Annotated in this window: 57 protein-coding genes and 1 tRNA gene (2 of these 58 cut by a window edge); 29 read left to right on the forward strand and 29 right to left on the reverse strand. The window is 58.0% G+C overall.

The annotated features are described in order from the left end of the window. Positions 1-850, reverse strand: partial view of a cytochrome P450 gene (locus ED661_RS19515; RefSeq protein WP_254054900.1) — the 5' portion only. 389 nt of this gene lie to the left of the window's left edge; the window shows 850 of its 1,239 coding nt (coding positions 1-850); it begins with the start codon at positions 848-850; its stop codon lies off the left edge, out of view. Positions 851-986: 136 nt separating this feature from the next. Between ED661_RS19515 and ED661_RS19520 the strand changes: the two genes are divergently transcribed. Next, positions 987-1,325 (forward strand): TfoX/Sxy family DNA transformation protein, encoded by a 339-nt coding sequence (locus tag ED661_RS19520; RefSeq protein ID WP_122076253.1) that lies wholly within the window; start codon positions 987-989, stop codon positions 1,323-1,325. A gap of 100 nt (positions 1,326-1,425) precedes the next feature. Here ED661_RS19520 and ndk read toward each other — a convergent pair whose 3' ends face one another. Continuing rightward, the gene (gene ndk, locus ED661_RS19525; RefSeq protein ID WP_009812004.1) at positions 1,426-1,848 is read right to left on the reverse strand and encodes a nucleoside-diphosphate kinase; all 423 of its coding nucleotides are present in this window, start codon (positions 1,846-1,848) and stop codon (positions 1,426-1,428) included. Between the two features lie 124 nt (positions 1,849-1,972). After that, a complete protein-coding gene (locus tag ED661_RS19530; RefSeq protein ID WP_122076255.1) occupies positions 1,973-3,175 on the reverse strand; it encodes a Bcr/CflA family efflux MFS transporter in 1,203 nt (400 codons plus the stop codon). Positions 3,176-3,421: 246 nt separating this feature from the next. Here ED661_RS19530 and ED661_RS19535 point away from each other — a divergent pair, with 246 nt between their 5' ends. The 4 genes from ED661_RS19535 to ED661_RS19550 all read left to right on the forward strand — a co-directional run bounded on the left by ED661_RS19535 (position 3,422) and on the right by ED661_RS19550 (position 6,892). Next, the gene (locus tag ED661_RS19535; protein WP_122076257.1) at positions 3,422-3,727 is read left to right on the forward strand and encodes a hypothetical protein; all 306 of its coding nucleotides are present in this window, start codon (positions 3,422-3,424) and stop codon (positions 3,725-3,727) included. 61 nt (positions 3,728-3,788) lie between these two features. Beyond that, a complete protein-coding gene (locus ED661_RS19540; RefSeq protein ID WP_122076259.1) occupies positions 3,789-5,651 on the forward strand; it encodes an ABC-F family ATP-binding cassette domain-containing protein in 1,863 nt (620 codons plus the stop codon). Next, a complete protein-coding gene (locus ED661_RS19545; protein WP_122076261.1) occupies positions 5,648-6,271 on the forward strand; it encodes a MarC family protein in 624 nt (207 codons plus the stop codon). The genes ED661_RS19540 and ED661_RS19545 overlap by 4 nt, the downstream gene beginning before the upstream one ends. A 39-nt stretch (positions 6,272-6,310) precedes the next feature. After that, positions 6,311-6,892, forward strand: a complete 582-nt coding sequence (locus tag ED661_RS19550; RefSeq protein WP_122076263.1) for a TIGR02281 family clan AA aspartic protease — start codon at positions 6,311-6,313, stop codon at positions 6,890-6,892. A gap of 41 nt (positions 6,893-6,933) precedes the next feature. Here ED661_RS19550 and ED661_RS19555 read toward each other — a convergent pair whose 3' ends face one another. The 3 genes from ED661_RS19555 to ED661_RS19565 all read right to left on the reverse strand — a co-directional run bounded on the left by ED661_RS19555 (position 6,934) and on the right by ED661_RS19565 (position 10,443). Next, positions 6,934-7,935, reverse strand: coding sequence for a PilZ domain-containing protein (locus ED661_RS19555; RefSeq protein ID WP_122076265.1), 1,002 nt, complete (start codon positions 7,933-7,935; stop codon positions 6,934-6,936). A gap of 566 nt (positions 7,936-8,501) precedes the next feature. Then, positions 8,502-8,960, reverse strand: a complete 459-nt coding sequence (locus tag ED661_RS19560) for a DNA polymerase III subunit chi (protein ID WP_122076267.1) — start codon at positions 8,958-8,960, stop codon at positions 8,502-8,504. 7 nt (positions 8,961-8,967) lie between these two features. After that, positions 8,968-10,443, reverse strand: a complete 1,476-nt coding sequence (locus ED661_RS19565; protein ID WP_122076269.1) for a leucyl aminopeptidase — start codon at positions 10,441-10,443, stop codon at positions 8,968-8,970. A gap of 245 nt (positions 10,444-10,688) precedes the next feature. Between ED661_RS19565 and lptF the strand changes: the two genes are divergently transcribed. The 6 genes from lptF (at position 10,689) to rsmA (ending at position 18,281) form a co-directional block, all read left to right on the forward strand. Next, positions 10,689-11,852 (forward strand): LPS export ABC transporter permease LptF, encoded by a 1,164-nt coding sequence (gene lptF, locus ED661_RS19570; RefSeq protein ID WP_122076271.1) that lies wholly within the window; start codon positions 10,689-10,691, stop codon positions 11,850-11,852. Beyond that, a complete protein-coding gene (lptG, locus tag ED661_RS19575; protein ID WP_122076273.1) occupies positions 11,849-12,952 on the forward strand; it encodes an LPS export ABC transporter permease LptG in 1,104 nt (367 codons plus the stop codon). Before lptF ends, lptG begins: the two co-directional genes overlap by 4 nt. Before the next feature lies 1 nt (position 12,953). After that, positions 12,954-15,116, forward strand: coding sequence for an LPS-assembly protein LptD (locus tag ED661_RS19580; RefSeq protein ID WP_122076275.1), 2,163 nt, complete (start codon positions 12,954-12,956; stop codon positions 15,114-15,116). Beyond that, positions 15,101-16,360, forward strand: a complete 1,260-nt coding sequence (locus ED661_RS19585) for a peptidylprolyl isomerase (protein WP_122076277.1) — start codon at positions 15,101-15,103, stop codon at positions 16,358-16,360. Before ED661_RS19580 ends, ED661_RS19585 begins: the two co-directional genes overlap by 16 nt. Beyond that, positions 16,357-17,352 (forward strand): 4-hydroxythreonine-4-phosphate dehydrogenase PdxA, encoded by a 996-nt coding sequence (pdxA, locus tag ED661_RS19590; RefSeq protein WP_122076279.1) that lies wholly within the window; start codon positions 16,357-16,359, stop codon positions 17,350-17,352. The genes ED661_RS19585 and pdxA overlap by 4 nt, the downstream gene beginning before the upstream one ends. An 83-nt stretch (positions 17,353-17,435) precedes the next feature. Beyond that, positions 17,436-18,281, forward strand: a complete 846-nt coding sequence (rsmA, locus tag ED661_RS19595; RefSeq protein ID WP_122076281.1) for a 16S rRNA (adenine(1518)-N(6)/adenine(1519)-N(6))-dimethyltransferase RsmA — start codon at positions 17,436-17,438, stop codon at positions 18,279-18,281. A gap of 99 nt (positions 18,282-18,380) precedes the next feature. On the opposite strand, the gene ED661_RS19600 is transcribed toward rsmA, so the two are convergent. The 3 genes from ED661_RS19600 to prfA form a co-directional block, all read right to left on the reverse strand. Then, complete coding sequence (locus ED661_RS19600; protein WP_122076283.1) at positions 18,381-19,175, reverse strand: DUF4167 domain-containing protein; 795 nt, start codon at positions 19,173-19,175, stop codon at positions 18,381-18,383. A gap of 226 nt (positions 19,176-19,401) precedes the next feature. Further along, positions 19,402-20,253, reverse strand: coding sequence for a peptide chain release factor N(5)-glutamine methyltransferase (gene prmC / locus ED661_RS19605; protein ID WP_122076285.1), 852 nt, complete (start codon positions 20,251-20,253; stop codon positions 19,402-19,404). Further along, complete coding sequence (gene prfA / locus ED661_RS19610; protein WP_122077081.1) at positions 20,250-21,305, reverse strand: peptide chain release factor 1; 1,056 nt, start codon at positions 21,303-21,305, stop codon at positions 20,250-20,252. Before prfA ends, prmC begins: the two co-directional genes overlap by 4 nt. A 74-nt stretch (positions 21,306-21,379) precedes the next feature. On the opposite strand from prfA, the gene ED661_RS19615 reads away from it, so the two are divergent. Next, complete coding sequence (locus tag ED661_RS19615; RefSeq protein ID WP_122076287.1) at positions 21,380-21,685, forward strand: hypothetical protein; 306 nt, start codon at positions 21,380-21,382, stop codon at positions 21,683-21,685. Between the two features lie 64 nt (positions 21,686-21,749). Here the strand turns inward: ED661_RS19615 and ED661_RS19620 are convergent, their stop codons facing one another. The 4 genes from ED661_RS19620 to ED661_RS19635 all read right to left on the reverse strand — a co-directional run bounded on the left by ED661_RS19620 (position 21,750) and on the right by ED661_RS19635 (position 25,439). Further along, entirely contained in the window at positions 21,750-22,172 is a 423-nt protein-coding gene (locus ED661_RS19620) for a DUF1499 domain-containing protein (protein ID WP_122076289.1), read from the reverse strand. A 58-nt stretch (positions 22,173-22,230) separates the two neighbouring features. Next, entirely contained in the window at positions 22,231-23,178 is a 948-nt protein-coding gene (gene speB, locus ED661_RS19625) for an agmatinase (protein WP_122076291.1), read from the reverse strand. Continuing rightward, positions 23,171-24,139, reverse strand: a complete 969-nt coding sequence (speB, locus tag ED661_RS19630) for an agmatinase (RefSeq protein ID WP_122076293.1) — start codon at positions 24,137-24,139, stop codon at positions 23,171-23,173. The genes speB (ED661_RS19625) and speB (ED661_RS19630) overlap by 8 nt, the downstream gene beginning before the upstream one ends. Before the next feature lie 124 nt (positions 24,140-24,263). Then, entirely contained in the window at positions 24,264-25,439 is a 1,176-nt protein-coding gene (locus ED661_RS19635) for a M20 aminoacylase family protein (RefSeq protein ID WP_122076295.1), read from the reverse strand. Positions 25,440-25,502: 63 nt separating this feature from the next. Here ED661_RS19635 and mazG point away from each other — a divergent pair, with 63 nt between their 5' ends. The 3 genes from mazG to ED661_RS19650 all read left to right on the forward strand — a co-directional run bounded on the left by mazG (position 25,503) and on the right by ED661_RS19650 (position 27,846). Continuing rightward, positions 25,503-26,348, forward strand: a complete 846-nt coding sequence (gene mazG / locus ED661_RS19640; protein WP_122076297.1) for a nucleoside triphosphate pyrophosphohydrolase — start codon at positions 25,503-25,505, stop codon at positions 26,346-26,348. 110 nt (positions 26,349-26,458) lie between these two features. Next, a complete protein-coding gene (locus ED661_RS19645) occupies positions 26,459-27,400 on the forward strand; it encodes a nucleoside hydrolase (RefSeq protein WP_122076299.1) in 942 nt (313 codons plus the stop codon). Continuing rightward, positions 27,397-27,846 (forward strand): N-acetyltransferase, encoded by a 450-nt coding sequence (locus tag ED661_RS19650; protein ID WP_122076301.1) that lies wholly within the window; start codon positions 27,397-27,399, stop codon positions 27,844-27,846. The genes ED661_RS19645 and ED661_RS19650 overlap by 4 nt, the downstream gene beginning before the upstream one ends. Before the next feature lie 20 nt (positions 27,847-27,866). On the opposite strand, the gene ED661_RS19655 is transcribed toward ED661_RS19650, so the two are convergent. The 4 genes from ED661_RS19655 to ED661_RS19670 form a co-directional block, all read right to left on the reverse strand. Beyond that, positions 27,867-28,313, reverse strand: coding sequence for a GNAT family N-acetyltransferase (locus ED661_RS19655; RefSeq protein ID WP_122076303.1), 447 nt, complete (start codon positions 28,311-28,313; stop codon positions 27,867-27,869). 183 nt (positions 28,314-28,496) lie between these two features. Next, complete coding sequence (gene eno, locus ED661_RS19660) at positions 28,497-29,774, reverse strand: phosphopyruvate hydratase (RefSeq protein ID WP_122076305.1); 1,278 nt, start codon at positions 29,772-29,774, stop codon at positions 28,497-28,499. A gap of 174 nt (positions 29,775-29,948) precedes the next feature. Next, positions 29,949-30,872 (reverse strand): DMT family transporter, encoded by a 924-nt coding sequence (locus ED661_RS19665; RefSeq protein WP_122076307.1) that lies wholly within the window; start codon positions 30,870-30,872, stop codon positions 29,949-29,951. 202 nt (positions 30,873-31,074) lie between these two features. Then, positions 31,075-31,500: a Fur family transcriptional regulator gene (locus ED661_RS19670; RefSeq protein WP_122076309.1), complete on the reverse strand. Its 426-nt coding sequence runs from the start codon at positions 31,498-31,500 to the stop codon at positions 31,075-31,077. A gap of 359 nt (positions 31,501-31,859) precedes the next feature. On the opposite strand from ED661_RS19670, the gene ED661_RS19675 reads away from it, so the two are divergent. Continuing rightward, entirely contained in the window at positions 31,860-33,167 is a 1,308-nt protein-coding gene (locus tag ED661_RS19675) for a DEAD/DEAH box helicase (RefSeq protein ID WP_122076311.1), read from the forward strand. A 521-nt stretch (positions 33,168-33,688) separates the two neighbouring features. Here the strand turns inward: ED661_RS19675 and ED661_RS19680 are convergent. Beyond that, a complete protein-coding gene (locus ED661_RS19680; RefSeq protein WP_122076313.1) occupies positions 33,689-35,107 on the reverse strand; it encodes a YdiU family protein in 1,419 nt (472 codons plus the stop codon). A 53-nt stretch (positions 35,108-35,160) separates the two neighbouring features. On the opposite strand from ED661_RS19680, the gene ED661_RS19685 reads away from it, so the two are divergent. After that, entirely contained in the window at positions 35,161-35,580 is a 420-nt protein-coding gene (locus tag ED661_RS19685) for a cupin domain-containing protein (protein WP_122077083.1), read from the forward strand. Between the two features lie 291 nt (positions 35,581-35,871). Here the strand turns inward: ED661_RS19685 and ED661_RS19690 are convergent, their stop codons facing one another. After that, positions 35,872-36,984: an anhydro-N-acetylmuramic acid kinase gene (locus tag ED661_RS19690; RefSeq protein WP_122076315.1), complete on the reverse strand. Its 1,113-nt coding sequence runs from the start codon at positions 36,982-36,984 to the stop codon at positions 35,872-35,874. A 195-nt stretch (positions 36,985-37,179) separates the two neighbouring features. Here ED661_RS19690 and tyrS point away from each other — a divergent pair, with 195 nt between their 5' ends. Continuing rightward, complete coding sequence (tyrS, locus tag ED661_RS19695) at positions 37,180-38,436, forward strand: tyrosine--tRNA ligase (protein WP_122076317.1); 1,257 nt, start codon at positions 37,180-37,182, stop codon at positions 38,434-38,436. A 158-nt stretch (positions 38,437-38,594) separates the two neighbouring features. On the opposite strand, the gene ED661_RS22030 is transcribed toward tyrS, so the two are convergent. Continuing rightward, the gene (locus ED661_RS22030; protein ID WP_162930184.1) at positions 38,595-38,750 is read right to left on the reverse strand and encodes a hypothetical protein; all 156 of its coding nucleotides are present in this window, start codon (positions 38,748-38,750) and stop codon (positions 38,595-38,597) included. A 27-nt stretch (positions 38,751-38,777) separates the two neighbouring features. Here ED661_RS22030 and ED661_RS19700 point away from each other — a divergent pair, with 27 nt between their 5' ends. After that, positions 38,778-39,719: a GNAT family N-acetyltransferase gene (locus ED661_RS19700; protein ID WP_122076319.1), complete on the forward strand. Its 942-nt coding sequence runs from the start codon at positions 38,778-38,780 to the stop codon at positions 39,717-39,719. 68 nt (positions 39,720-39,787) lie between these two features. Further along, positions 39,788-40,543: an SDR family NAD(P)-dependent oxidoreductase gene (locus ED661_RS19705; RefSeq protein WP_122076320.1), complete on the forward strand. Its 756-nt coding sequence runs from the start codon at positions 39,788-39,790 to the stop codon at positions 40,541-40,543. Between the two features lie 312 nt (positions 40,544-40,855). On the opposite strand, the gene ED661_RS19710 is transcribed toward ED661_RS19705, so the two are convergent. The 3 genes from ED661_RS19710 to ED661_RS19720 form a co-directional block, all read right to left on the reverse strand. After that, positions 40,856-42,655, reverse strand: coding sequence for an ABC-F family ATP-binding cassette domain-containing protein (locus tag ED661_RS19710; protein WP_174214201.1), 1,800 nt, complete (start codon positions 42,653-42,655; stop codon positions 40,856-40,858). Positions 42,656-42,717: 62 nt separating this feature from the next. Further along, positions 42,718-43,515 carry a GNAT family N-acetyltransferase gene (locus ED661_RS19715; protein ID WP_371412470.1) on the reverse strand — a complete coding sequence of 266 codons (798 nt, stop codon included), beginning with the start codon at positions 43,513-43,515 and terminating at the stop codon, positions 42,718-42,720. A 108-nt stretch (positions 43,516-43,623) separates the two neighbouring features. Next, complete coding sequence (locus ED661_RS19720) at positions 43,624-44,094, reverse strand: outer membrane protein assembly factor BamE (RefSeq protein WP_162930200.1); 471 nt, start codon at positions 44,092-44,094, stop codon at positions 43,624-43,626. Positions 44,095-44,192: 98 nt separating this feature from the next. Here ED661_RS19720 and ED661_RS19725 point away from each other — a divergent pair, with 98 nt between their 5' ends. The 8 genes from ED661_RS19725 to ED661_RS19760 all read left to right on the forward strand — a co-directional run bounded on the left by ED661_RS19725 (position 44,193) and on the right by ED661_RS19760 (position 50,472). Further along, on the forward strand, positions 44,193-44,735 hold the full coding sequence (locus ED661_RS19725; RefSeq protein ID WP_122076328.1) for a DUF177 domain-containing protein: 543 nt from the start codon (positions 44,193-44,195) through the stop codon (positions 44,733-44,735). A gap of 222 nt (positions 44,736-44,957) precedes the next feature. Continuing rightward, complete coding sequence (gene rpmF / locus ED661_RS19730) at positions 44,958-45,164, forward strand: 50S ribosomal protein L32 (RefSeq protein WP_122076330.1); 207 nt, start codon at positions 44,958-44,960, stop codon at positions 45,162-45,164. 39 nt (positions 45,165-45,203) lie between these two features. Beyond that, positions 45,204-46,310, forward strand: a complete 1,107-nt coding sequence (gene plsX / locus ED661_RS19735) for a phosphate acyltransferase PlsX (RefSeq protein ID WP_122076332.1) — start codon at positions 45,204-45,206, stop codon at positions 46,308-46,310. 20 nt (positions 46,311-46,330) lie between these two features. Further along, positions 46,331-47,302: a beta-ketoacyl-ACP synthase III gene (locus tag ED661_RS19740; RefSeq protein WP_122076334.1), complete on the forward strand. Its 972-nt coding sequence runs from the start codon at positions 46,331-46,333 to the stop codon at positions 47,300-47,302. 93 nt (positions 47,303-47,395) lie between these two features. Beyond that, positions 47,396-47,698, forward strand: a complete 303-nt coding sequence (gene ihfA / locus ED661_RS19745) for an integration host factor subunit alpha (RefSeq protein ID WP_122076336.1) — start codon at positions 47,396-47,398, stop codon at positions 47,696-47,698. 126 nt (positions 47,699-47,824) lie between these two features. Continuing rightward, positions 47,825-49,105 carry a MerR family transcriptional regulator gene (locus ED661_RS22305; protein ID WP_254054901.1) on the forward strand — a complete coding sequence of 427 codons (1,281 nt, stop codon included), beginning with the start codon at positions 47,825-47,827 and terminating at the stop codon, positions 49,103-49,105. 76 nt (positions 49,106-49,181) lie between these two features. Continuing rightward, positions 49,182-49,258, forward strand: a tRNA-Pro gene (locus ED661_RS19755). Positions 49,259-49,392: 134 nt separating this feature from the next. Then, positions 49,393-50,472: a 2'-deoxycytidine 5'-triphosphate deaminase gene (locus ED661_RS19760; protein ID WP_122076338.1), complete on the forward strand. Its 1,080-nt coding sequence runs from the start codon at positions 49,393-49,395 to the stop codon at positions 50,470-50,472. A 25-nt stretch (positions 50,473-50,497) separates the two neighbouring features. Here the strand turns inward: ED661_RS19760 and ED661_RS19765 are convergent, their stop codons facing one another. Then, on the reverse strand, positions 50,498-50,974 hold the full coding sequence (locus ED661_RS19765) for an Lrp/AsnC family transcriptional regulator (protein ID WP_122076340.1): 477 nt from the start codon (positions 50,972-50,974) through the stop codon (positions 50,498-50,500). A 125-nt stretch (positions 50,975-51,099) separates the two neighbouring features. Here ED661_RS19765 and ED661_RS19770 point away from each other — a divergent pair, with 125 nt between their 5' ends. Next, positions 51,100-52,302, forward strand: coding sequence for an MFS transporter (locus ED661_RS19770; protein ID WP_122076342.1), 1,203 nt, complete (start codon positions 51,100-51,102; stop codon positions 52,300-52,302). On the opposite strand, the gene ED661_RS19775 is transcribed toward ED661_RS19770, so the two are convergent. The 5 genes from ED661_RS19775 to ED661_RS19795 form a co-directional block, all read right to left on the reverse strand. Continuing rightward, the gene (locus ED661_RS19775) at positions 52,268-52,498 is read right to left on the reverse strand and encodes a hypothetical protein (protein ID WP_162930202.1); all 231 of its coding nucleotides are present in this window, start codon (positions 52,496-52,498) and stop codon (positions 52,268-52,270) included. The genes ED661_RS19770 and ED661_RS19775 overlap by 35 nt on opposite strands. A 133-nt stretch (positions 52,499-52,631) precedes the next feature. Next, complete coding sequence (gene scpB, locus ED661_RS19780; RefSeq protein ID WP_122076344.1) at positions 52,632-53,306, reverse strand: SMC-Scp complex subunit ScpB; 675 nt, start codon at positions 53,304-53,306, stop codon at positions 52,632-52,634. Further along, positions 53,306-54,103, reverse strand: a complete 798-nt coding sequence (locus ED661_RS19785; protein ID WP_122076346.1) for a ScpA family protein — start codon at positions 54,101-54,103, stop codon at positions 53,306-53,308. Before ED661_RS19785 ends, scpB begins: the two co-directional genes overlap by 1 nt. Then, positions 54,096-55,100, reverse strand: a complete 1,005-nt coding sequence (gene nagZ / locus ED661_RS19790; RefSeq protein WP_122076348.1) for a beta-N-acetylhexosaminidase — start codon at positions 55,098-55,100, stop codon at positions 54,096-54,098. Before nagZ ends, ED661_RS19785 begins: the two co-directional genes overlap by 8 nt. Beyond that, positions 55,100-55,663 carry the final stretch of an SPOR domain-containing protein gene (locus tag ED661_RS19795; protein ID WP_254054902.1) on the reverse strand. The gene runs 1,047 nt beyond the window's last position, so only the last 564 of its 1,611 coding nucleotides appear in the window; its start codon lies off the right edge, out of view — the gene reads right to left on this strand; it ends in the stop codon at positions 55,100-55,102. The genes nagZ and ED661_RS19795 overlap by 1 nt, the downstream gene beginning before the upstream one ends.

The following is a 55,663-nucleotide window of genomic DNA, read 5'->3' on the forward strand; positions in this document are numbered from 1 at the left end:
GCTCCGGCTGTGCCAATAAAAGTGCGCGCTGATCTGGGTGATCATGCAGCAAGGCCAAGCCATTCCCGATAAGATTTGTGGTGGTTTCATGCCCCGCATTCAAAATGAATATGCAGTTCTGGATCAGCTCGATCTCGCTCAACCCCTCCTCCTCGCTGGTGTCATCGCCGATAAGCCGGGTCAGCACATCTGTTTCCGGATCCCCCGGGTTGGCCCGGCGACGGGCAATCAGATCACTCAGGTAAGCCTTGAACTCCTCAACTGCCCTATGCCCCAGTTCCAGTTCTTCAGCAGACAGGGAGGGCTCAAGCGCACCGAGAATGGCCAGCGACCACTCCCGCAAAGGGTCACGTTCCTCTAGCGGGACATCCAGTAGATTGCCGATAACCTGAATGGGAATACTGGAGGCAAAATCCGCGATCAGATCCACTGATGAGCGACCTTCCAACCCCTCCAGCAGATGATCAACCGTGGCAATCAGCCCTGGTTCCATCCGGGCAATTGCCCGCGGGGTCAGAGCAGAACTCATGATCCGGCGCACCCTTGTGTGCAGCGGCGGGTCTGAAAACACCAAAGAGGTGGTATGGTGTTCAAACAGCGGCGATCCGGCCCCAAACTTGGGCGCAAAAACCGCCTTCTTGTCGGAAGAAAACGCGGTGGTGTCGCGGTAGATACGGTCCAGATCTGCATGTCGGCTGATCAGAAAGGACCCATCTGGCTGCGCCAACACCGGGGCCTCGGACAGAAGCGCATCGTAAAAAGGAAAGGGTTCCTCAACAAAACCAGCGGGGGGATTGGTCAAATCAAACTTTTGAATATCTGCCTTCAGCGACAACGAGGTTTCTGGCAATTTGGCTACTCCTGATCAATCTGTTGAGGATCAGTTGGAAACTCTATGCTGTCAACAACTTGCCGCCGCTTTTGACATGGGGCGATATTTCGAAAGGACGGGTGACAGGCACGGAAAACCCGCCTATGTTCGCTATATGTCCAAAGCTATTTCCTCCATTCGAAACCTGGGCCCCGCCTATGAAGAGGCCTGCAAACGCGCAGGCATCCACAGTGCCGAAGAGCTGCGCACCCTGGGCGCTGATACGGCCTATGGAAGGTTGTTGGCCAGTGGCAGCAAACCCCATTTCATCGGCTATTACGTCTTGGTCATGGGGCTACAGGGGCGCCCCTGGAACGATTGCAAGGGGGAGGAAAAGAAGGCCCTGCGCAAACGCTTTGACGCCATCAAAGCCCAGAATTTTGACAAGGGGCTCTCCGAATTCGAGAGAATTCTCGACCAGATTGGCGTCCTGGAAAAAACCGCGCGCCGCTAATCCACGCAGAGGGTACCGCACAGGCCAGGCAAAAGAAAAGGCCGCTCCAGATATCCGGAGCGACCCTTAACTGCATCTTCAGATCTGAAAGATCAGTGGCTTAGCCAACCAGCTCAAGACCGGAGAAGAAGTAAGCGATTTCAACAGCAGCTGTTTCAGGTGCGTCGGAACCGTGAACCGAGTTTTCGCCAACCGATTCTGCGAACTCAGCGCGGATGGTGCCGGCTGCGGCGTCGGCTGGGTTGGTGGCGCCCATGATTTCGCGGTTTTTTGCGATGGCGTTTTCGCCTTCCAGAACCTGGCAAACGATTGGCTCGGAGGACATGAATTCGCACAGTTCGTCATAGAAAGGACGCTCAGCGTGCACTTCGTAGAACTTGCCGGCCTGGGCTTTGGTCAGGTGAATGCGCTTTTGTGCGACGATGCGCAGGCCAGCTTCTTCGAACTTGGCGTTGATTGCACCGGTCAGGTTGCGACGGGTGGCATCGGGTTTGATGATCGAGAAAGTGCGTTGCAGAGCCATTGGGCGTTCTCCATTTGAAAAATCGGCGCCAGACAAGACGCGCCATAATATCGCGGGCCGCGTAACATGCCACAGCGCACATGGGAAGGGGAGAGTTGGTCTGAAAGGAAAAATGCGCCTGATGTCAGGCGCATTCTTCCAATGGGTCGTGGATGTCGAGCCAAAGCACATAGAGCCCCGAGGCCAGGGCACAGAAACTGGAGAGCAACATCAGCGACAATACCATATAGGGCGCGTTCTGCGCGGTTACAGCCACGCCGGTTCCTGTGGTGATCACCGCCCCCAACGCAACCACGATGGCACCAGAGAGCCCCGATGCACTGCCCGCCAGATGCGGGCGCACCGACATCAAGCCGGCACTGGCATTGGCCACCGTCAAACCATTGCCAAAGCCCACCGCTATGGCAGAGCCAAAGAACACCAGCGGCCCTCCCTGACCCAGGTAAAACAGACCCAGCCCAATCATTGGACCAATCAGGGCCGAAACCCGTCCCGCCAGAATCAAATGGATCAGGGGCACCCGGTTTGCCAGGCGCCCGGTGACAAAATTGCCAACCATGAAGCCTCCGGTGATAATCCCAATGCCAAGCCCCACCAGAGCGGCACTCAGGTCGAACCAGGCCGCCGCAACCAGGGGTGCGCCGGTGATAAAGGCGTAAAAACCACCAATCGAGAAAGCCATGCAAAAGCTGTAGCCCCAGAAACGACGGGACGCCAGCAGCTCCGGATAGGTCCGCATCTGGGCGCCAAAGGTGGCCGAGCGATTGTGATTGGTCTCGCCCCAGTCCGCCCAGCAAAGCAGCAGCAGACCAACACCCATCAGGGCATAGAGTGCAAAGCTGGAGCGCCAGCCAAAAGCCATGTCTAAGGCGCCGCCCAGCATCGGTCCCAGCATGGGTGCCAGCGCCATGGCCATGGTCACATAGCCCAGCTTGCTGGCGGCTTCCTTGGTGGAATGCATATCGCGAATGGTCGCCCGCGAGACCACCTGCCCCACCACAACGGCCGCCTGCAACATACGGAAGAACAAAAACACCCAGATGGATTGCGCCAGCAGACAGCCAAGCGAGGCCAGAGCAAAGATCACCATCGAGGCCAGAACCACCGGTCGACGCCCATAGAGATCCGACAGCGGCCCCATCAGCAGCTGCAATACAGCGGAAATCACCAGGTAGCCCCCCAGGGACAGATTCACCAGGCTATAGCTGGCGTCAAAATCCTCGGAGATGCGCGCAAGAGAGGGCAAAAACATGTTCAACGACAGCACCGCCAAGGCTGTGCTGAAAATCAGTGTCACAAGATGGGGAGCATTCTGTGCTGCTCGCATGAAATCACCTGAGGTTGATCATTGCCCCTATCCAGCTATCAGCAAGCGCCCAAGGGGGCCAGTCAAGACGCTACGTGCCCGGGCAATCTCTGCTTTCGCGAGCCATGCTCGCTAGACTTGACGAAAGTCAAATTTAACACGTTGCAGAACTTTACTATTTTTATCAGTTACTATTTCCATACCCAAGACCGGGGCACAGATCCAAACACTCTCGGTCTTCCCCCTTCGCAACTCCGGAGCCCACATATGTTGAACAGAACTGGTTTGTTTTGCCTCCTCACGACCTCTTTTGCCTCTTTTGGCCTGGCCCCTTCTGCCTCCGCAAATGAAACGGCCCAACCCCTCCCCTTCACCTACGAGACTTTTGAAACTGCGGTGCCGCATATCGACCTCGAGGCCTGTCCTGCAGCGCTGCCGCAGGTCGACAGTTTCTGCCGTGCCACAGTCCATCACGAAGAAATCCATGTCTTTGCCTTTTCCTACGAAGGTGACAGCCCAATGGTTGGGTTTGCCTCCTATTCCGCAGAGGGTCTTGATACGCTGTTTGATTGAAACGGTCCTAGGGGCGGATACGCATTGACAAGGCGCGAGGACTGCGACAGTGCATGAGCCCATGCTAAGTATTCGCGATATCACCTATTCGGTTGAAGGCCGCCCTCTGTTCGAAGAGGCCAGTGCCACCATTCCCAATGGCCACAAAGTCGGTCTTGTGGGGCGCAACGGCACCGGCAAAACAACGCTGTTTCGCCTCATTCGCGGCGAGCTGGCGCTGGAGACCGGATCAATCTCACTGCCGTCAAAGGCGCAGATTGGCGGGATCGCCCAGGAGGCGCCATCCTCCAATGTGTCGTTGATTGATACGGTTCTGGCGGCTGCAACTGAGCGTGCAGAACTGATGGCCGAGGCTGAGACCGCAACCGATCCGACCCGCATTGCCGAGGTGCAGACCCGTTTGGCGGATATTGATGCCTGGTCCGCCGAGGCCCGGGCGGCCTCGATCCTGAAAGGTCTGGGGTTTGACGAAGAGGCGCAACAACGCCCCTGTGCCGATTTTTCCGGTGGTTGGCGGATGCGGGTTGCCCTGGCGGCGGTGCTGTTTTCCGAACCGGATCTACTGCTGCTGGATGAACCGACCAACTATCTGGATCTTGAAGGCGCTCTTTGGCTGGAGGCCTATCTGGTCAAATACCCCCATACCGTGATCATCATCAGCCACGACCGTGAGCTGTTGAACCGATCTGTGGGGGGCATCCTGCATCTGGAAGATCGCAAGGTGACCTATTATGGCGGCAACTACGATCAGTTTGCCCGCCAGCGCGCTGCCAACCGCGCCAATCAGGCGGCACAGGCCAAGAAGCAGGATGCGCGGCGCGCCCACCTGCAGAGCTTTGTTGATCGCTTCAAAGCCAAAGCCAGTAAGGCCAAGCAGGCGCAGAGCCGGGTCAAGATGCTGGAAAAGATGGAGACCATCCGCGCGCCCGAAGATGCGGCACGCACCGTTTTCACCTTCCCCACTCCGGAAGAGCTGTCACCGCCCATTATCGCTACCGAGGGCGTCAAGGTAGGCTATGACGGCAAGGTGATCTTGGGCAACCTGGATCTACGTATCGACCAAGACGACCGTATTGCCCTGCTGGGTAAAAACGGTGAGGGTAAATCAACCCTGTCCAAGATGCTCTCGGCGCGGTTGGCGCCTATGGGCGGCAAGATGGCGCAATCAAGTAAACTGCGCATCGGCTTTTTTGCCCAGCACCAGGTGGATGAGCTCTATATTGATGAAACTCCGCTACAGCACCTGATCCGCGAGCGTCCCACCGAGGGGCAGCCGCGTCTGCGGGCGCGTCTGGCCGGGTTTGGCCTGGGCGCAGATCAAGCCGATACCGCCGTTGGACGCCTGTCAGGGGGGCAAAAGGCCCGTCTGTCACTTTTGCTGGCCACTTTGGATGCGCCGCATCTGCTGATCCTCGATGAGCCAACCAACCACCTGGATATTGAAAGCCGCGAAGCCTTGGTAGAAGCGCTGACAGCCTATACCGGCGCGGTAATCCTGGTCAGCCACGATATGCACCTGCTGAGCCTGGTGGCAGATCGGCTCTGGCTGGTCTCTAAGGGGACAGTGAAACCCTATGAGGGTGATCTGGCTTCTTATCGGGCCTTGCTGCTGGAAAAGGACAAGCCTGCCCCCAAGGACAAGCCTGCCAAAAAAGAAAAGCCGAAGGCCGCCCGCCCCTCACGTGATGCCATCCTGGCGCTGCGCAAGGAGGCGCGTAAATCCGAAGAGCGCGTCACCAAACTGACCCAGATGAAAGACAAGCTGGATATCAAACTGGCGGATCCGGAGCTTTACGAACCCGAGAAAAAAGACGAGGCTCGGGTTTGGCAGGGCAAACATGCCGAGGTCATCACCGCGCTGGAGCGGGCTGAGCTGTTGTGGATGCGCGCGCTGGAGAAACTGGAAAAAGCCGAGGCGCTATGATCGACACTGCCTTTCTGATCACTTCCTTTGTGACGCTCTTTGTGATCATTGATCCCATTGGCCTCACCCCGATCTTTTTGGCACTGACACAGGGGGCCACCCCACAGGAGCGCCGCTCTATCGCTCTGCGCTCCGCTTTTACCGCGATGTTTTTGCTGGCGCTTTTTGCCGCCTTTGGCGAAGCGGTCCTGGGCTTTGCTGGTATTTCCATGGCAGCTTTTCGCGTGGCGGGTGGTGTATTGCTGTTTCTGACCGCGCTGGACATGCTGTTTGAGCGGCGCACCAAGCGACGGGAAAATCAGGGAGAAGAGGCTGTGGAAGCCGATGACCCTTCCATTTTCCCGCTATCGATTCCGCTGATTGCCGGGCCTGGGTCCATTGCCACAGTGATCCTGCTGGCGGGGCAAAAACCTGGGCTGGAAGGCTTTGCCCTGGTGATGTGTGTGGTCTTTGCGGTGCTGATGGTCATGTTGACCATGTTTTTGGCCTCAGGCCTGTTTGAACGCGCGATTGGCAAGACCGGTATCAATGTGGTGACCCGGCTTCTCGGCATGTTGCTGGCGGCCCTTTCGGTGCAGTTTGTCCTCGACGGGCTACGCGATTTTGGCTTCGCCAGCTGACCACATTCAATAACGTCACAGAGGACGCTGAGTAGAGCCATGGAAGACTTGGATTACGGGCGCCTGCTTTATCTGTTGCTACTGCTCTGTGCGGTGGGATCCTGGGTGTTTGTACAGATGCGGCAAAGCCTGAGCACAACATTACAACAGCTGGCGGTCTGGGCCTTTATCTTTCTGGGTGCCATTGCCGGCTACGGGTTGTGGGAAGACATCCGCCAGACGGTACGCCCGCAACAATCGGTGATGAGCGAAGCAGGCCGCGTTACTGTGCCCCGCTCTTCTGATGGCCACTACTATCTGACCCTGATGGTCAACGATGCCCAGGTGGAATTTCTGGTCGATACCGGTGCCAGCGAAGTGGTGCTGAGTACAGAGGACGCGCGTCGGGCCGGGTTGGAGCCGGAAAAACTGGCCTATCTGGGGCGTGCAAATACGGCCAACGGCATTGTGCGCACGGCATCCGTTTGGGTGGATGAGCTTGCTTTGGGAAAGATCCGAGATCGCAATCTGCGTGTTTCTGTCAATCAGGGAGAGATGGATCAATCGCTCTTGGGCATGACCTATTTACAGCGCTGGTCCAGCATTGAGATCCGCGATCAAGCCCTGGTCCTGACCCGCTAAACGGCCCCCTACCCACTACAAGAAATACAGCCGGCCAGCCATCAGCTGGCAGAAATCAATTGATCCATTCGGTCTTGCTCCATCAGTTCCTTGAACTCCAGCCCCATGTAATCGCCCTTGCTCCACATGATTTTGCCGACAAATGACCAGCTATCAATCGTGACCGTTTCATTTGGGAACATGACGCGCTTCTTGGGTAGAACGACTTCGATCTCGCTGCCGACCGGACACGCGGATTCCGTCTTCACCTTGGCACCAATTCGGCTGATATCAACAATTTGGGCCTCAGTTGCTTCCTCGTCTTCATTGATCTGAATCTTGCAATCAGCGCGACAAACAAACCGCTTTTTCTTGCCTGAAGTTCTTTTCTGCAGCCGGTCAAAAAGCAAAAACGCAAATACCCCCAAGATGAGTACGAGCACCCCGCCGATACTGGCTGTTTTGGTAGAAACCAGAGCGTCACTAAAGGACTGCCCAGGCAGACGCCAAGAGCCATGCACATCACTACAAGGCAGGGCTACCAGTTCTTTTCGGTAGGCCTCCAGTTTGGCGCGAATCCTTAATTTTCGCGCCGCTGCCGCCGCTTTGAACTGGCCGCCACTCGCACGCACGTTTAATAGCGTCTTCTGCAAAGCAACCAATTTGGAGGTCGGGCGGCTAATTTTATCAAAGCCATTTTTGACGATCCGAATTCTCAGTTCGACGACAGTTGTTTCAAGTAGGAATTTCGAGAGCCTATTTGCTGCCCCAGTGTTGGCAGCCGTTTCTACGTCATCCAAAAAGTTTTCACTGAGATGGACCAGGGTCGTCAAATCGTTGAATACACTAAAATTCAATTCCTCTGCATTGGCAGTTCCAGCCGCCCCCAGAGCAAACGCCAATAGCACAAGGACTCTCGCGCATTTCTGCTTACCTTGCATCGCCAGCTGGATGAAAAACCTTCGAACTGCATTTGCAATAACGAGAGGACTTGCAGCATTCTCTTTTTGTTGCAACTTCACATGCAGGCTTTGATCAACAAACTTACACATATACTCACTCATTTAGTTCTGACCAAAGCGCGCCTGCGGCACATCTTCGATCCAACAACAATGATCAATTGGCCAAAACCAGCCAAAGAACTGATACCCAGGCTTTCGGTGGCATTCACTCAATGAGTGAACAGTTCAACTAGACCGAAAGTATTTCCGTCATTTTCGCCTATAATGGATTAAAATTCTTTACATGTGTGCAAAATGCACTTTTTAAAGCGAAGTTGGAAACGCCACATATAGCTCGAAGCAATCAGCATGGAAATAAATACAATATTTAAAAGACCTATCGCACCATCCATACTAATGCCCATAGTTTCTCGATATAGATGGTGGTTTAATAAACAACCCAAGGCAAATTTTAAAAAACAAAAACAATCCAAACATCAAGCAACGCGATCTTATTGCAGGAAATGATGGTGGATGATCGGTTGCAACATCATGCTATTCGAATCGCAAACCTTGTAGCAGTCCTGTTGCTTTCAGCGGCCAAATTTCGAGAACCGATAGATCCCCAAAATCTTTTCAAATGACGAGACCGCATACTGAAAAAATGGTGTCGAAACCGTTGGAAAATCTCAGGCTTCCGCTTTCTTTTCCCAACGTCCCGATTCTTCGGACCAGTATTGGGCGGAACAGCCCGCACCTGTCAGGCTTTTCCATTGACCACGGGCCTGTTGAAGGGCCGCTTCATCATTGCCATCAAACAGAATGCAGACACGCTCCAGCGCCTGAACTTCCTCAGGCGTCACCGCCGCGCCATCAACCGTCATTAAACACTCAGGCTGATTGGCGCTCTCATTAGAGGTGGTGAGCAAAATAGGCTGCAAGGCATCATGCGGCCCACCTGCCAGCCCATGGGCCAGGAAACTATCCGCACTGCCTTGCCAGAGGCATTCATCCAGCCAGCTCATTTGGTCAGAGGTCTGACCGCGCACCACAATACGCCAGCCCGCACCGCGCGCCTTTTGCAACAGAACCGGCAAGGTCTCCTGCAGCGGGCGGCGGGTCAGGTGATAGAAATAGGCGGCCCCCATGGTGAACTTATTCCGCCTCGAACTTGTCTTGCACCAGGCGGTCCAGCGCCATGACACCCCAGCCAGTGGCGCCTTTGGGCGCATAAGAGGTGGCGGATTTCACCGAAGCAACCCCGGCAATATCCAGGTGGATCCAAGGCATATCCTCTTTGATGAAACGCTTAAGGAACTGAGCCGCAGTGATCGAGCCCGCAGGACGCCCGCCGACGTTTTTCATATCGGCAATGCGCGATTTCAGCTGATCGTCATAGGCCTGCCCCAGGGGCATACGCCAGGCGCCCTCATCTGTCGCCTTGGCCGCCTTGAGGAAACCATTGCAGAGGGAGTCATCATTTGAGAAAACACCTGCATTTTCATGGCCAAGGCCAATGATAACCGCCCCGGTCAGGGTCGCCAGATCAATGACACCGCAGGGGTTGAACCGCTCCTGCGCGTACCACAACACATCACAAAGCACCAAACGCCCCTCGGCATCGGTATTGATCACCTCAACCGTGTCGCCCTTCATCGATTTCACCACATCACCCGGGCGGGTGGCATTGCCCGAGGGCATGTTTTCCACCAGGCCAACCAGCCCGACCACATTGGCGCGGGCCTTGCGCAGCGCCAGCGCCTTCATGGTACCAACCACCACCCCAGCACCGCCCATGTCCATGGTCATGTCTTCCATGCCAGCGGCCGGCTTCAGCGAGATCCCCCCAGTGTCAAAGACAACGCCCTTGCCCACCAGAGCCAGCGGTGCCGCGCCCTCGGTGCCGCCCTTCCAGTTCATGATCGCCACCTTGGAGGGGCTGTCGGACCCCTGCCCGACGCAGAGCAGCGTGCCCATGCCCAGCTCTTCCAGCTGTGCTTCATCCAGAATTTCGATCTCCAGACCAATTTCGGACATTTCCTCGATCCGTCGGGCGAATTCGACAGTTGTCAGCACATTGGCGGGCTCATTGACCAGATCACGGGTCATATGCACGCCTTCGGCCACCGCGGCCAGGGGCGCATAGGCCGCCGCCATCTCGTCAAAGGCCTTATGCGCAATGGTGATCTCAGCCACGGGCTTGGCCTCTTTCAGGGCCTTGTGATTGTCAAACCCATAGCTGCGCAGGGCCATGCCCATGGCCAGCTCGGCAGCCTTGGGAATAGATCCGGCCATCACGGTCATGTTCTTCTCAGGTGCCGCAGCAATCAGTTTGGCCCCGGCCTGGCGCGCCTCGATCGGGGTGATACGGCGTGGCAGGACCAGGACATGCAGGGCTTCGGAGACCATACCGGTCGGCCAGTTCAGCGTGATCACCGTGCCGGGTTTGGTTTTATCAAACTCCGGAGCCGCGATCAGGCGCGCCAAAGCTCCTTTGGTCAGCCGGTTGGCACTGCGCGCGGCCTGATCCATCACCCCTTCGGGGGTGACCAGAACAACGACATGGCCTGTCATCCCAGAGAGGGCTTTGGGGTCGTAGTCGGAAAAGCGGATGGCGGGCATGGTGCTCATGGTCTGATGGCTCCTGTCGGAATGAGGTCTTGTTTTGGTTGCCTAATAAGTAACTGCGGCTCTGCACAATAGCCAGCCCCAGCGAGCATCGGCGTCACGGATCCGGCACCCAGCCGGAGAGTGTTTCGGCACCAACCTGCCAAACCAGCGTCAGATCACAGAAATCACGCAGATAGCAGTTTTCCCCGTGAAACATTTCCTCTAAGGTTCCGCGAAACGACAATGGCAGGGTCTGGGGGGATCAAATGTCACGCTTCGACAGATATGTCCTGTCGCAATACCTGCTGTTTTTCAGCTTTTTTGCGCTAATTCTAGTGGCTGTCTTCTGGATCAACCGGGCAGTTGTGCTGTTTGACCGGCTCATCGGGGACGGTCAGACGGCGATTGTCTTTCTGGAATTCACCGCCCTCACCCTCCCCAATCTTATCCGTATGGTGCTGCCTGTGGCGGTATTTGCTTCGGCGGTCTGGGTGACCAATCGTCTGCAAAGCGAAAGCGAGCTGACGGTGTTACGTGCGACAGGGACCAGCCCCTGGCAGATGGCACGGCCGGCGCTCGTCTTTGGTCTGACCGCCGCGGTCATGATGTCTGCGCTCACTCATTTTCTGTTGCCAACTTCGATCAGTCAGCTGGCGCTGCGTGAACAGGAGGTTTCGCGCAATGTCACAGCCAAGCTACTCACCGAAGGGAATTTCCTGCACCCAGCCAAGGGTGTCACCTTTTACATCCGGAAAATTGACACCAATGGGACACTCAACGATGTCTTTCTGTCTGATCGCCGAGACCCCAAGCAAACCATGACCTACACAGGGGCGCAGGCCTTTCTTGTGCGCGACGGAGACAACACCCATCTGATCATGGTGAATGGCATGGCCCAACGCCTAGACCACCGAACCCAGCAGCTTTCGACCACCAATTTTTCTGATTTCTCTTATGACATCAGCTCCTTGGCTCACAAAAGTGCAACTCACAAGCGCAACATCCGGGCGATTCCTAGTTGGGAAATGCTGCAAAACCGGGAGGAGATCTCTCTTTCCGAAGGCTTTAGCCTAGGGGCTTTGGCTGAGGAATTCCATCTTCGCTTTGCCCGCGCTTTGATCTGTGTGGCAGTGGCGCTTATCGGCTTTTCTGCCCTCATGGTCGGATCACATTCGCGTTTTGGCGTTTGGCGTCAGGCCCTTATAGCCTTTTTGCTACTGATCATCGTCGAGGGTTTACGCGGGGTTGTCTCGGAACCGGTGCGAAGCAATCCAGATCTTTGGCCGTTGATTTACCTGCCTGCCCTGCTTGGCCTGGTGGTGGCGCTTGGATTGTTGCAGCTGGCCGCCCACCCCCTCCCTCCGCGCCGTCAGGTCTCACAGCCTGGTATTTTGGGTCTCAAAGGCGAAAATCAGGAGGCCGGATCATGAAACTTGACCTCTATTATGCCCGTAGGTTTTTGCAGTGGTTTGCTGTGATCTGTGGCGTGTTGATGACCCTGGTTATCCTCATCGACCTGAACGAACAGATCCGCCGCTTTGATGCCTTTGATGTCAGCGCTGGACAGATCATTGGATTGACTCTGCTCAATGCACCAGCAGCGCTTAACGAGTTTCTGCCATTGATTATGATCCTCACCACAATTGTTCTGTTTGTCGGTCTGGCCCGCAGCAGCGAGCTAGTGGTGACACGGGCAATCGGGCGCTCAGGCATTCGGGCGCTGGCTGCGCCGGTTCTGGTGGCGGGCCTGCTGGGGCTGCTGGCAGTGAGCACACTCAACCCGATTGTTGCCGCAACAACCAACCTGTCCAAGTCCCTGGCCGACACCTATCGCACCGGTGGCCCCTCTGCCCTCTCGCTATCCGGCGAAGGGCTATGGCTGCGTCAGGGCAGCGCCAACGGGCAGTCGGTAATCCATGCCACCTCTTACGGCGGTGGGCGCGATGATATTGTGCTCTACGGTGTCACGATACTCGCCTATGCGCCGGGTGGCGGACCAATCCGGCAGATCATCGCTGAATCGGCCCAGCTCGACGGTGATGAATGGCTGCTCCGCAAGGCCAAGGCCTGGCATATGACTGCCGGTCTCAACCCCGAAAGATCTGCTGCCACCCATGAGACCCTGCGGGTTCCGACCTCGCTCACGCAGGATCGCATCCGGGACAGGCTGGGGTCTGCGGATGGGATTTCGATCTATGATCTGCCAACCACCATTCGCGATCTTGCCGAGGCTGGTTTTGCCACAAAACGCTATCAAGTCTGGTATCAGGTCGAGCTGGCTCGCCCACTGTTCCTCATTGCGATGGTGCTGGTTGGCGCTGCCTTTACCATGCGCCACACAAGATTTGGCGGAACCGGTCTTGCGGTGCTGACGGCTGTGTTATTAGGCTTTGGACTGTACTTTGTACGAAATTTTGCGCAGATTCTGGGGGAGAATGGTCAAATCCCGGTGGCCCTGGCTGCCTGGGCACCACCTGTGGCCTCAATTCTGCTGACGATGGGACTGCTTTTACATGCTGAGGACGGATAATATGCGCCGCGCCCTGATGCTCTCGGTGGTCCTGCCCTGGCTGGCCATCGCCTCTCCAATCGGAGCGCAGCAAGCTGCCCCCGCTCCTGCAGCGGAGCAGCCTGCGATTCTTGTGGCTGATCAGATGCTTATCACCCCCGATCGCCAATTAATCGCAAAGGGTAATGTGGAAGCATTCCAAGGGGACGTGCGGCTGCAAGCCCAGCAGATTACCTTTGAAGAAGGCAGTGGCACCCTAAAGATCGAAGGGCCGATCCGCATTGATCAAGGCGGTGAGATCACCATTCTGGCCAATGCCGCTGAGCTGGATCGCAGCCTGCGTGACGGGCTTTTGACGGGCGCTCGTATGGTCTTTAAGCAGCAGTTGCAGCTGGCCTCCTTGCAAATGACCCGCGTGGGCGGTCGCTATACGCAGCTTTACAAGACCTCGGTAACCTCTTGCCATGTGTGTGAAGACGGCAAGCCGCCACTCTGGCAAATCCGGGCCGAGCGGGTCATCCATGACCAGGTAGAACAGCAGCTCTATTTTGAAAACGCCCAGGTCAGGGTTCTGGATGTACCGGTTTTTTACTTCCCGGCGATACGCCTGCCAGATCCAACCCTAAAGCGGACCAGCGGCTTTCTAGTGCCCTCGATCCGAACCACCTCGAACCTTGGAACCGGGGTCAAGATTCCCTATTTCTTCACCCTTGGGGACAGCCGCGACCTGACGCTTTCACCCTACATCTCCAGCGACACCCGGACGCTGGATGCCCGCTATCGGCAGGCCTTCCGGCGTGGCACCATTGAACTGGAAGGCGCCTTTACCCGCGACGATCTGCAACCGGATGAAGACCGTGGCTATTTCTTTGCCACCGGGCAGTTTGATCTTCCGCGGGATCTGCAGCTGGAATTTGACCTAAAAGCTGTATCGGATAATGCCTATATTGCGGATTATAGCCTGCCAGATCTCGACCGTCTGCGCTCGGAAGTCACCCTGACCAAGTCATCACGCGACAGTCTGCTGCGGGCTGCGCTGATCAACTTCAAAACCCTGCGGGACAGCGAAAGTCAGGACCTTATCCCCTCTACCATCGGTGAGATCTATTACCAAAAGCGCTACTTCCCGACCTCCATCGGCGGCGAAACCCGGTTGACCCTCGAGGCCCACGGCCACAATCGGACCTCCGATCTGGAGGGCAATCTAACCACCGCAAACGGGCGTGATCACGGGCGGGTCACTGCCGATCTGGATTGGCGTCGCAGCTGGCATCTGGCGCAGGGTGTGGAACTGGAATGGGAAGTCGGCACAGCCATTGACAGTTTTACCACCTATGACGATTCATACTATCCCGAGCATAGCTCACGCATCACCCCAAGGTCCGCGCTTACCCTGCGCTTGCCCATGGCCAAAACTGACGCCAGTGGTGCAACGCAGTTCTTTGAACCCATCGTACAATTGGGCTGGAGCAATGCAATCGGGGACAGCGTTGCCCAAGACGAAAGCAACTATGTCGAATTTGACCAGGGCAATCTGTTGTCTCTGTCTCGCTTCCCAGCATCTGATGCGCGCGAAGACGGGCTAAGCCTCGCCTATGGTTTCAATTGGGCCCGTTTCGCCAAAAGTGGCTGGCAGGCCCAAGCCACCCTGGCACAGGTGATCCGTCAGGATGCCGATAACCGCTTTTCCAAAAGCTCCGGCCTGGGAGGGACCACTTCGGACCTGCTTTTGGCTGGGCAGTTGAAATTCAACGATGGCATTGCTCTCACCGCGCGGGGCTTGCTCAACGATTCTCTGAACTTCTCCAAAGCAGAGGTACGCGGCGATTGGTACCGCGATGCGCTGGCTGTCTCCGGCAGCTATCTCTGGCTTGGCACCGACCCAAATGAGAACCGGACCACAGAAACCTCTGAGATCTGGTTTGATGGCTCATATGAGGTTTCCCCAGGTTGGAAAGCCAGCGCCAACCTGCGCTATGACATTTCAGATGCACGCGCAACGCGGGCAGGACTTGGCCTAGCCTTCAGCAACGAATGCGTGACGGTCGACCTTTCGGTAAACCGTCGTTATACCTCAACAACAAGCGTAGACCCCTCAACGGACTTTGGGTTTTCAATTTCCATGAACGGGTTCTCAATCAATAACGGCAGCAAACAGTACAGGCGATCATGCAGACAATCTTGACCCAGGCCTTCTCCGCTTCCTTGACCCGAAGCTTTTCCAGAACGGCGGCCGCTATCACTTTGGGCTTTGCGCTCTCTTTGACAGCAGCGCCACTGGCTGCGCAGGGGCTGTTTTCGCCCGCGGTGACTGTCGACAGCGCAGTCGTCACCAACTATGAGCTGCAACAACGCGCTCTCTTCATGGGAATCTTGCGCACGCCCGGGAATCCTGAGATCCAGGCACGCGAAGAGCTGATCAAGGACCGTCTCAAGCAGGCTGAACTGGACAGGGTCGGCATCTCACCAAGTGAGGAAGAAATTACCGCAGGCATGACTGAGCTTGCCGGACGCGCCAACCTGTCTCTCAACGAATTTGTGACAGTCCTCAAACAAAACGGCATTGAGCCCGAAACACTGCGTGACTTTACCAAGATTGGCATTGGCTGGCGTGAATACGTCGGCGGGCGGTTCCTGTCCCGGGCACGGCCAACGGAAGATGAAATCGACCGCGCAATGGGCCGGTCCGGATCCGGTGGTGTGCAGGTTTTGCTGTCTGAGCTGATTGTGCCAATTAACGAGCAGAATGCTCAGCAGGTTCAACAACTGACCGATCAGGTTGGGGAATTGACCAGTTTTGCTGCCTTTTCGTCTGCGGCGACGCAATACTCGGCGTCTGATAGCCGCAACAATGGAGGCCGTCTGCCCTGGATGAACCTGACCAAGCTGCCTCCGCAGCTACAACCGGTGGTCCTAGCGCTTGAAACCGGTGAGATCACCGAACCGCTGCCCCTGCAGGGCGCTGTGGCGATGTTCCAGATGCGCGGTGTGCGCGAAGTCACGGGCAGTCGCCAAAGGTACTCTGCGATTGAGTATGCCGCCTATTACATCCCCGGTGGTCGCAGCCCCGAGGCGTTGGCCGCAGGGCAGAAAGTGGCCGATAGTATCGACACCTGTGACGATCTCTATGGCGTTGCCAAAGATCAGGACCCTAGCGTTCTGGATCGTCTAAGCCTAGTGCCCGCGGAGATACCACAGGATATCGCGATCGAGCTGGCCAAGCTCGACGCCAATGAGACCTCTCTGACCCTGACCCGCAACGAAGGCCAGACGCTGATGTTGCTGATGCTCTGCGGCCGCACAGCAGAGCTGGGCGAGGGGCAATCACGTGAAACCGTGGCCAATGCCCTGTTGCAGCAGCGGCTGGAGTCCTTGTCCAACGGCTTCCTCGAACAGCTTCGGGCAGATGCCCTGATCATTGACAAATGATAACTCCCGGTCGCCCCCTGCCCCCCATCGCGCTCAGCTGTGGGGAACCCGCCGGGATTGGCCCCGAGATCACCGCCAAGGCCTGGCAGCTCTTGAAAGAGAGCTGCCCTTTTTTTTGGATCGGTGACCCGCGCCATCTGCCAGGTGACATTCCCCTGGCGGTGATCAACGCTCCCAAAGAGGCTCTGAAAGTATGTGCTCAGGCGCTTCCGGTGCTGCCCCTTGAGTTTGCAGGCTCAACGGTTAAAGGGCACGCCGACCCAAAAAATGCCCCCGGGGTTGTGCGCTCCATTGAACGCGGCGTGGAGCTGGTTCAGGCAGGCGCTGCCTCGGCTCTCTGCACTGTACCGATCCACAAAAAAGCGCTGATTGACGGGGCGCAGTTTGCCTTTCCCGGACATACCGAGTTTCTGGCCCATCTGGCGCGCCGCAGCCGCGTTGTCATGATGCTGGCCAGCCCTGCCCTGCGGGTGGTTCCCGCCACCATCCATATCGCGCTGCGCGACGTCCCGCACGTCCTGAACCCTGATTTGCTGCGCGAGGTGATTGCGATCACCGCTCAGGGGCTGCGCAGCCAGTTTGGCATTGCCCAGCCACGCATTGCGGTCGCCGGGCTGAATCCCCATGCCGGCGAGGGTGGCGCCATGGGACAGGAAGAGCTGTTGTGGATCAATGATCTGATCCGCGAACTGAATTCGGACAGCTTGACCCTCACCGGGCCACATCCAGCGGATACGCTGTTTCACGCCGCGGCCCGCGCCCGCTATGATGCAGCCATCTGCATGTATCACGATCAGGCGCTGATCCCGATCAAGACCTTGGATTTTGATCGCGGTGTCAATGTCACCCTGGGCCTGCCCTTTATCCGCACCTCACCGGATCATGGCACCGCCTTTGATATTGCAGGCACCGGAGTGGCAAACCCCTCCAGCCTGATAGAGGCGCTAAAACTGGCCCAGACCATGGCGCAGCGCAGCACTTCGCCCACTTGACGCACCCGAACTCACTGCCTATCCCAACCGCACCCTTTCTTTGACTGGCGCCCCGCAAGGTCGCGCGCCCTGGACATATAGACATGAGCGCCATCGACTCCCTGCCTCCCCTGCGCGAGGTCATCGACACCCATCAGCTGCTGGCCCGCAAATCACTGGGGCAGAATTTTCTGCTGGATCTCAACCTGACCTCCAAGATCGCCCGCCAGGCCGGGGATCTGAGCGAATGCGACGTGCTGGAAATTGGCCCCGGCCCCGGCGGGTTGACCCGTGGATTGCTAGCAGAAGGTGCGCGCCGGGTGCTGGCTGTCGAAAAAGACAGTCGCTGCATGCCGGCCCTGGCCGAGATTGCCGAGGCCTATCCCGGAAGGTTGGAGCTGATCAATGGCGATGCGCTGGATATTGATCCCCTGGCGCATCTCACCCCGCCGGTGCGTATTGCAGCCAACCTGCCCTATAATGTCGGCACCGAGCTGCTGGTGCGCTGGCTCACCCCCAAGGACTGGCCGCCCTTTTGGCAAAGCCTCACCCTGATGTTTCAGCGCGAGGTGGCGGAACGTATCGTTGCCCAGCCGGGCACCAAGGCCTATGGCCGTCTGGCCCTTTTGGCGCAGTGGCGCGCCGAGGCCCGTATCGTTTTGGCGCTGCCGCCCGAGGCCTTTAGCCCGCCCCCCAAGGTGCATAGCGCCGTTGTCCATCTGACCGCCCTCCAAGAACCCCGCTTTCCGGCGGATGCCGCCACCCTGTCGCGGGTGATTGCAGCCGGGTTCAACCAACGTCGCAAGATGCTGCGCGCCAGCCTCAAAGGTGTGGCGCCGGGAATTGAGGATCATTTGAAGGCAGCAGGCATTGCCCCAACAGAGCGTGCCGAACAGGTCAGCCTTGAGGAATTCTGCGCCCTTGCCCGCAGCATCAAGCCGCTGACCTAAGGCCCAGGGCTGGAAGCGCTTAACCAGAGAAACCTCCATGAAAAAACCCGGCCTCCATCGGAAGGCCGGGTTCTTAATCTTTGATCTCAAAGCCGATCTTTATTCAGCAGCTTCGGGCGCATCCTCAGCCTTTGGCTTGGGCTTGCGTGCCCGTGGCGCGCGTTTTGGCTTGGCTTCCTTGGCCGCTTCCGCAGTCGCTGGGGTCTCACCCTCGGCAGCACCTGCGTCACCCTCAGCTGCGGGCTTGGCTGCGGCAGGTTTACGGCTGCGCGGCTTGCGCGCTGCTGGCTTCTTGGCCGCAGCAGGCTCCTGGCCTTTGCTTTCCGGTGTTTCGACCAACCCGCTGTCCTGGGCATTGCCGCTTGCTGAATCGCGTGGATCAATCACCTCTGGCTGCGGCGCGCTGGCCGGATCCGGGTGAGGCACTGCCGGGTTTGCCGCTGCTTCGCCCTGGGCCTCAGTGTGGGCTGGGCCAGGCTGGGACTGCTGCGGCTGTGGTTGTGGCTGGTGGCGTGACTTCTGCTGAGCCGCCTGATTGGCGGTTGCTTCGCGTTCCTGACGCTCGAGCCGTTCTGCCCGCTCGCGGTCTCGATCAGCCTGACGCTCGCGGTTCTGGCGTTCCTGATCTTCACGCCGGGCATCAATTTCGCGCTGCGCTTCGTTCAGAAGACGTAGATAATGCTCGGCGTGCTGCTGAAAGTTTTCAGCTGCCACACGGTCATTGCTGAGCTGCGCATCCCGCGTCAGCTGGTTATACTTATCAATGATCTGTTGCGGCGTCCCGCGCACCTTGCCCTCTGGGCCGGAGCTGTCGAAGACGCGATTTACAACATTGACCCCATTGGGGCGGTTCCGGTTCGACTTGGAACGCGAACGTGATTTTGACGATCTCATATGCCTAACGTCAGCCTTAAATTACATGTGTCCTGGATCTAATTCAGCGCGTCATTGCGCCGGATGATCGACTATTTTGGGCTTGGTGTCGCTGGGAGGTAGAGCAACCTCACCGTTTTTGAGCGACATCTTGAGTAACCACTTTCTGTGCCATCAGACAAGGGGCGCCTTTGATTTTTCGCGAAGTTTCTTTCAAAAACGCAAATTTTCGCAACAAATAAGCGCTTCAGCCCTCGTTTCGGGCAAAAACCACGCGATCACGCCCGTCCAGGTCCGGCAGAATGGCAATATCACGCAACCCCGCCGCTTGCAGCATTGCAGCAACCTCCTGCCCCTGGGTTGGGCCAATTTCCAGACAGAGACGGCCACCTGGGGCTAGATGCTTCATCACCCCCGCTGCAAGCGCGCGATAGGCCGCCAGGCCATCACCACCATCAGTCAGGGCCAGATCAGGTTCATGCTGACGGACCTCAGGGGACAAGTCCGCCATCTCCTCTAGCGCGATGTAGGGCGGGTTTGAGACAATCAGATCGAAGGAGCCCGTTACATTGGAAAACCAATCCGATTGCTGAATATCAATGCGGGCCTCAACCCGGTGCAAAACGGCATTGGCACTGGCCTGCAGGCAGGCGGCCTCGCTGAGATCCACCCCCAGACCGGTGGCCTGCGGGACCTCTGCCAGAAGCGTCACCAGAATACAGCCCGACCCCAGCCCCAAATCCAGCACCCTTTCAAAAGGCTCGGCCAGAGCGACCTCGATCAGGGTTTCGGTTTCAGGTCGGGGATCCAGTACATCCTTTGAGACCTTGAAGCGGCGTCCATAGAATTCACGCTCCCCCAGAAGATGCGACACCGGCACCCGCACCGCCCGCAGAGCGATCAGCTGCTCATAGCGTTCGGCCACCTCGGGTTCGAGATCTTCCGGAGCGATCAGGGTAACACGGCTGGCCTCGATCCGGGCGGCATGGGCCAGCAGGATGCGCGCATCGCGCGCCGGAGCATCGACGCCAGCGGCCCGCAACCGGGCTACGGCAGCAGCCATGGCCTGCGCCGCAGTCTGAGTGCCCAGTGTGCTCATTGCCCCATTTCGGCCAAGAGCCGCGCCTGATTGTCAGCGGTGAGCGCATCGATGGTCTCGTCCAAATCCCCCTGCAGGATTTGATCAAGCTTATAGAGTGTCAGGTTGATCCGGTGATCGGACATGCGGCCCTGTGGGAAATTATAGGTGCGGATCCGCTCTGAGCGATCCCCCGACCCCACCTGGCTGGCACGATCCGCAGAGCGTTCCCCGTCGATACGCTGGCGTTCCAGGTCATAAAGCCGCGCCCGCAAAACCTGCATGGCAATCTCACGGTTGCGGTGCTGCGATTTCTCGGCGCTGACCACCATGACCCCGGTGGGAATATGGGTGATGCGCACGGCGGAATCCGTGGTGTTGACGTGCTGGCCACCCGCACCAGAGGCGCGCATGGTATCAATGCGAATCTCGCCGGGATCGATCTGCACATCCACTTCCTGCGCTTCCGGCAGCACCGCCACCGTGGCTGCCGAGGTGTGAATACGTCCGCTGCTTTCGGTCACCGGCACACGTTGAACCCGGTGCACGCCGCTCTCGTATTTCATCCGGGCAAAGACATTTTCACCTTTGATATGGGCTACAACCTCTTTGATGCCGCCCAGCTCGGTGGCCTGTTCTTCGATGATCTCAAACTTCCAGCCCCGCGCCTCGGCGTAGCGCTGATACATGCGCAGCAAGTCACCTGCAAACAGGGCCGCCTCATCGCCGCCGGTACCGGGGCGAATTTCCAGCATCGCCGGACGGGCATCCGCGGCATCTTTGGGCAACAACGCCAGTTGCAGCGCCTCCTCCGCCCCTGGCAAAGCCACCTTCAGCGCTGGAATCTCTTCCTCCGCCAGCTCCTTCATATCCGGGTCTGCCAGCATCGCCTCGGCATCTTCCAGATCGGTGAGCAGCTGCCGATAGGCGGTGATTTGCTCTGCCACGGGTTTGATCTCGGAGTATTCACGCGCCAGATCAGCGATTTCAGCCCCACTGACCCCTTCCGCCATTGCGGCTTCAAGATACTGGAACCGTTGCAGGATCTGCTCTAGCCGCTCTTCGGGGATCATCCGCGCCTCATCTTCATTTTGGGGTGTCATCCTGCCACTTTGGCAGTGTGTTGCTTCTGTGATATGCTAGCTCCATGCAACATGCCAGAGCCCTTATCACATTCGCACTGATCCTCGCAGCCGGCCCTTCTTTGGGGGATGTCATTGGCCCGGGTGGCAAGGTGATCGATTGCTACTGCACCGACAAAACCGGTTCACGGGTTGATCTCGGCGAAATTCGCTGTCTGGATGTGGACGGGCGTCAGTTCTTGGCCCAGTGCCAAATGTCCCTCAACGTGCCGATGTGGCGCGAGGTGCAGGCCAATTGCCTCTCTGCGGATCTGGGGGAACCCAGCACTGCCTCCTATTCCGTTGCACTGGCCCAACTGCCTGATCTCTAAAGGATTGAACCAACTAGACGCAGCCTCCCAATGGGGTGCGGACAGGTGCCGGAATTCTGCGGTGCTAATCCTGCGCCTTGGGCATCAGTGACAACCAGTTATCAATACGCGCCTTGTTGACGCCAAGGTCGGAGCGACCAAACCGCAGCCGGGCATAGACCTTGAGCAGATCGCCGTCCTGACGTGCGGTGGTATAATCGGGAAAACCAATGACTTTTGTGCGCGTCACATAGGTTGCCATGCCCTCTTCGACAGATCCCGCCAGCAGTTTGGTCCGTGGCGCGGCACTGGCAATCCGATCAAAGTTCTGCAACCCGTCGGGGCCGGAGCGCACCACCTTGAAGACACCGCCACGAAACTCTTTATCCTCTGACAGTTCCGGTTGAGTATTCCAGTCAAAAGGATCAACCGGCGCCAATCTGATAACGCCGACAATCACCACCACTGCCGCCAGCACGACCCAAATCAGCATCATTATCTTCCCCATACTGCTCTTGCCTCCTACCGCGCCTCCAGCCCCCATGAGGGGGTTACTAAGTAGGAGCTTAACGTGACTTCACGCCTGGAAGAACGCACATCAGCTCATAAAGCAAATTAGCCGCAGTTAGCGCAGTATTGCCAGAGGTGTCGTAGGGCGGCGAAACCTCCACCAGGTCACAGCCAACAATATTCAGCCCCTTCAGAGAGCGGATCAGCTCGAGGGCCTGCGGCGTGGTCAACCCGCCGATCTCCGGCGTGCCGGTACCGGGCGCATAGGCCGGGTCCAGGCTGTCGATATCATAGGTGACATAAACTGGGCGCGTGCCAATATCGCGGCGGATTTCAGCGCCCATATTGTGCAGCTGCCGCCCCCATAGTTCCTGTGCAGGGAACTGCTGAAAGCCCCAGCCCTGGGCCTCTGTGAAGTCATCGGCGCCATAACCAGTGCCACGAATGCCAATCTGATAGGTCTTGTCTGCGACGATCAGACCTTCCTCATAGGCACGGCGAAACACGGTGCCATGGGTTTCACGCTCACCAAACATATCGTCGTTCACATCGGCATGGGCGTCCACATGCACCAATGCGACGGGTCCGTATTTGGCGGCAATGGCCCGCAGGATGGGCAGTGTGATCGAATGATCTCCTCCCATGGCCATGGGAATCACATTGCCTCCCAGGATCGCCTGATAGCTTTCCTCGATGATGCGCAGTGATTCCTTCAGAGAGAAGGTATTGATCGCCAGATCACCGATATCGCCTGCATTCAAACTGTCAAAAGGGGCCGCCCCGGTGGCCATGTTATAGGGGCGCAGCATGGCGCTTTCCGAGCGGATCTGTTTGGGGCCAAAACGGGTGCCGGAGCGCCAGGAGGTTCCGATATCCATCGGCACCCCCAAAAAGGCCACATCCAACCCCTCGAGTGAAGTTGCCTGCGGCAGGCGCATAAAGGTGTTTGGCCCGGAAAACCGGGCCAGATCATTGCCACTAATCGGTTGATTGAAGTCAGCCATTTTCTCTCATATTCCAGCCCAGAAGGCAGATAATTTCCGTTGCCACATGGGCCCCGGCAATTGCGGTAACCCCAGTGGTATCAAAAGGAGGGGAAACCTCCACCACATCGCCGCCCTTGATATTGATACCTGCGATCTCGCGCAAGATGCGTGAGGCCTGTGCTGAGGTCAGCCCGCCCCAAACCGGCGTGCCGGTGCCCGGTGCATAGGCGGGGTCCAGACCATCGATGTCAAAGCTGAGATAGGTTGGCCGATCCCTCAGGATCTCTTTGATCCGGCGGGCCGTTTCCACCGGGCCAATTTCATGCACCGTGGCCGCATCGATGATATTGACCCCCAGCGTGTCTTCATTGGTGGTGCGAATGCCCACCTGCACCGAGGTCTTTGGGTCCACGATGCCGGATTTCACCGCTTTGTAGAACATGGTACCATGGTCAATGCGGTCCATATTGTCGTCCGGCCAGGTGTCCGTATGGGCGTCAAACTGCAACAGAGAAATCGGCCCAAATTTTTCGGCATAGGCCTTGAGGATCGGAAAACTGATGTAGTGATCCCCACCCAAAACCACCGAGGCCGTGTCCTGGGCAAGAATTCCGCGAATATGATCTGTCAGGGCCGCTGGAAACTCCGGCACATTGGCATGATCAAAAGCGAGGTCGCCATAATCGGCAATCGCCAGGGTGCTCAGCGGCTTATGTGGCCAGCCATAGGGCTCATCCGGGCTTTGCAGGGTGGAGGCTTCACGGATCGCCCGCGGTCCCAGCCGTGTTCCGGGACGGTTGGTCACCGCCTGATCGAAAGGAACACCAGTCACGGCGATATCCACACCGGTCAGGTCCTTGGTGTATTTACGCCGCAAAAACGAGGTCGCCCCGCCAAAGGTGATCTCGAAGCTTAGCCCCTTCAGATCTTCGCGGGTAAAAGCTTCGTCGATTGCGTGTTTTGCATCCTCAAGTGCCATGGTGGGTCCCCCTGTTCATACCTCTGCGCCAGGCGAAGATCTTCGCCTTCAGACCTGATGTCAGAGTAATTTGATCAAATTATGAGGTAGCGATACCCGGTTTAAGCCCTCCTGTCACCTCTTCTCACACCAAAGGCTGAGCACGCTCCACCAAACGGGCAAAGAAAGAGGCACCAATAGGCGCGATCTCATCGTTGAAATTGTATTTCGGGTGGTGCAGCCCAGCCCCCTCGCCCTGCCCCAGGAAAAGGTAAGCACCGGGTCGCGCGTTCAGCATATAAGAGAAATCCTCAGCGCCCATTTCGCGCCCGCCGTCGGCTTCGACATTCTCCGGACCCGAGACCTCGCCTGCAACCTCAACTGCAAAACCGGCCTTTTCTGCGTCATTGATGGTTGCCGGGTAGCCGATCTCATAGTCCAGCTCAGCAGTGACGCCATAGCTCGCAGCCTGACCTGCAACGATCTCTTCCATACGGCGCATCACCATGGCCTGCACCTCAGGGTTAAAGGTTCGAACAGTGCCATTGATATAGGCAGTATCCGGAATCACATTATCCACGGTGCCAGTATGGATCTGTGTGACCGAGACCACCAGATCCTCAAGCGTGTGATGGTTGCGGCTTATGATTGTCTGGATTGCCTGGGCAATGCCACAGGCCGCCATCACCGGGTCTTTGGTCTCATGCGGCATCGCGCCGTGGCCGCCGACCCCTTGAATATGAATGTGAAAGGTATCCACCGCCGCCATCAGCGCGCCGGGAGAGGTCAAAAAGGCACCGACAGGCAACCCCGGCGCATTGTGCAACGCATAGACTTCGCCGATGTTGAATTTCCCCATAATGCCCTCTTCCACCATGATCCGGGCACCGCCAATTGCCTCCTCGGCGGGTTGAAAAATCAGTGCCACCCGACCTGAGAAGTTACGCGTCTCCGCCAGATATTTGGCCGCCCCCAACAACATGGTTGTATGGCCATCATGGCCGCAGGCATGCATCTTGCCGGCGTGCTGCGAGGCATATTCGACACCGGTTTCTTCTGGAATCGGTAACGCATCCATATCGGCGCGCAGGCCAATGGTAGGGCCCTGCCCGGCATCATTGCCCTGTCCATTGATGATTGCCACCATACCAGAGGTGGCAATGCCTTCGTGCAGCTCATCCACCCCGATCTCGCGCAGACGCTCCGCCACATAGGCCGCAGTCTTGGGCAGATCCAATGCAAGTTCAGGGATTTGATGCAGATGCTGACGCCAGGTCTTCATTTCAGGGGCAAAATCAGCAATGCGGTTTACGACAGCCATGGGGTGGACTCCTGAAGCAGGTTAGGGATTGATGCATCTGACACAGGAACAAGAGAGGCTGCAATGCCCGATACATCCCCACCACCGCCTTTTGACATGGACCTGATCCAAAACGAAAACGCTGGAATTGAACGACTTCTTACAATCATGCAGGCGCTGCGCGATCCCACCCGCGGTTGCCCCTGGGATCTGGAGCAGGATTTTGCCACCATTGCCCCCTACACCATCGAGGAAGCCTATGAAGTTGCCGACGCCATCGAGCGGCAGGCCTGGGATGAGCTGAAGGGGGAGCTGGGGGATTTGCTGTTCCAGTCGGTTTTTCACGCCCAAATGGCGACCGAGGCCGGGCATTTCACCTTTCAGGATGTGGTCACCACCATGTCCAACAAGATGGTCTCTCGCCACCCTCATGTCTTTGGCAGCGAGACCCGCAACAAAAGCGCCGACCAGCAAACCGCCGACTGGGAAGCCATCAAGGCCTCCGAACGGGCAGGCAAACAGGAAACCGGCACTCTGGACGGTGTCGCAGTTGGTTTGCCAGCCCTGTTGCGGGCCTACAAACTGCAAAAACGCGCCGCCCGCGTTGGGTTTGACTGGCCGCAAATCGATCAGGTCATCGCCAAGATCGCAGAGGAAAGCGCCGAATTGGCAGAGGCCCGCGCCGAGCTGACCCAGGTCGAGGTCGAAGAGGAATTTGGCGACCTGATGTTTGTCATGGCCAATCTGGGCCGCCACCTCGGGGTCGAGCCCGAAGCCGCCCTGCGCCGCGCCAACGCCAAATTCATTCGCCGCTTTGAAGGTGTCGAGGCAAAACTCGCGCAACGGGGCAAAAGCCCTGAGGACAGCGACTTGGCTGAAATGGATGCGCTATGGGATGCAGTTAAGGCTGACGAACGGAAAACGGACTGACCCCAGCATCATCTTTCCATAAATATTCAAAATCTCCGCCCACCACTAACACGCAGCTGGACATTTTTTCTCTCCGCTGCAACCCTCACCTTTTGCCACAGGACCATCCCATGACCGCCCGCAAAGTTATTATCGACACCGACCCGGGTCAGGACGATGCCGTTGCGCTGCTGCTTGCCCTGGCCAGCCCGACAGAGATCGAGGTTCTGGGCATCACCTGCGTTGCGGGCAATGTGCCGCTGTCGCTGACCCAAAGAAATGCCCGCATCATCTGCGAGGTGGCCGGGCACCCCGATGTGGCGGTCTTTGCCGGGCGCGATGCACCGCTCTCCCGCCCTCTGGTCACCGCCGAAGAGGTGCATGGCAAGACCGGCCTCGATGGCCCTGACCTGTTTGAACCCAGAATGCCGCTGCAGGCACAGAACGGCGTGGATTTCATTATCGAAACCCTGCGCCGCGAACCTGCGGGCAGCGTCACCCTCTGCCCCTTGGGACCGCTCAGCAATATTGCTGCAGCCTTTCAGGCTGCGCCAGAAATCGTTGACCGGGTGCAAGAGATCGTCTTGATGGGCGGCGCCTATTTCGAGGTTGGCAATGTCACCCCAGCGGCTGAGTTTAACATCTACGTTGACCCGGAAGCCGCTGACATCGTGCTGAAATCCGGCGTGCAGATCACCATGATGCCGCTGGATGTCACTCATAAGGCCTTGACCACCCGCCCTCGTATCGAGGCCCTGCGCAACCAGGGCAATCGTGCCGGTGCATTCACCGCCGAAATGCTCGATTTTTTTGAGCGCTTTGATATGGAGAAATACGGCTCCGATGGTGGCCCGCTGCATGACCCCTGCGTCATCGCCTATCTGATCCAGCCAGATCTGTTTACCGGCCGAAAGATCAACGTCGAGATTGAGACCCAGTCCCACCTGACCCTTGGCATGACCGTTGCTGATTGGTGGGGCGTTACCAACCGCCCTGCCAATGCGCTCTTCATCGGTGACCTGGATGCGGATGGCTTTTTTGATCTGATCACCGAGAGGCTGGGCCGGTTATGAGTGCCGCGCTGCATCTGGCCCGACCTGAGCATCTGGAAAAGCTGCTCACCATGGTGGAGGCCTTCCATGCGGAGGCAGGCCTGAAGACCAGCCCTGAACAGCGTCGCGCCGGGATTGAGCCCCTGCTGGAGGGTATCCCCTATGGAGCCGTCTACATCATCGGCCCCACCCGCGCGCCCATCGGTTATATCGTAGTGACCTTTGGCTGGTCGGTGGAATTTGGCGGCATGGATGGTTTTGTTGACGAGATCTACATCCGCCCGCCGGTGCGCGGACGCGGCCTCGCCACTGAAGTGCTGATCGAGCTGCCCAAGACCCTGGCCCAGGCCGGAATCAAGGCGCTTCACCTGGAGGTGGACCGCGACAATGCGCAGGCCCAGAGACTGTACCAGCGCACCAGGTTCCAGCCACGCGACAGATACATGCTGATGACCAAACTCCTGTAACTGCATGGAATTCCGCCTATTCAAAGCAATTGACGCAGCCGCGGCCCAGTGAGTAAAAACCCTTCTCGCTGATAAAATTGCAAGCTACGCTGCCATTGAGGCTGATTTGGTGCGCCAACTTCAAGCCGCTTCCAGCCACGCGCACGGCCCAGGTCCCGCGCCGCAAGCAGAAGTTTCTGTGCCACACCCTTTGATCGCTGGTCCGGCACGACATAGAGCTCGGTAATTTCACCAAAGAGCCCCCCGGCATAGATAGCCGCACATTGATTGAGCATCATGAGCCCCAGTGGCTGGTCGCCCTCATAGGACAGCAATCCCACCACCTCTTCTCGGGCCAGCAGGTCAGCAGTAATCTCTAGCAGATCATTTGGATCATAGCGCTCCCCACCCGAGAGTTCCTCCAAGAGCGCAGCCACAAAACCTGCGACCAATCGACAATCAGCTGTCTCAGCAGTGATGATTTCCATACCGACCTCCGGAATATGATCAAATTTCAGAACGAACGATACAGTGCTTTAGACCAGAGGCAAGCCTGCCAGTTTCAGATACCCTTCCTAGATATGGGGCCGGGCAAAGGTCACAAAAAAGGGGCAGCTCAAAGAGCTGCCCCTGTTCACCCTGTCTGAAGCGCCAGCTTCAGCCATTATTGCTTAGCCCTTGAGGATCGAACGGCCAGCATATTCAGCCACTTCGCCCAGCACTTCTTCGATACGGATCAGCTGGTTGTATTTCGCCAACCGGTCCGAGCGCGCCAGCGAGCCGGTTTTGATCTGGCCGCAGTTGGTAGCCACGGCGAGATCAGCAATGGTGGCATCCTCGGTCTCGCCCGAGCGGTGCGACATCACGTTGGTGAAACCAGCACGATGGGCCATATCCACGGCTTTCAGGGTCTCGGTCAGGGTGCCGATCTGGTTTACTTTGACCAGCATCGAGTTGGCACTGCCGCGCTGAATGCCTTCGGCCAGACGGGCGGGGTTGGTGACAAAGAGATCATCGCCAACCAGCTGCACCTTGTCACCAATGGCATCTGTCAGGGCTTTCCAGCCATCCCAATCATCTTCGCCCATGCCGTCCTCGATCGAGATGATCGGGTAGTCATTCACCAGCGCTGCCAGATAGTCGACGTTCTCGGCGGAGGACAGAACCTTGCCCTCACCGGACAGGACATATTTGCCATCCTTGTAATACTCAGTCGCAGCGCAATCCAGCGCCAGGTAGATTTCCTCACCGGGGCGGTAGCCAGCTTTCTCGATCGATTTCAGAACAAAATCGAGTGCTTCACGGGTGGAGGCAATGTTTGGTGCAAAGCCACCCTCATCACCGATACCAGTGGACAGACCTGCTGCCGAGAGCTCTTTCTTTAGAGTGTGGAACACTTCCGCGCCCATACGCACGGCCTCGCGGATGTTATCCGCAGCCACCGGCATGATCATGAATTCCTGAATATCGATGGGGTTGTCGGCATGCTCGCCCCCGTTGATGATATTCATCATCGGCACCGGCAGCATGCGGGCAGAGGTGCCGCCAACATAGCGGAACAGCGGCTGGGTGGTGAAATCCGCAGCGGCCTTGGCCACGGCCATGGAAACACCCAAAATTGCATTGGCGCCAAGACGCGCCTTGTTCGGCGTGCCGTCCAGCTCGATCATGGCGCCATCAACGGCAACCTGCTCGGTGGCGTCAAAACCAACCAGCTCTTCAGCGATCTCACCATTGACGGCCGCCACGGCTTCCAGCACGCCTTTGCCAAGGTAACGGTCCTTGTCGCCATCGCGACGCTCGACGGCCTCATGGGCACCGGTGGAGGCCCCGGAGGGCACTGCGGCGCGGCCCATTGTGCCATCTTCCAGGATCACATCGACCTCAACCGTGGGATTGCCCCGGCTGTCGAGGATTTCGCGGGCGTGAATGTCGATAATTGTGCTCATTTGGACGGTCCTTGACTGCAACAAAAGATGCCTGCGTCATAGCAGCCAAGGGACAAATGTAAACAGTGATCGTTATCGCTAACAGTACTTATTTCACAAGGTTAGGGCTAACATATCGCTGTTTGCGCCAACGGTATCGTTGCCGGTTTTGGCGCGCCTGTGCCTGCCCCTTTGTCAGGAGGAGGAAACCGCGGCCTGCCCGGGTGCAGAACTGGCGCGCAACTGGCGCGCTTCAGCCCGCGCTATGCGCCGTTCCCGTACAAAAGTATACAGCCCCGAAGCAATGATCAGCGCCGCCCCCCCCAGGGTCATCGCATCAGGGCGTTCACCAAAGACCAGCACACCAATCAGAATGGAGAACAGCAACCTGCTGTAGCGAAACGGAGTGATCGCCGAGGCGTCACCAATGCGCGTGGCGGTGACAATGGCGTAGTAGCCAGCAACGCCAAAGACGATACCGCCCAGCATCATCGCACCCTGACGTGTATCTACCCCGGATGGCTGCACCCCAGTCATCAAGAGCAACACCCCTCCGGCGACGATCAGGGAGGCAAAGGCCTGAAAACTGACCACCGCAGAGGAGACAGAGCTGTCAACCAAACGGGTCAGCAGATCCCGCGCGGCAATGGCCAGAACCGCAAAAAGCACCAGAATCACCGAAGGGTCAAACCCTTCCAGCCCGGGGCGCACAATCATCAAAACCCCGACAAAGCCGACGCAGATGGCGCTCCAGCGCCGCCAGCCGACCTGCTCGCCCAGAAACAGCGCCGCCCCCATGGTGATCACCAGTGGCAGCGCCTGAAACACCGCCGCAACGGTCGAGATATCGACCAGCGACAGTGCGGTTGCAAAGGCCATGGCGCCAACCGCCTCGGAGAGGGTGCGCAGGATCGCGGCGCCGCGCCAGGCCCCAGGCGCAAAAAGATTATCGCCACGGTACAAAGCCACCGCAGCAAACACGGCACCAGAGCCCGCGCCAAGCATGATCAGGATCTGACCAACCGGGATTTCCCCCGACAGGCGCTTGATAAACATATCTTCCAGAGTGAAGGCGGCCATGGCCGCGATGATGAAGAGAATTCCGTTTAGATTGTTCACGCCTGGCCCTCCGGAGAAATGCGTGCTGCCCAGGATCCAGAACCTGACTTGACCCACTGCAGCTGCCTCAGTGGATGGGGATCAAAGGAACACCTTGCAAGCATATTTGCGACACGGACCACAACAGTTTGTGAGCAATCTGTTCACAATAGTTGATAGGTTAAAGGCCGGCGTAAGCTAAGTGCTTTGGCGTGTGGCTATTTCAGCCCTGCTCGGAGATCACGTTCTTTTTCAACGGAACCCCATAAAGCTCCAGCTTATGCCCTTTGAGCTGATATCCCAGCTTGGCCGCGATCTTTTCCTGCAGGGCTTCGATTTCAGGGTCACAAAACTCGATCACTTCGCCTGTGTTGATATCAATCAGGTGATCATGGTGATCACGGTCGGCATCCTCGTAGCGGGCGCGCCCATCGCCAAATTCCAGCCGATCCAGGATCCCGGCTTCCTCGAACAGCTTGACGGTGCGATAGACCGTGGCAAGCGAAATCCCGGCGTCCAGCGCACTGGCACGGGCATAAAGCTCCTCGACATCCGGGTGGTCTGCACTCTCCTGCAAGGCACGGGCAATCATCCGGCGCTGGCCGGTCATCCGCAGGCCTTTGGCCTCACATCGAGCGATAATCGTCATCACGTTTTGCTTTCGTCCACTGTCTGGGGTCTCTGTTTAGCCAATCAACGCGCCGACGAAAACCAAAATTCGATCCGAACTCGTCATTGACTTTATCCACAGAACCGCCCATGTGGGCGGCAGGTATCCTTCCCTGCCGCGTGAGCAGAGACAGGCCGGACGCGCAACACATGCGCGACAGACCCGCTGTCTAGTGAAGTGCCAAGGTTCCCAAAATCACGCGTGGGGCACTCGCAAATCCCAGCGGACTGGCAGTCGCCAGCCTCCGTTTGAGGGTTTTGCCCCACCCAAAGCCAGCGCAGCCTGCGACTGGCGCACTCGGGTCGTGCAACATGCACTGAGCCGTGAAAGGACGATACGTGACTGAATTTTCGACAATGGGCCTGCCCGATCTGGTTCTGGCCCGTCTGGCCGATATGGGTCTGAAGGATCCAACCCCGATCCAGGCCCGCGCCATCCCCCATGCTTTGAACGGCGAAGACGTGCTGGGCCTGGCCCAGACCGGCACCGGCAAAACCGCGGCCTTTGGTGTGCCGCTGATTTCGCGCATGCTGGACTATGGCCGCAAACCCGCCGCCCATACCGTGCGCGGTCTGGTGCTGGCCCCCACCCGCGAGCTGGCCAACCAGATTGCCGCCACCCTGAAAGACCTGACCGAAGGCACCCCGATGAAGATCGGCCTGGTGGTTGGCGGCGTCTCCATCAACCCGCAGATCCAGCGAATTTCTCGCGGCACTGACATCCTGGTGGCCACCCCAGGCCGTCTGCTCGACATTCTGGACCGCAAGGCGCTGGATCTTGGCTCCTGCGACTTCCTGGTGCTGGATGAGGCCGACCAGATGCTGGACCTGGGCTTCATCCATGCCCTGCGCAAGATCTCATCGCTGCTGCCCGAAGAGCGCCAGACCATGCTGTTCTCGGCCACCATGCCAAAACAGATGAATGAGATCGCCAATTCCTATCTCAACCGGCCCGTTCGCATCGAAGTCACCCCTCCGGGCAAGCCTGCCGCCAAGGTGACCCAATCGGTGCATTTCATTGCCAAGGCCGAAAAGCTGAGCCTGTTGAAGGAATTGCTGACCGAGCACAAGGACGAGCGGACACTGGTCTTTGGCCGTACCAAACACGGTATGGAAAAACTGATGAAGGTGCTGGAGAAATCCGGTTTTGCCGCTGCGGCCATTCACGGCAACAAGAGCCAGGGCCAGCGCGAGCGTGCGCTGGCGGCCTTTAAATCCGGTCAGATCAAGGTCCTGGTGGCAACAGATGTTGCGGCCCGTGGGTTGGACATCCCGGACGTTAAATACGTTTACAACTACGAGCTGCCCAATGTGCCTGATGCCTATGTGCACCGGATTGGCCGGACTGCCCGTGCCGGCAAGGACGGCCAGGCCGTCGCCTTTTGCGCGCCAGATGAGATGGAAGAGCTGAAAGCGATCCAAAAAGTGATGAAAATCACCATTCCAACGGCCTCCGGCAGCCCCTGGGAGCCCATTCCCGGCGCCAGCCCCTCTCGCGGTGGTCGCCCCGGCGGCAAGCCGGGTGGCAAACCCGGTGGCAATCGTCGCCGGGGCGGCGGTGGCGCCCGCAGTGGTGGCAAACCCGGCGGACCTGGCAGCAGATCCGATGGTGGCAGCGGAAACAACCGACGCCGCCAAGCACGTTAAGGTCCGTCAGCCTCGTATATAAAGCTCTAAACGAGTACTCAAAGCGCGTTTTGCAATTCACGGCGCCCTGTTCCTACAGGGCGCCGTTTTTGTCAGCAAAGCCCAGCAGCAAGATAACGACGCTCCCCGTTTAAGCTATGTGATCTTTTGGGCACCAAATGCTCCCGCCCACTCCAATTGCATCAAGATGCAACAGGAGCAGTTTGGGGGTGGCGCCGTGCCTCTGGCACGGCGCCACCCCCAACGGGAGAAGAGCTTTGCAAAAGCGCTACGACGGGCGGGAGTTCTCCTCTTACTGATCGCGATTGTTCACCGAGGCGTTCAGGCTGGTGTTAGGCCGATACCCCATTCCTCTGCATCCCTGCACCCAAAACCACAAAGCGTCCCAGACTAGATGCGGGCCAGGCTTGCTGAATTTCAGCTGAATCCAGCAAGAGATTGAAGAAAAATAACTTTGCCGCCCTTCAGACTTTCCAAAGGATCAGGATCTTGGCCGCGCAACACTCAGCAGTGTCTCTCAATCAAGTGCCACAGAAGGTTGCCCTAACAACTTCATCAACCTCAGGCGGTCGTCGCAGGTCCTCAGCGCCCGCCTGTTCTGCAAAAGGATCCTGATAAACAGCGCTCAGACGTTCAAACAGGGTGAAGTCTCCGGCTACCGCAGCGGCAATCATTTCCTCAATCCGGTGATTGCGAGGGATATAGACCGGGTTGCTGGCTCGCATCAGCGCTTCTGCGTTCTGCTCACTTGCCCGCCGCCGCATCCAGCGGGCCTGCCAGGGCTCAAACGCCTTGGGATCTTGGAATTGATCCGTAGCATTCCCCTCAGCCAAGGCGCGGAAGGTATTGGTGAAATCCGCATTCTCGTCAGCCATCAGCTGCAACAGATCGGAAATCAGCTCCAGATCCCCTGAGGCCAGGGTTTCAAGACCAATTTTACGCCGGAACAAACGCAGCCACTCAACCTCAATCAATGAAGGCATAGCATGAATAATGGCTGTGGCCTCTTCCACCGCCTCTTGTGGGTTATCCAACTGCTGGATCAGAGCGGTGGCAAGTTGAGCAAGATTCCAGACCACAATGCCGGGCTGGTTCGCATAGGCATAGCGCCCCATCCGGTCAATCGAAGAGAACACCTGCTCAGCCCGGTAATGATCCATAAAGGCACACGGGCCATAGTCGATCGTCTCGCCGGAAATACTGCAGTTGTCGGTGTTCATCACCCCGTGAATAAAGCCCACCGACATCCAGGCCGCAATCAGCCGCGCCTGGGCATCCCGCACAGCCCGCAACAACCCCAATGGCCCCTGCGCCTGCGGGTAATGGCGTTTGATCGCATAGGCCGTGAGCTTCTTTAGCGCCTCGGTCTCACCACGCGCTGCAAAATACTGAAAGCTTCCTACCCGCAAGTGACTGGAGGCAACCCGGGTTAATACCGCCCCCGGCAGACCGCCCTCGCGCCAGACCGTCTCCCCCGTTGATACGGCAGCCAAGGCCCGCGTTGTGGGAATGCCCAAGGCATGCATCGCCTCCGAGACCACATATTCACGCAGAACCGGACCCAACCAGGCCCGGCCGTCTCCCTGTCGAGAATATTGCGTAGGCCCCGCGCCTTTGAGCTGGATATCGTATCGCCTGCTATCTGTGCCCAATACTTCGCCTAGCAGGATGGCGCGACCATCACCCAACTGGGGATTGAAATTGCCAAATTGATGCCCGGCATAGGCCTGCGCCAAAGGTGCAGCCCCTTCAGGTATCTGGTTTCCTGCAAAGACCTGCGCCATCTCCAAAACATCGCCACCCGCAACCTGCAACAGCTCAGCCAGGGTTTGATTAAAGGCAATCAACTGCGGAGATGCCACCAAGGCAGGGGACTGATTGGTATAGAAGCCGGAGCCCAACCGGGCATATGTATTGTCAAAGGGGATGTGCAAAACCATGGCCTCAAGATATGTCTCAGATACAAGAATACCAGCGTGAAGGTGCTGTCGCGATGACTCCGAATGAAATCATTACAAAACTGCAACTCTCCCGCCATCCCGAAGGCGGTTGGTATCGTCAAACCTGGGTGGCTGAAAGTAAGGGCCGCCCCAGCGGCACCTGCATCTACTTCCTGCTGCGCGGCAATGAGGCCAGTCATTGGCACCGGGTCGATGCCACCGAAATCTGGCTCTATCATTCCGGCGCGCCCCTGATCCTGTCACTTTCGGCAACGGATGAAGGCCCCGCCGAGGAGCTTTTGCTCACCCCGGACCTCTCCATGGGTCAACCACAGCTCATTGTGCCCGAGGGTCACTGGCAAGCTGCGCGCAGTACTGGGGATTACACACTGGTCAGTTGCACCGTCTCGCCAGGTTTCCAGTTTGAAGGCTTTGAGCTGGCTGAGCCGAATTTTGATATTCCGAACAAATGAACCTTGCCCTCTATTGGGCTTGCCATATCCGCCAGAAGATCAAAGTTAAGTTCCGGCAGCTTTTCGACAATCGACCTGAACTTTTTGTCAAACCTTGTCCCCATAGGGGGCTTTGCCCCCTCGCGCTCAGGGCGCTCACCCCCAGGATATTTCCAGCCAAATGAAAACAGGCTACCCTTTCATTTGGCCAATAATATCCCGGAGCGCGAGGCAGAGCCTCGTATCGGGTTTCTCCACTTATAACCCAAAAGTGTAGAAGAGCGAAGTAATCCGCACCCAACCCACATGAGCTCAACAATGTTCCGGCACACTAACAACCCCACCACCCACACAGGCGCTGACACCAGTCGTGCCGGGGCAAGAGGTCGGCAGGCCACACGCGACCCGCACGGCCAGAAAGGCAAAAGCCTGGGCCTCCAGCATATCGCCATCCAACCCGACTTCCTCAATCACCTTAACAGGACAATCCAATGAGACCTCTAGCATCTGCATCAGCACAGGATTGTGCCGCCCCCCCCCGGTCACTAGAACCGCCGATGGCGGCTCAGGGCAGTGCTCCATCCCCTGCGCCACCGATGCTGCGCACATGGCCGTGAGGGTTGCTGTGGCATCCGCATCATTCAACTCTGCCACCAAATCAATCATTTCCGAAAAATCGTTTCGATCCAGAGACTTTGGCGGCATTCGGGAGAAATAGGGTTCCGCCAAAAACAGCTCCAGTGCACCAGTTTCGACCTCTCCGCTTCTGGCGACCTGCCCGTCTTTGTCAAATTCCATCCCCAACCGCGTCTGGAGCAAATCATTTATCGGTGCATTTGCCGGTCCGGTATCAAAAGCCAAGAGTGCCCCTGGGTCCTCTGGGCTACTATACCGTGGATCGACATAGGTAATATTGCCGACCCCTCCAAGATTCAGAAAACAAATAGGGCCGCTCGCTTTGATGTATTTGGCACAGGCAAAGTGGAAAAACGGCGCCAACGGAGCCCCCTCGCCGCCCATCGCCACATCATCGCTGCGAAAATCCCAAACAACCGGCAGGTCCAGCGCCTCGGCTAGATGTGCACCATCTCCCACCTGCAGGGTGCCTTGCTGGTGCGGAGCATGGGCCAGGGTCTGGCCATGGAACCCAACCAAGTCAACATCTTCAAACCCGGCAAGCGCCACCACATGCGCCGCCTCAACCACCTCGGCTGCTGCCACCACCTCTGCCCCATGCCAATGCCCCAGAGCGGCGCGCAAAACCCCTCTCTCCTCTGAGGTAAAAGGGTGGTAGCCACTGGGACCAAAGCCCATGATCTGCTGACCATCGGTCTCAACCACCGCCACATCCACCCCGTCCAGCGAGGTTCCACTCATCGCACCCAACGCGCGCAAAACTCCGGATTTGGCGACTGCTTTGCTCATCTTCTGCCTCGTTTTGCTCTAACAGCAAAGCCTCCCTTTGCCGCGCTGCAGCCCCGGATTGCCACCCAGTGCCGTTTCCTCTGCATAACAGCCAACACTCACACAGGAAACCGCCGCTTTTGTCTGCAAAACAGGTTCCATGTGGGTGATTTGCGCCTTATACAACAGGTTGCAAACCAAAAGCCGAGGCATGTTATGACCTATCACCCCAAATCGGACTTCGTCGCTGTCATGATGGAACGCGGGTTCCTTGCTGATTGCACCGATTATCAAGGCCTTGATGAGGCCCTGATGCAGGGTGTTAAACCTGCCTATATCGGCTTTGATGCCACTGCAAAATCGCTGCATGTGGGCTCGCTCATTCAGATCATGATGCTGCGCTGGTTCCAGAAAACCGGCCATCAGCCAATCACCCTGATGGGCGGCGGCACCACCAAGGTGGGCGATCCCTCCTTTCGCGCCGATGAACGCCCGCTGCTGACCGAGGCGCAGATCGACGACAACATCGCCGGCATCAAAAAGGTGTTTTCGGCCTATATCGACTACGACAGTGACGCCCCCAACAAGGCTTTGATGCTGAACAACGCCGAATGGCTGGATGGGCTCAACTACCTTGAGTTCCTGCGCGACATCGGCCGTCATTTCTCGGTCAACCGTATGCTGGCCTTTGAATCTGTCAAATCGCGGCTGGACCGCGAACAAAGCCTCAGCTTCCTCGAATTCAACTATATGATCCTGCAGGCCTATGACTTCCTTGAGCTGAACCGCCGCTATGGCTGCATCCTGCAGATGGGCGGCTCGGATCAATGGGGCAATATCATCAACGGGATCGACCTTACCCGTCGCGTGCTGGACAATTCGATCTACGGGCTGACCTCGCCTTTGCTGACCACTTCAGACGGCAAGAAAATGGGCAAAAGCCAGGACGGTGCTGTTTGGCTAAACCCCGACATGCGCTCCCCCTACGAGTTCTGGCAGTTCTGGCGCAATACCACCGATGCTGACGTGGGCCGCTTCCTGAAACTCTATACCGAATTGCCCGTCGATGAATGCGACCGCTTAGGCGCACTCAAAGGTTCCGAGGTGAATGCGGCCAAGGTGATCCTCGCCAATGAGGTCACCAAATTGCTGCACGGATCTGAGGCCGCAGCCACTGCCGAAGCCACCGCGCGCGAAGTCTTTGAAAAGGGCGGCGTCGGCGATGACCTTCCCACCCTGACCCTGACGGGGGCAGAGCTTGGCGATGGCATCTCCATCGTTCAGCTGATTGTCAAATCCGGCCTTGCTAAATCAGGCAAGGATGCCAAGCGTCTGATCAATGAAAACGGCGCCAAACTGGATGACAAACCGCTCAGCGACGCGGGACTGATGATTGACTCCTCGGCACTCTCCAGCCCAATCAAGCTCAGCGCAGGCAAAAAGCGCCACGCTCTGGTGCAGCTCGCCGACTGATCGAGGCTGCCCAACAAAAACAAAAGGGGCTCTCCAGCCCCTTTTGCGTAAACTGATAGCTGCCCCAAATCATCGCACCCGTCCCAGCGCTGACCAGGCCTCATCATCTTTCCAAAAATATTCCGGAGTGTGAGGCAGAGCCTCACAAAACCTGTCCATTACAAAAACAGCCAATCAATCAGACTCAACAGCACAAAAACCGGGACAGACAAAACACTCGCCAAGGCAAAGGCCGCCGACAGGGTTAGCTTGGGGTTTGGCGCGATATGGCCCAGCACAGAGGTTTGCTTTTTCATCCAGCCATTAACCATCATTTAGGTTTCTGATTGGTAAATGATCCTATGTTGGACTTTCCCTCTCCTGCGGTGCTTTCTGCTCCCCCGCTGCTACCGGTAAGCGCAGGCTCCCGCCTCCCAGCGCTGGCGCAATCGGACGAATTTCGACGCGCCCTGACAGCCCTGGGCCAGGTTTCGGTAACGCTGCCGGAAATGAACAACACCTTGGTCACCACCCGCCGCCTTGCCGCGGGGCTACCACTGGCCATGATCAACCGCGCAGCCCTGCCGCACCCCTCTCAGCTTCTGGAGGCCCTAAAGAACAACGGGCTTGGGCGCACCCCAATAATCCTCTCCCCAGAACATCCCTGCCCCGAACTGGCAGAGATCGGCGCCTTGCCGCTGGTCAGCCCGGCCTTTGTGGCGCGGCTTGATCTCAGCAGATCCACCGAGGCCCGCAAAGCCACCCTGCACCAGAAGTGGCGCAACCGGCTGACCCGCGCAGAATCAAGCGATCTCAGGGTGAGCCGCCAAAACATGCCACTGGATGCCAGTCACTGGCTCTTTGCTGCGGATCAGGCTCAGCAGCGGCAGCGGCGCTATCGCAGCTGGCCCATTGGCCTGACCCTCGCCTATGCAAAGGAAAACAAGGGCAAGGCAAAGCTTTTTCAGGCCTTTCACGGAACAGATCCTGTCGCGGCCATCCTGATCCTGCGCCATGGCTCAGGTGCCACCTACCATATTGCCCATGCCACACAGACCGGCAAAGCCCTCTCGGCCCATAACCTGTTGATGTGGGACGCCATGAGCTGGCTCGCCGCCAAAGGCTGTCAGCGCTTGGATCTGGGTGTCATCAATACCGAAGAGGCCCCCGGCCTTGCCCGGTTCAAGCTGGGAACCGGGGCAAATCTATCGCAACTGGGGGGCACCTGGGCGCTCTGGTCGCCGCTGGGGCGGCTGCTCTCGCCCCTGGCCCGATGGGACAGGAAACTGATGGGCGCCACGTAGTGCTAGACAGATCCACTCCATCTGGTAGTTATTGAACGGATGTTCAGATACCCAAAGGACCACCGCTCATGAAACTTGCCCAGACCTGCGCCATTGTCACCGGCGGCGCCTCCGGCCTTGGAGAGGCCACCGCCCGCCACTTTGCCACAAATGGCGCCACAGTCACCATTCTGGACCGCGACGCCGAGCGCGGCCCCAAGATCGCCGCCGAAATCGGCGGGTATTTTGTACAAACCGATGTGACTGATGAGGCCTCGGTGAGCGCAGCCATCGCCTTTTCCGTCGAAAAAATGGGCCGTATCACCGCCTGTGTAAACTGTGCTGGCATTGCCTATGGCATCAAAACCATCGGCCGCGATGGTGCCCACCCTCTGGACGCCTACCAGCGCACCATCGACATCAACCTGGTTGGCACCTTCAATGTCGCGCGCCTTGCCGCTGTTGAAATCGCCAAGAACACGCCCGAATCCGATGGTGCCCGTGGTGTGATCATCAACACAGCCTCGATTGCAGCCTATGACGGTCAAAAAGGCCAAGCCGCCTATGCTGCCTCCAAAGGTGGCGTTGTCGGCATGTGCCTGCCCATGGCCCGCGACCTGGCCTCTTCCGGCATTCGGGTCATGACCATCGCCCCTGGCATTTTCATGACTCCCATGCTGGCAGGCCTGCCAGAAGAGGTGCAGCAGCAACTTGCAGCAGATGTGCCCAACCCGGCACGTCTCGGTGATCCTGCAGAATACGGCCAACTGGCAGGTTTCATCACCGAGGCTGGCTACCTCAACGGCGAAGTCATTCGCATTGACGGCGCCCTGCGCATGCGCTGAGGCCTATCCGACCCTGCCGCCACCCCATAAATCTTTGACAAAACAACGCAGAGGCGTGGGAAACTGATCCTGCGCCTCTTTGCTATGGGCCCGCATCTTGCGCCAACCGCACCGCGTCAGCGGTGCCGGGCCCAAGGCCGCATAAAGACGCCGATCAGGCGTCTGTGGGCGCGGGAGCCCCCCCCCCTCTGTGCATGTGCAGCAACAACAGCACAAACCAAATCTGCGGAGCAATTGTTGAGCAGAGACCATGCGCCGAATTACTGAAAGTTCGACCCTTAATCTGTTGTAAGGTTTTACGAATACAGAAACCTAGCCCTCGGCCTTCTCCTCCAGCTCCAGCCATTCCTCCTCTGCAGCAGCAAGTTTTTCCTGCCGTTCCACCAGGGCTTCAGTGGCCTTTTTGAATTTGACAGGCTCCCGTGTGAACAGATCCGGGTCAGCCATCAATTCTTGCAGCTTGGCAATCTCCTGTTCCAACCGTTCCATCTCAGCGGGGAGTGCCTCAAGCCGGTGCTTCTCTTTGAAGCTCAGTTTCTCCTGGGCAGGCGGGCTTTCAACGGCTTTAGCCTTTGCCTGTTGTTGTTTGATTATTTTGGTTTTTTCACCCTTTTGAACTTCGGGCAATCCACCGCGTTGACTGATGTAATCACTCCAGCCGCCAGCATAGGCCGTCACCTTGCCGTTGCCCTCCATGGCGATGGTTGTGGTCGCAACCCGGTCCAGAAAGTCCCGATCATGGCTGACCAAAAGCACGGTTCCGTCATAAGAATCCAGCAGCTCCTGCAACAGATCCAGCGTTTCCACATCCAGATCATTGGTCGGTTCATCCAGCACCAGGAGGTTGCTTTCGCGGGCCATCAACCGCGCCAGAAGCAGGCGCGCCTTTTCACCCCCCGAAAGAGATCTGACTGGTGCCCGCGCCTGGCGCTCATCAAACAGGAATTCCTTGAGATAGCCCACCACATGTTTCGGGTTGCCCCGAACCATGACCTGATCCGCCTTTCCGGAAATCCCCAGCAAAGGATCCGATGTCAGGTTTTCCCAAAGGCTGGCATTGGGATCCAGCTGGTCGCGGGTCTGGTCAAACAGCGCGATCTCCAGATTGGTGCCCAGCTTGATCGTGCCGGCATCCGGTTCGACCTGCCCCAGCATCAGCTTAAGCAGGGTGGTCTTACCCGCGCCATTCGGTCCGACAAAGGCCACCCGGTCACTGCGTTGAACTTTCAGGGAAAAGTTCTCCACAATCGGCTTGTCGCCATAGCTCTTGCTCAGCCCTTCGACCTCGATCACCTTACGGCCGGATTTTGGACCTGCCTCCAGAGCCAGTTCCGCTGCGCCCTGGCGTTTGATCTGACCGGCGCGTTGATCCTTCAGCTCATGCAGGGCACGCACCCGGCCCATATTGCGCTTGCGTCGGGCCGAGATACCTTCAACCGCCCAGCGGCTTTCGCTCTTGATCAGACGGTTCAGCTTGTGGCGTTGTTGATCCTCTTCTTCCCAGATCTTGTCGCGCCAGGCTTCAAACCCTTCAAAGCCTTTTTCTTGTCGGCGCACTTGACCGCGATCCACCCAGAGGGTGGCGCGGGTCAGGGCCCGCAAAAAGGCCCGGTCGTGGGAGATCAATACATAGGCAGCACGGGTGGAATTGAGCTCAGATTCCAGCCAGGTGATGGCCTCGATGTCGAGATGGTTTGTTGGCTCGTCCAGCAGCATCAGGTCGGGGGCTTCTGCCATCAGCTTGGCCAGCGCAGCGCGGCGCCGCTCTCCGCCAGAGGCGGTGGCAACGGGGCGGTCGGGGTCGAATTTCAGCCCCTCACCGGCGCGCTCCACTTTGTAGAGCTCACCCGGGTCCAGCTCACTGGCGGCAAAATCGCCCAAGGTCGCAAAGCCGCTCATTTGCGGATCCTGCTCCATATAGCCAACCGAACGCCCAGAGGGCACTACCAGGCTGCCGGTATCGGCTTCAACAAGCCCCGCCATCACCTTCATAAGGGTGGATTTTCCGGAACCATTACGCCCTACAAGGGCGACCCGGTCACCAGGTTGCACCACCAGATCGAGATCTGAAAAGATGGGATCGCCGCCAAAGGTGAGGGAGATACCGGTCATCTGCAAAAGAGGAATACGTGCCATGGGAGCCAGCTAAACCGCGCAGGCAATAAGGTCAACGCTCAGCGCGGCTCTGCAACGCCCCGCAACAGACGTTTACGCACGGCGGGAATGGTGCTGACCCCAAGTCCGGTAAAAACATGGCATGTGTTGAGGTCCGCATCAATCACCACATGGTCGCTCACCCAACCGCCCATCGCCAGATAGCTGCGCAACAGCGGTGGCAACTGAGCCTGGGCTTGTTTCAAATCCGGTTTTTGCCCTGCCCTCCGGTTGCGCAACAGGTCCTCAAGCAACCTTACGCTCTTTGCCTTGGCTCCCGGGCGCCATGGTTCAGGCGCCAGATGGCGGCGGTGCAACAGGGCAAAGGCCTCGAGGTAGGCATCTGGGCTGGTTCCAGCAAATGACGAGCAGCCAAACAGCAACTCGGTTCCGCTTTGATCCACCAACGCCGTAACCGCCCCCCAGGCAAGACGCAAAACGCCAGCATCCTTGCAATCCGGATCAATACAGAATCGGCCAAGCTCCATCAGGTGGCCAGGGAATGTGGAAAGATGTGAAAGATCATAAAACTGGAAAGAGTAGCTCTCCTCCAGCTGCCCTCCGTTCTGCAACAGCATGAGCCGGAAACACCCAACAACCCTGCCGCAGGTGACGGTCTCAATCAGCACATGCAGACAGGCTGCATCAAATTTGTCCTGATCAAGGGGGTCAGTTCGGAAACAGCGCGCCCGCAATCGTTGCGCTGCCAACACATCATCAGCCCCCGACGCAATCCGCGCCCGGTATCCGCCCTTTTGCAACAGCAAGCCCGAAACGGGCATCCCTGCCAGCACCATCCCCTTGCTTGTGCCTATCACTTCCAGCCCTCCTTGCCCATCGGAGTCGCCGCTCCACGCGACCAATCCCTCACAATTCAGACAATTCTGCCCGGAGCTGACCCCTGACTACGGGCAGTTTCCCGCCATTTATTCCTCCAGCAAGGAGCCAGGATTAAAGTTGCCTAGGCTGCCAAGAAGCTGACGGACAAATGTTTTGTCCTCAACACTAGAGCTGGTCACCCGGCGTTCCAGGGGAATCACCCTGCCATCTTCCAGGCTGTAACGTTCAACGCCTGAAACCACATCACGAGAGTCAAAGCTGATAGCAACCAAGGTCCGCGAGACTGGTTTGGTAGCTCCGGCGCCGCGGGTGCGCATCAAGGTGGAGACATAGTAGTATCCGCCATCATTCAAAACTCCCGAAGCTGTGGGGACACCAACGGTCTCGGCAACCGAATCCTTGGTATCAACACCAACAACAACTTCAGCCAATTCCTCTTCGGTGGGGACATAACCGTGCTTCTGGTAGATGGCACTACATCCGGCCAATGCCGCCGCAGCAACCGCCCAGGCAGCATATTTCACCGCTGCTTTCAGCTGGTCTTTTTGTGCATTCATGATGATCCCCACAACACTGCATTGCCTCTGGCTTGAACACGCCTTTGAACCCGATTACCTAATGCAGGCGTCCGGTTCAAGAAACGAAAGTAGCCAACATGACTGACAGCACCACCCTAAAGGTGTCCGATCTGCCACAGAACAGGGCAACTTCCTTTGATCTGCAACCTGATGCAAAGACCCTTGAAACGCTGGCACAGGAGCTGGATATCAAGGGTTTGCGCAAGCTTCGCTTTACTGGAAGTGTCAGCACCAAGGGCCGTCGCGACTGGCAGCTTTCTGCTACTTTGGGCGCGACAGTTTTGCAGGACTGCGTGGTGACGCTGGAACCGATGACCACACGAATCGATGAAAAGGTTGAACGGATCTTTGTTTCCGAGCTGTCGGAATCTGATGACCCGGAGGTGGAAATGGATGCGGATGAGCGTATCGAACCGCTGCAGGACACCATCGATCCGTCAGTTGTGATGATCGAAGCCCTGTCTCTGCTGATCCCTACATATCCGAGAAAAGACGGCGCAGAACTGGGCGAGGCAGTCTACAGCCAGCCGGGCGTTGCCCCGATGCGGGAAGAAGATACCAAACCCTTTGCAGGTTTGGCTGCCTTGAAGGAACAGCTCAACCAGGACAATGAGAGTTAAAAAACTCTTGAAATGTCGGTTTTCCGGGTGGTAACGCCGGGCAGCCTAGCTTAAAAAAACGCTTGCGCAGACGGAGATTCTCAGTATTTTCGCGCGCTCATCGGAATTTTTGGTTGGACATCGGAGAGGCTGCGGCCTAAACGCTCGCCTACCGATCTAACGAACGAATGTGAAACGCGCCGCGGGCAGAACCCCAAGGCCCCAAAATACGAAGGTTGAGACATGGCCGTCCAACAGAATAAAGTATCCAAGTCGCGCCGTAACAACCGCCGCGCGCACGACGCTCTGGTTGCTGCAAACCCGAACGAATGCTCGAACTGCGGTGAGTTGAAGCGCCCCCACCACGTGTGCCCCTCCTGTGGTCACTATGACAGCAAAGAAATTGTTGCTGTAAACGACGAAGTCGAAATCGACGAAGACGCGGCATAAGATCGCGACGATCACACAATTTGCGGGGCGGATTTTTGTATGACGGGTAAACCCGATCAATCAGTGACAAAATCCGACCGCATTGTGATCTCGGTTGACGCCATGGGCGGAGACGCCGGCCCTGCTGTTGTAGTGGCCGGTCTTGCCATGTCTGCAAAGAAGAATCCCCAATTGGGGTTCTTGCTGCATGGTCCTACCCAAGAATTGACCGCCCTGGTGGCCAAACGCCGGATCCTCGACGGGCGTGTCGAAATTCGTGACGCCCAAAAGGTTGTCACCATGGAAGACAAACCTAGCCAGGTCATGCGCAACGGCAAGGGCACTTCGATGTGGTCCACCCTGGATGCGGTCAAAAAAGGCGAAGCTGCCGGCGCCGTCTCCTGCGGCAACACAGGCGCCTTGATGGCGCTGTCGATGCTGCGTCTGCGCAAAGTGCCCGGTGTGAACCGCCCGGCAATTGCGATTCTCTGGCCTTCGCGCAACCCGCAGGGGTTCAACGTGATGCTGGACGTTGGCGCCGATGTACGGGCCGATGCGCAAGACCTCTTGCAATATGCCCTGATGGGCACCTCTTATATCCGCAATTCCATGGATATTCGCCGCCCTCGGGTTGGCCTGCTGAATGTGGGTACCGAAGAACACAAGGGACACGCTGAGCTAAAAGAAGCCCATGCGTTGATTGCAGCCCAGGCGGAGAAGGCAGATTACGAATTTGTCGGCTTTGTGGAAGGGAGTGACATACCCGGCGATGCGGTCGACCTTATCGTCACCGATGGCTTTACCGGCAATGTCGCAATCAAGACAGGCGAAGGCACCGCCAGCATGTTGCGCACAACCCTGCGCGAAGCCTTTGAATATTCAGTTCTTTCTCGCATTGCAGCCATTCTGGCCTATACCTCGCTCTCACGGCTTGCAAAACGCATTGACCCCCGCCGGGTCAACGGTGGGGTGTTCCTTGGGCTGAATGGGACTGTGGTCAAATCTCACGGTGGCGCCGACGCCACCGGCATCTCAGCTGCGGTCAAGCTCGCCTTTCTGTTGGCTCAGCAAGGCTTTGCCGAAAAGCTGGCTGCACGGGTTGCATCTGTCGTCGAGCTTACCCAAGATGACGTAGCTTCCCAGGATGCTGAGCATCCCATCAAATAACTCCAAAAGGCAGGCATAGAATGACGCGACGTGCAGTAGTGGTTGGCACAGGACATTATCTCCCCAATCGGGTAGTGGAAAACGCGGAATTTGAAGCCTCTCTGGAAACAAGCGACGAGTGGATTCGCTCACGCTCCGGAATCGAGCGGCGCCACTTTGCCGCCGAGGGCGAAACCACCTCGGATATGGCAACAGCTGCGGCTCAGGCCGCGCTGGACGATGCCGGGCTGGAAGCCAAGGACATCGACGCGATTGTGCTTGCCACCTCCACTGCCGATATGACCTTCCCCTCCGCCGCGACCATGGTGCAGGCCAAACTGGGCATGACCAATGGCTTTGCTTTTGATGTGCAGGCCGTTTGCGCCGGTTTCGTCTACGCCCTGACCAATGCCAATGCGCTCCTTCTATCCGGTCAGGCAGAGCGCGTCTTGGTGATTGGTGCGGAAACCTTTAGCCGGATTATGGATTGGACAGATCGCTCCACCTGTGTGCTGTTTGGCGATGGCGCCGGGGCGCTGGTGCTGGAGGCACAGACCCAGAGCGGCAGCAAAGAGGATCGCGGCATTCTCGCCACCGATCTCAATTCTGACGGGCGATACCGAGACCTGCTCTATGTGGATGGCGGCGTAGCCACACAAAACACCGGCCATCTGCGCATGCAGGGCAACCAGGTGTTCCGCCATGCCGTGGAAAAACTTGCCAAAACCGCAAATACAGCGCTGGAACGCGCCGAGTTGAGTACCGATGATGTCGATTGGATCGTGCCGCATCAGGCCAATATCCGCATCATTCAGGGCACTGCCAAAAAGATGGGTCTGTCGATGGACAACGTGGTTGTCACGGTCCAGGACCACGGCAATACCTCTGCCGCCTCAATCCCGCTGGCACTTTCTGTTGGAAAATCGCGTGGTCAGATTAAGCCCGGGGACCTAATTGTGACCGAAGCCATCGGCGGCGGCCTGGCCTGGGGCGCAGTAGTGTTGCGCTGGTAGCTACGAAGCCAGGAAACAGGCCACTTGCAATTCATTGATATTGACAGGGAAATTCCCCTGCCCCTATGATTTGACAAACAATGGGGATTTAGCATGAGCGAAAAAACTCTTACACGCATGGATCTGAGCGAAGCCGTCTTCCGTGAGGTCGGCCTGTCTCGAAACGAAAGCGCCCAGCTGGTAGAGAGCATGTTGCAGCACATGTCCGATGCTCTTGTGCAGGGAGAGCAGGTTAAAATCTCGTCCTTTGGCACCTTTAGTGTCCGCGACAAATCTGCTCGTGTGGGCCGCAATCCCAAGACCGGGGAGGAAGTTCCAATCCAGCCCCGTCGTGTTTTGACCTTCCGCCCCTCACATTTGATGAAAGATCGGGTGGCCGAGGGAAACCGCAAGTAATACGGCACACTCCTCTTCTACCCCAGCCTGACTGGCCCTACTCCGGCTCTGCCTGAGATCTTGACGTTTGCCTTTGGGCCAGCAAACCCCAGCTCTTCCCAGAGCAAGATCATTGGAACAATTACGATGTCAAAATCAGCAGACGCCTTTCGCACCATCAGCGAAGTTGCGGACTGGCTCGGCGTGCAGGCCCATGTTCTGCGCTTTTGGGAAAGCAAATTTACGCAGATCAAGCCGGTAAAACGGGCGGGGGGTCGGCGCTATTACCGCCCCGCAGATATGCTTCTGTTGGGCGGCATCACCAAGCTGTTGCACAAAGACGGGCTGTCGATCAAAGAGGTTCAGGCGATTCTCCGCGATCAGGGCATTTCTCATGTGAGTCAGCTGTCTCATGACCTGGATTCCGATGGTCCGCCGTCCGATGAAGTCCCCCCAGATTTTCATGAAAAATCCACCGAAATCATAGACATACCCCCGGCCGCAGAGCCCATTGCAGAAGCATCAATGCCTCCCGGTTTGAGTAGCAAGCCCTCCACCCAATCTCCGGAAGAGTCCCCGCCAGAGACGCAGGTCACCACGCTCGCAGATCCCGTGGAGAGCGAAGCGCTTGAAGAAATTCAAACCGATTCATCCTCAGGTGCAGAGCTGGATCAGGTCGTAAATCAGGTACAAGAGCCAGTTGTTGAGAATGCTGAGGTATCTGAGGTTCCTCAACCTGCCGAAGTCACCGCGGCCGAACCAGCACCTGAACCTGAGCCCACCCCCACAGATCCAGTTGCACCAATCACGCCAGAGGCGACCCCAACAGCGCAGCACGAACGCGCCACCGCTCCGACCTCGGCGGCGGAGCCCGAACAGATGGATATGCTGCTCGACACTCCGGCAGAGCCCTCCCCAATAGCTGAGCCCCAACCTGAGCCCCAACCTGAGCCACAGCCTGAAAGCCTGGAACCGGAGACTGAAGCCGCCGCTATTGCTCCTCTTCAGGATCTCGCTGAACCTGTCGAGACCACAGCAGTCGAAACAGTTCCGGTGGATGCCGACCCTGTACAGCCCGCGCCCGTAGAGAGCCCCCAGGCAGACCCTGCACCGGTTGAGACTGGACCGGCTGAAACTGTGGCTGTCGAGGTTGGCCCAGTTGAAGTCACCCCTCAGGAGAGCGCTACCCAATCGGCGCCGACCTTTGAAGAAGAGAATCATCTGGCTGCCACACTGGTCGAGACCTCTGAAGAACAGGCACAGGGCGCAGAACCGACACCGGAGCAACCAGCCACCACCTCAAATGCAGCTGCCACCCCGGCGACAGTCCTGTCGCTGCTTGAGCGGACCACTAGCCTGCCTGCGCATCTCAAGGCGGATGTCGCTGGCTGTGCGGCTGAATTGCGTGCAATCTTGGCTGCGGGCTAAAATATTCACCGCCACTGAAAAAAACCGGAAATACCCCCTTGCCCCCGCTGGGAAATACAGTAGAACCCGTCATCAGCGGGCTATGGCGCAGCCTGGTAGCGCGTCCGTCTGGGGGACGGAAGGTCGCAGGTTCGAGTCCTGCTAGCCCGACCAAAAAACTGTTTGAGTGCTTTGCATTCAAACAGTTTTTTTGCATTTGGGCAGTCGCACTTGCTGTTTTGCCAAAACATCAAAGAGATGATAACGGTCACCCTTATCGGCACTTCCAAGCCAGAGGATAATGGATCATGACCGGCGTTCTACCCAGCCAAGCTATTGAAAAAATGTTCGATCGTGGTGAGATCACCCTCACCGAACCTCTGGTCGATGGTCAGGTCCAACCCGCCAGTCTGGATCTGCGACTTGGCACCGTTGCTTACCGTGTTCGCGCCTCCTTCCTGGCGGGGCATGAGTGCAGCGTGGCCGACCGGATCAGCGAATTTGAAATGCACCGCATCGATTTGACCGATGGGGCCGTTTTGGAAAAGGGCTGTGTCTATCTGGTGCCTCTGATGGAGGGGCTGGCGCTGCCTCAGGACGTCTCAGCGGTGGCAAATGCCAAAAGCTCAACCGGGCGCCTTGATCTGCTGACCCGGACAATCACCGATGGCGGGGTGGAATTTGACCGAATCAAGCCCGGCTATAGCGGCCCGCTCTATGCCGAGATCTGCCCGCGCTCCTTTTCAGTGCTGGTGCGCCCCGGCATGCGCTTGAATCAGATCCGCTTTCGTCAGGGTCAGGCTGTGCTCAGCGATGCAGAGCTCACCGACCTGCACCAGCAAAGCCCGCTGGTCGATGGCCAGGCCGTGATCGAAGACGGGCTGGGGTTTTCTGTTGATCTGCGCCTGCCCGGCTCTGATCTGGTGGGCTATCGCGCCAAGCCGCACACCGGGGTGATTGATCTGGATCGTATCGGAGAATATGACCCGCAGGACTATTGGGAAGAAGTGCACAGCACCTCTGGTCGCATTATCCTCGACCCCGGTGCCTTCTATATTCTGGTGAGCCGTGAAGCGGTTCAAATTCCCCCCGCCTATGCGGCTGAAATGGCCCCCTATCTTGCCATGGTCGGGGAATTCCGGGTGCATTACGCCGGCTTCTTTGATCCCGGCTTTGGCCATGATGCCGCCGGCGGATCTGGGTCACGTGGCGTGTTGGAAGTACGCTGCCATGAGGCCCCCTTTGTGCTCGAGCACGGTCAGGTCGTGGGTCGCCTCGTCTATGAGCGCATGAGCGAGTTACCAGAGCAGCTATACGGTGTAGGAATTGCCTCCAACTATCAAGGTCAGGGGCTTAAACTCTCCAAACACTTCAAAACCCCCGCTTGACGCTTTACCGATTCTGCACAGGGCGCTATTTCACATAGGGGCCTTCGGCCAAATCCACTGAGACCTCTGCCTGCACCGTCCGCTCCAGATGCGTGGAGAGCGCCATATAGGTGCGGGTGCCGCGTACACCCTCGACGTCATAGATCTGTGCCAACAGCCCCTCCAGCGCCGGCGGCGAAGCCACCCGCACCTTGAGAATCAGGCAGGCGTCGCCGGTTGCGGTATGGATCTCTTCAACTTCTGGCCAATCCTCCATTGCCAGCATTGGCCCGGTCTTGCCCCAGCCCACGGTATCCACATGAATAAAGGCCAGCAATGGTTTGCCCATCGCAGCGCCATCAAGCTGCGCGACAGTGGATTTGATCACCCCAGCAGCCCGCAACCTCTTGACCCTCTCATGAACCGCCGGAGCCGAGAGGCCAACCGCAGCGCTGATCTTGGCATAGGATTGGCCGGCATCGCGACATAGCTCACCTAATATTCTTCGGTCCAAAGCATCCATTTTCCCACTCCCAACTACAGTTTCTGAATAATGTCTGTTTCTTTCCATAAACCCTCTGCCAGGGGTTCACGGAACATCCTTCTGAGATTATCTGCATCTACGGAACAAAAATCAAAGGCTATGAGATGTCCCATCAGGCAGTAACACATCAGCAACCGCTCTGGGCCTCAATCCTGGTCCTGATGAGCGCCATTGGCATTATCGGCTCAAACTCGCTGTTGCTGTCACCGCTGGTTCTGGCTGTGGGAAATGATCTGGGCACCGATCCGGCCGGGGTGATGCAGGCTGCCAGTGCCTATGGGCTGGGTGTGGCGGCCGCCGCCCTGACCCTGGCCCCGCTGGGCGACCGTATCGGCGCAGGACGGCTGCTGCGTATCGCCCTGCTGGTGCTGACACTTGGCTTGGGCGCCAGTGCGGCTGCGCCGGGCCTATGGGGCTTGATCGCCGCGCAGGTTCTTTGCGGTCTGGCAGGCGGCGCTGCCCTGCCATCAATCTACACCCTCGCGGCGGTGATTGCCCCACGAGGGCGCGAAGCCCGCATCGTGGGGCTGGTCCTGACGGGCTGGACCCTATCCATGGTGCTGGGCGTTAGCCTGAGCGCATGGCTAGCCGATCTGGCCGGCTGGCGACTGGTCTATCTGGCACTGGCGGTACTGGCAGCGGGGCTCTGGCTCGGCTCTGCGGGGATGGCCCGGATTGCCTCCGGCTCTACCGGACAGGCCAGCTCGCCACTGACGGCACTGCGCGTCCCTGGCATTCGGCGTGGCCTTTTGGCTTCCTGCCTCTTGATGCTGAGCTTTTACACCACCTATTTCTTCACCGGCGCCCATGTGACCCTCACCCTGGGCCTCAGCACCGCGCAGGCGGGGCTGCTACCGCTGTTTTACGGCATTGGATTTGGCCTGGCGGTGATCTTTGATCCACTGTTGGACCGGCTGGGGCTGTCGCGCGCGACGCCGCCCGTCTTTGTGTTGATTGCCCTCACCTATCTGGTGATGCTCTCCTTTGCAGCCGACTACACATTACTGCTGTTATTCTCGCTGGTCTGGGGCATTTTCCAACATCTCGGGCTCAACCTATTGGTGGCGCGGCTTACCGCGCTGGACCCGAGACAACGCGGCGCCATCATGGGGCTTTACAGCACCATTACCTATCTCTGCGTCTTTGCCGCCCCCTTTGCCGGAGCTCTGCTCTTTCCGCTCTGGGGACTGGTGGGCTGTCTGGCGCTTTCGGCGCTGCTATGCCTGCTGGAAGCCATCGAGGCCGCGATCAGCCTGCGCCAAACCTCGAGTACTACTGATCCCGCTTCGCCCGGCGCGCCTGTCTGATTGCCCGGATACGCTCTCGTTCTGAGCGGGCTTCAGCCTCAGCTGGGGTCTCTGCTGCGGCCTCCTGATGGCGGCCTCTGCCTGCGCCGCGGGATTTGCGGCCCGACAGGGCCCCAAGCCCGGCATCAACGCCCGCATTCACCGCCTTGCCCAGCAAACGCCGCATCACCAGCTTAACAATCATATCGAGGTTCATCACGTTTCTCCCAGGGCCTCAGGCACCGATCTCACAGAGGGCACTGCTCAAGAGCTGCACTCACCCTCAAGCTTCTAGCAGCAGAATTGGGCAATTCCTTGACGGATACAGGCTCCCCGAACTCTGAAACGCATCAGTCGCCAAACAGTTCGGGCTGTTCACCCACCTCATCACTGTCTTCACCGCCCTGCCCCAGCGGCAGGCTGCCCGGCGGAGGTCTGTTTTCCAGCAGGCCCGCAGCACGCAGCTCTTTCAGCCCCGGCAAATCACGGGCGCTTTCCAAGCCAAAATGATCCAAGAATACCGGCGTCACCACAAAGGTCACAGGCCGTCCCGGCGTCATCCGCCGCCGCCCAATACGAATCCACTCCATCTCCAGCAGCTGATCCACCGTGCCACGCGACACCGAGACGCCGCGAATTTCCTCGATCTCAGCCCGGGTGACCGGCTGATGATAGGCAATGATCGCCAGGGTTTCGATGGCCGCCCGGCTGAGCTTGCGGGTTTCAACAATCTCTTTTTGCATCAGGAAACCAAGGTCGGGCGCGGTACGGATTGCCCAGGCCTCGCCAACCTGCACCACCCGGACACCACGCCCCTCGTAGCGTTTGCGCAGGTGTTCCAATGCCGCAGCCGGATTGCAGCCATGCGGCATCCGCCCTTCGAGATCGCGCAGGGTGACAGGCGTGGCACTGGCAAAGAGTACCGCCTCGACCATGCGCTCCTGCTCGGCAATGGGCGGCGCATCAAACAGGCTCTCACTGGTGCCATGCTGTTCATTCGCGGGGGGGGCGTTTGGGGGCTGCATCAGCTCTCCTCATCCAGACTGCGCAGCTGAATGGGCGCAAAATTATCGCTTTGGCGAATTTCTAGCCGCCCTTCCTTGACCAGCTGCAAAGAGGCCGCAAAGGTCGCCGCCGTGGCAGAGCGCCGTTTCACCGGATCCTTGTGCCAGCCATCCGGCAGATAGCTGAGCATATCAGTCCAACTGCCTGTAAACCCGATCAAACTGCGCATCCGCTCCAGCGCCTCTTCCATGGTGAAAACGCTGTCGCGATCCATCACAAAGGGGCGGAAGTCATCCTTGGTACGGATCCGGGCATAGCCCTGCATCAGGTCCAGAAGATTGGCGGAATAGGTCACGGTCCTGATCCGCTGAATGTTTTCATCCTGGCCGCGCACAAAGAAGTCACGCCCCAGCTGATCGCGCCCCATCAGACGGGCTGCGGCATCGCGCATGGCCTGCAACCGCTCCAGCTGAAAGGCCAGATGTGCCGCCAGCTCGGCCCCCGAGGGTCCCTCCTCAGCTGGATCCGGCGGCAGCAACAGCCGTGATTTCAGATAGGCAAGCCAGGCCGCCATAACCAGGTAATCCGCTGCCAGCTCGATGCGCAGCTCCTTGGCGTGTTCCACAAAGGTCAAATACTGCCGGGCCAGCTCCAACACCGAGATACGGCGCAGATCGACCTTTTGCGTGCGCGATAGCGTCAGCAACAGGTCGAGCGGCCCTTCAAAGCCGTCGACATCGATAATCAGAGCCTCCGCCGCCAGCCGGTCTTCGACGGACTGGGCGGTGACTTCGTGAAACAGGTTTTGCTCAGACATAGACCTTTCCGCCCATCAAGGCGGTAAGTTCGGCCTCGGCGGCCTCGGTGTCAAGCGGCAGGGGCGCATGCCGCTGCGCCAGGGCTGCCTCAGCGCGGGCCAGTCCTGCCGTATCCATTGCGCCTGCGGCCTCTGCCACGGCGCGACGATCTGCGAGGGAGGCATTGCAAAACAGAACTAGATCACAGCCTGCGCGGCGGGCCGCTTCGGCTTTTTGCGCCGGGGTTCCGTCCAGTGCCTTCATCGAAATATCATCAGTCATGACCAAGCCGCCAAAGCCAATCTCTTGGCGGATCATCGCCATGACCCTGTCCGAGATCGTGGCGGGCTGATCATCTAAGGCCTCGTAAACCAGATGCGCGGTCATCCCGAGCGGCAGATCATTCAGGGCCGCAAAAACGGCAAAATCCTGCGCCTCAAGTGTGTCCAAAGGTGCTGTGACCTGCGGCAGATCCTTGTGGCTGTCCACCTGAGCGCGGCCATGGCCCGGAATATGTTTGAGAACTGGCAGCACGCCCCCGTCCAGATGCGCCTGAGCTACCGCCCGTGCCAATGAGACAACCTGTTCAAGGCTATCCCCGTAGCAGCGGTTCTTCAAAAATGGATGGGTATCCGGCGTCACAAGATCGCCAACCGGGGCGCAATTGCTATCAATGCCAAGATCCAGCAATTCCTGGGAAATGAGGCGATAGCGCAGATACATGGCACGTTCGGCCTGATCACCCGCCTGACCGACATGGTCCAGTGGCGCCATCCAGTCGCGCGCAAGCGGGCTGCGCAGACGCTGAACCCGACCGCCCTCCTGATCGATGGTGATCAGACAATCACGACCAACAGCCTCGCGCAGCTCAGCGCAGAGCGCGCGGGTTTGGGCGGCGCTTTGGATATTGCGAGCAAAGAGGATAAAGCCAAAGGGATCCGCATCACGGAAAAACGCCTTTTCCTCCGGTGTCAGGACCAGCCCTTCGGCATCCAGAATGGCAGCTCCGCAGGTCATTAGCGGGTTGTCACCGGGATACAGTCGGCCTTACCAGCAACCAAAGTGGAGCAGAACCGGCGGGCATCCGAGAGCCCGTCAAAGCCCATGGCGCGCAGACGGTAGAAAGTTCGCCCACCGCTTTCAGCCCGTTGGATTACCCGGGTTTTGCCCTCCAGGTAGTCTTCAAAGCGGCTATAGATCCGATCCCATTCGGCGCGGGCAACTTCGGCGCTTTCATAGGCGCCCAGCTGCGCCAGACGGGTGCCTGCAGGCAAGCTGTTGGGGTCAACTTCCAGTGTCGCCCGACCAGTGCCGGGAGAGGTCTGTGCAACGGCAGGGCTAAAGCGTGCCGGACGCAGGTTGGGGCGCAGAGAAATTTTGACGCCGGGGGCACTACGCAGCGCAGAAGAGGGGGCGGTTGCCGCACCAATCGCGGCGATTTCAATAGGTTGCAACGGTTCGGGCTGCACGATCGAGGGCGCCACGCTAGGTTGCTCCTGGACGCTGCCCTGATCTGGCTCAATTGGTGTCACTCCATCGGTGAGCTCAGCAACCAAGGCGTCGATATCGCCGTTGCGATA

It is taken from the genome of Pseudophaeobacter sp. EL27 (assembly GCF_900313025.1).
Classification (GTDB): domain Bacteria; phylum Pseudomonadota; class Alphaproteobacteria; order Rhodobacterales; family Rhodobacteraceae; genus Pseudophaeobacter.

What these genes read in the sequence shown, in the direction of transcription:
- ED661_RS19615 (WP_122076287.1), top strand. Translation starts at nt 21,380, where the DNA reads ATGCAACATGCCAGAGCCCTTATCACATTCGCACTGATCCTCGCAGCC.
- rpmF (WP_122076330.1), top strand. Translation starts at nt 44,958, where the DNA reads ATGGCCGTCCAACAGAATAAAGTATCCAAGTCGCGCCGTAACAACCGC.
- plsX (WP_122076332.1), top strand. Translation starts at nt 45,204, where the DNA reads ATGACGGGTAAACCCGATCAATCAGTGACAAAATCCGACCGCATTGTG.
- ED661_RS22305 (WP_254054901.1), top strand. Translation starts at nt 47,825, where the DNA reads ATGTCAAAATCAGCAGACGCCTTTCGCACCATCAGCGAAGTTGCGGAC.
- eno (WP_122076305.1), bottom strand. Translation starts at nt 29,774, where the DNA reads ATGAGCACAATTATCGACATTCACGCCCGCGAAATCCTCGACAGCCGG.
- ED661_RS22030 (WP_162930184.1), bottom strand. Translation starts at nt 38,750, where the DNA reads ATGATGGTTAATGGCTGGATGAAAAAGCAAACCTCTGTGCTGGGCCAT.
- ED661_RS19565 (WP_122076269.1), bottom strand. Translation starts at nt 10,443, where the DNA reads ATGAGCACCATGCCCGCCATCCGCTTTTCCGACTACGACCCCAAAGCC.
- ED661_RS19585 (WP_122076277.1), top strand. Translation starts at nt 15,101, where the DNA reads ATGCAGACAATCTTGACCCAGGCCTTCTCCGCTTCCTTGACCCGAAGC.
- ndk (WP_009812004.1), bottom strand. Translation starts at nt 1,848, where the DNA reads ATGGCTCTGCAACGCACTTTCTCGATCATCAAACCCGATGCCACCCGT.
- ED661_RS19555 (WP_122076265.1), bottom strand. Translation starts at nt 7,935, where the DNA reads ATGAGTGAGTATATGTGTAAGTTTGTTGATCAAAGCCTGCATGTGAAG.
- speB (WP_122076293.1), bottom strand. Translation starts at nt 24,139, where the DNA reads ATGGCACTTGAGGATGCAAAACACGCAATCGACGAAGCTTTTACCCGC.
- ED661_RS19740 (WP_122076334.1), top strand. Translation starts at nt 46,331, where the DNA reads ATGACGCGACGTGCAGTAGTGGTTGGCACAGGACATTATCTCCCCAAT.
- ED661_RS19765 (WP_122076340.1), bottom strand. Translation starts at nt 50,974, where the DNA reads ATGGATGCTTTGGACCGAAGAATATTAGGTGAGCTATGTCGCGATGCC.
- ED661_RS19540 (WP_122076259.1), top strand. Translation starts at nt 3,789, where the DNA reads ATGCTAAGTATTCGCGATATCACCTATTCGGTTGAAGGCCGCCCTCTG.
- tyrS (WP_122076317.1), top strand. Translation starts at nt 37,180, where the DNA reads ATGACCTATCACCCCAAATCGGACTTCGTCGCTGTCATGATGGAACGC.
- ED661_RS19680 (WP_122076313.1), bottom strand. Translation starts at nt 35,107, where the DNA reads ATGGTTTTGCACATCCCCTTTGACAATACATATGCCCGGTTGGGCTCC.
- ED661_RS19580 (WP_122076275.1), top strand. Translation starts at nt 12,954, where the DNA reads ATGCGCCGCGCCCTGATGCTCTCGGTGGTCCTGCCCTGGCTGGCCATC.
- ED661_RS19620 (WP_122076289.1), bottom strand. Translation starts at nt 22,172, where the DNA reads ATGGGGAAGATAATGATGCTGATTTGGGTCGTGCTGGCGGCAGTGGTG.
- prfA (WP_122077081.1), bottom strand. Translation starts at nt 21,305, where the DNA reads ATGATCCCCGAAGAGCGGCTAGAGCAGATCCTGCAACGGTTCCAGTAT.
- scpB (WP_122076344.1), bottom strand. Translation starts at nt 53,306, where the DNA reads ATGCAGCCCCCAAACGCCCCCCCCGCGAATGAACAGCATGGCACCAGT.
- speB (WP_122076291.1), bottom strand. Translation starts at nt 23,178, where the DNA reads ATGGCTGACTTCAATCAACCGATTAGTGGCAATGATCTGGCCCGGTTT.
- lptG (WP_122076273.1), top strand. Translation starts at nt 11,849, where the DNA reads ATGAAACTTGACCTCTATTATGCCCGTAGGTTTTTGCAGTGGTTTGCT.
- ED661_RS19520 (WP_122076253.1), top strand. Translation starts at nt 987, where the DNA reads ATGTCCAAAGCTATTTCCTCCATTCGAAACCTGGGCCCCGCCTATGAA.
- ED661_RS19710 (WP_174214201.1), bottom strand. Translation starts at nt 42,655, where the DNA reads ATGACCGGTATCTCCCTCACCTTTGGCGGCGATCCCATCTTTTCAGAT.
- ED661_RS19545 (WP_122076261.1), top strand. Translation starts at nt 5,648, where the DNA reads ATGATCGACACTGCCTTTCTGATCACTTCCTTTGTGACGCTCTTTGTG.
- prmC (WP_122076285.1), bottom strand. Translation starts at nt 20,253, where the DNA reads ATGAGCACACTGGGCACTCAGACTGCGGCGCAGGCCATGGCTGCTGCC.
- mazG (WP_122076297.1), top strand. Translation starts at nt 25,503, where the DNA reads ATGCCCGATACATCCCCACCACCGCCTTTTGACATGGACCTGATCCAA.
- ihfA (WP_122076336.1), top strand. Translation starts at nt 47,396, where the DNA reads ATGAGCGAAAAAACTCTTACACGCATGGATCTGAGCGAAGCCGTCTTC.
- ED661_RS19635 (WP_122076295.1), bottom strand. Translation starts at nt 25,439, where the DNA reads ATGGCTGTCGTAAACCGCATTGCTGATTTTGCCCCTGAAATGAAGACC.
- ED661_RS19560 (WP_122076267.1), bottom strand. Translation starts at nt 8,960, where the DNA reads ATGGGGGCCGCCTATTTCTATCACCTGACCCGCCGCCCGCTGCAGGAG.
- ED661_RS19535 (WP_122076257.1), top strand. Translation starts at nt 3,422, where the DNA reads ATGTTGAACAGAACTGGTTTGTTTTGCCTCCTCACGACCTCTTTTGCC.
- ED661_RS19700 (WP_122076319.1), top strand. Translation starts at nt 38,778, where the DNA reads ATGTTGGACTTTCCCTCTCCTGCGGTGCTTTCTGCTCCCCCGCTGCTA.
- nagZ (WP_122076348.1), bottom strand. Translation starts at nt 55,100, where the DNA reads ATGACCTGCGGAGCTGCCATTCTGGATGCCGAAGGGCTGGTCCTGACA.
- ED661_RS19670 (WP_122076309.1), bottom strand. Translation starts at nt 31,500, where the DNA reads ATGACGATTATCGCTCGATGTGAGGCCAAAGGCCTGCGGATGACCGGC.
- ED661_RS19760 (WP_122076338.1), top strand. Translation starts at nt 49,393, where the DNA reads ATGACCGGCGTTCTACCCAGCCAAGCTATTGAAAAAATGTTCGATCGT.
- ED661_RS19645 (WP_122076299.1), top strand. Translation starts at nt 26,459, where the DNA reads ATGACCGCCCGCAAAGTTATTATCGACACCGACCCGGGTCAGGACGAT.
- ED661_RS19775 (WP_162930202.1), bottom strand. Translation starts at nt 52,498, where the DNA reads ATGAACCTCGATATGATTGTTAAGCTGGTGATGCGGCGTTTGCTGGGC.
- lptF (WP_122076271.1), top strand. Translation starts at nt 10,689, where the DNA reads ATGTCACGCTTCGACAGATATGTCCTGTCGCAATACCTGCTGTTTTTC.
- ED661_RS19690 (WP_122076315.1), bottom strand. Translation starts at nt 36,984, where the DNA reads ATGAGCAAAGCAGTCGCCAAATCCGGAGTTTTGCGCGCGTTGGGTGCG.
- ED661_RS19705 (WP_122076320.1), top strand. Translation starts at nt 39,788, where the DNA reads ATGAAACTTGCCCAGACCTGCGCCATTGTCACCGGCGGCGCCTCCGGC.
- ED661_RS19650 (WP_122076301.1), top strand. Translation starts at nt 27,397, where the DNA reads ATGAGTGCCGCGCTGCATCTGGCCCGACCTGAGCATCTGGAAAAGCTG.
- ED661_RS19550 (WP_122076263.1), top strand. Translation starts at nt 6,311, where the DNA reads ATGGAAGACTTGGATTACGGGCGCCTGCTTTATCTGTTGCTACTGCTC.
- ED661_RS19770 (WP_122076342.1), top strand. Translation starts at nt 51,100, where the DNA reads ATGTCCCATCAGGCAGTAACACATCAGCAACCGCTCTGGGCCTCAATC.
- ED661_RS19600 (WP_122076283.1), bottom strand. Translation starts at nt 19,175, where the DNA reads ATGAGATCGTCAAAATCACGTTCGCGTTCCAAGTCGAACCGGAACCGC.
- ED661_RS19530 (WP_122076255.1), bottom strand. Translation starts at nt 3,175, where the DNA reads ATGCGAGCAGCACAGAATGCTCCCCATCTTGTGACACTGATTTTCAGC.
- ED661_RS19685 (WP_122077083.1), top strand. Translation starts at nt 35,161, where the DNA reads ATGACTCCGAATGAAATCATTACAAAACTGCAACTCTCCCGCCATCCC.
- pdxA (WP_122076279.1), top strand. Translation starts at nt 16,357, where the DNA reads ATGATAACTCCCGGTCGCCCCCTGCCCCCCATCGCGCTCAGCTGTGGG.
- ED661_RS19720 (WP_162930200.1), bottom strand. Translation starts at nt 44,094, where the DNA reads ATGAATGCACAAAAAGACCAGCTGAAAGCAGCGGTGAAATATGCTGCC.
- rsmA (WP_122076281.1), top strand. Translation starts at nt 17,436, where the DNA reads ATGAGCGCCATCGACTCCCTGCCTCCCCTGCGCGAGGTCATCGACACC.
- ED661_RS19655 (WP_122076303.1), bottom strand. Translation starts at nt 28,313, where the DNA reads ATGGAAATCATCACTGCTGAGACAGCTGATTGTCGATTGGTCGCAGGT.
- ED661_RS19725 (WP_122076328.1), top strand. Translation starts at nt 44,193, where the DNA reads ATGACTGACAGCACCACCCTAAAGGTGTCCGATCTGCCACAGAACAGG.
- ED661_RS19785 (WP_122076346.1), bottom strand. Translation starts at nt 54,103, where the DNA reads ATGTCTGAGCAAAACCTGTTTCACGAAGTCACCGCCCAGTCCGTCGAA.